A 56,337-nucleotide genomic window follows, 5' to 3' on the forward strand; every position below is an offset into this window, starting at 1 on the left:
GCCGAGGCGCTCCATTGTTTCTGGCTGATGGCACGCGGTGCCGCAGGTTCAATGGCGGGTGGCTCGACAACAGGCGGCGCGGCAAGGCTCGGCGACGCCTCGACAGGCGGCTCGGCGAGCGGTGGTGCAACCGGCGTCACCGCGTCCTTGCCGGCGTGTTGTTCCAGCAGCTGTTTGGCGGCGTTGAACACTTGCAGGCAGGAGCCGCAGCGAACCACCCCGCGGGCCACGCTCAATTGAGCATGGCTGACACGGAAACTGGTTTGGCAATGCGGGCACTGGGTGACGAAACTGTCGGTCATGCGGCGATCCGGATTATGCAGGCGGTCATATTAACGCCGACGGCCGGTGATGCGCACCCAGCCATCGCGATTGGCGATCGGGTCGAGATCAAAGTCCTGCGCGTAAGCGGCAGCCACTTCGTCACCTTGCTCAGCGAGGATGCCCGACAGCGCCAGGCGGCCACCGGATTTGACCAGCCCCGACAGTTGCGGGGCCAGCGAAACCAGCGGACCGGCAAGAATGTTGGCGACCAGCACGTCAGCTTGAACCTGCGGCAGATCTTCTGGCAGGTACAGCGGGAACAGTTCGTCGGCAATGTTGTTGCGACCGGCGTTGTCGCGCGAGGCTTCCAGCGCCTGCACGTCGATGTCAGTGCCGACCGCTTCTTTGGCGCCGAGCAGCAGGGCGGCAATGGCCAGAATCCCCGAACCGCAGCCGAAATCCAGCACATTGCAGTCTTTCAGGTCTTGGCCGTCGAGCCATTCCAGGCACAAAGCGGTGGTCGGGTGAGTACCGGTACCGAATGCCAGGCCCGGATCGAGCAGCAGGTTGACGGCGTCAGGCTCGGGAGCAGCGTGCCAGCTCGGCACGATCCACAGGCGCTGGCCGAAGCGCATCGGCTGGAAACCATCCATCCAGCTGCGTTCCCAGTCCTGATCTTCAATGACTTCGCTGTGATGCTCGGGCAGCGGGCTGCCGGTCAGCAGTTCCAGGTGGGCCAGAACCGGTGCCGGTTCGGTGCCGCCTTCGAACAGCGCCAACAGGTGCGTGTGCGCCCATAGCGGCGTGGTGTTGAGTTCCGGCTCGAAGATCGGCTGATCTTCGGCGTCCATGAAAGTCACCGACACGGCGCCGACTTCAAGGAAAGCGTCTTCGTAGGTTTCGGCTTGTTCCGGGCTGATGGCGAGACGTACTTGCAGCCAAGGCATGGCGGGCACCTTTGAAAAATATTGATTGCAGCCTAGCGGCCGGCGAGAAGCGCGCAAGTTTACGCGAGCGCGCGGCAGAACACGACCATGGCCGAAGATCAAAAGATCGCAGCCTTCGGCAGCTCCTGCAGGAGTTCGCATTCCAGGGTAGGAGCTGCCGAAGGCTGCGATCTTTTGATTTTCTTTACACCAGAAACGACAAAACCGCCCGAAGGCGGCTTTGTCTGGTGCGGGCTGAAGCTTAGTGCTTCTCGCCAGCCAACTTGTGCTCGAGGTAGTGAATGTTCACTCCACCCTTGCAGAAGCCTTCGTCACGAACCAGATCACGGTGCAGCGGGATGTTGGTCTTGATCCCGTCCACCACGATTTCGTCCAGGGCATTGCGCATGCGTGCCATGGCTTCGTCGCGGGTGGCGCCGTAAGTGATCAGCTTGCCGATCAGCGAGTCGTAGTTCGGCGGAACCGCATAACCGCTGTACAGGTGCGAATCGACGCGAACGCCGTTGCCGCCTGGCGCGTGGAAATGCTTGACCGTGCCCGGGCTCGGCATGAAGGTTTTCGGGTCTTCAGCGTTGATCCGGCATTCCAGCGAGTGACCGCGGATCACCACGTCATCCTGCGTGAACGACAGCTTGTTGCCAGCGGCGATGCTGAGCATCTCCTTGACGATGTCGATACCGGTGACCATTTCCGAAACCGGGTGCTCCACCTGAACACGGGTGTTCATTTCGATGAAGTAGAAACGACCGTTCTCGTAGAGGAACTCGAAAGTGCCGGCGCCACGGTAGCCGATGTCGATGCACGCCTTGACGCAGCGAGCCAGTACTTCCTCGCGAGCTTTCTCGTCGATGCCCGGTGCCGGCGCTTCTTCGAGAACCTTCTGGTGACGACGTTGCAGCGAGCAATCGCGGTCGCCCAGATGGATCGCATGACCCTGGCCATCGGACAGCACTTGCACTTCGACGTGGCGCGGGTTGGTGAGGAATTTTTCCAGATACACCATCGGGTTGCCGAACGCCGCGCCAGCTTCGGTGCGGGTCAGTTTGGCGAAGGCGATCAGGTCTTCTTCCTTGTGCACCACACGCATGCCGCGACCACCGCCACCGCCAGCGGCTTTGATGATCACCGGGTAGCCGACTTCGCGACCGATGCGCAGCGCCGTTTCTTCGTCTTCCGGCAACGGGCCGTCGGAACCTGGAACGGTTGGCACACCTGCTTCGATCATCGCGTGCTTGGCCGAGACCTTGTCACCCATCAGGCGAATGGTCTCGGCTTTCGGGCCGATGAAGGCGAAGCCGGAGTTCTCGACCTGCTCGGCAAAATCGGCGTTTTCCGCGAGGAAACCGTAGCCTGGGTGAATGGCGGTAGCGCCAGTCACTTCAGCGGCAGCGATGATGGCCGGGATGTGCAGGTAAGAGTGCGCGGCAGAAGCCGGGCCGATGCAGACGGATTCGTCTGCCAGACCCAGGTGCATCAGCTCTTTGTCGGCCTTGGAGTAAACGGCGACGGTCTTGATGCCCATCTCTTTGCAGGCACGCAGAATCCGCAGGGCGATCTCACCGCGGTTAGCGATCAGAACTTTTTCCAACTTCGCAGTCATCAAAGGCTCTCCGCAGTTCAAACGATGGTGAACAGCGGTTGGTCGTACTCAACCGGCTGGCCGTCTTCGACGAGGATGGACTCGATCACACCGCTGGTTTCAGCTTCGATGTGGTTCATCATCTTCATGGCTTCGACGATGCACAGAGTGTCGCCTTTCTTCACGGTCTGGCCGACTTCAACGAAGGACGGCGAGGTTGGCGAAGATTTGCGGTAGAAGGTGCCGACCATCGGCGAACGGGCAACGGTGCCGTTCAGCGCTGGAGCAGCAGCGGCAGCCGGGGCTGCAGCAGCCACCGGAGCAGCAGCGGCGGCAGGTGCAGCAGCCGGTGCTTGCATCGGAGCCGGCGCGTAGTACTGCTGAGCCGGCGTCTTGCTGTGACGGCTGATGCGTACGGACTCTTCGCCTTCCTTGATCTCGAGTTCGTCGATGCCGGACTCTTCCAGCAATTCGATCAGTTTCTTAACTTTACGGATATCCATGAATCATCAACTCCCAAGGGTCGGTCAGGGGCGCTTAACGCTTGTAGTTCAAGTCGTTGCCTGTGTTTCAAGCTGTTCTAGTGCAGCCTCCAGGGCCAGTCGGTAACCGCTGGCGCCAAGGCCGCAGATCACTCCCACCGCTACGTCGGAGAAGTAAGAGTGATGGCGGAAAGGTTCGCGTTTGTGCACGTTGGACAAATGCACTTCGATGAATGGGATGCTCACTCCCAGCAACGCGTCACGTAATGCGACACTTGTATGCGTAAAAGCCGCCGGATTGATCAGAATGAAATCGACACCTTCGCCGCGTGCGGCGTGGATGCGGTCGATCAATTCGTACTCGGCATTGCTTTGCAGATACAGCAGATGATGGCCGGCTTCACGGGCGCGGCGCTCCAGATCCTGATTGATCTGCGCCAGGGTCGTAGACCCATAGGTACCCGGTTCGCGGGTGCCGAGCAGGTTCAGGTTGGGGCCGTGCAGCACCAGTAGGGTTGCCATCTGCGTAGTCCTTGTTATCAATGAGCATTCGTCAGAACCCGGCGACTATGCCGCAAAGACTTTGTGACTGTCCAGTTCTATGCAATAGCCAGCACGATGGCCGATGTTTGCGCGAAATATGTGACCGACTGATTAAATCCGGTCATTTGAGGTAATCCCTGTAGGAGCTGCCGAAGGCTGCGATCTTTTGATTTTCAGAAGCAAGATCAAAAGATCGCAGCCTTCGGCAGCTCCTACAGCGATTCTCGTCAGACGCGAAAGGCTTGAACGGCTGTGTGCAGTTGGCCGCCAAGAACCAGCAAATTCTCGCCCTGCTCACGCCCACGACCGATACGCACCAGATTATCCCCGCCCAACTGATGAATCCGCTCACTGTGATCGCGAATCTCGCTGACGGCGCCACTTTGCTGCGCCGTTACGTCGGCAATGCGGATCGCCGTGTCGGAAATGGTCTGGATCGCGCCGACGATTTTATCCAGCGCACCATCCGCCGCTTGCGCCTGATTGGCGGTGGCTTCGGCGTGTTCGACCTGCGCGCGCATGCCTTCTACCGATTGTCGGGCCGCCGTTTGCAGGCCGGCGATCAGCGTCTGAATCTCGGCTGTAGCGCCAGCGGTGCGTTGTGCCAGTGAGCGCACTTCCTCGGCCACCACGGCAAAACCACGGCCCATTTCCCCGGCGCGCGCCGCTTCAATCGCCGCGTTCAGCGCCAGCAGGTTGGTCTGGTCGGCAATCGAGCGGATCACCGTCAACACGCCGCCAATGGTGGCCGACTCTTCGGCCAGATGCTCGATCATCTGCGCGTTGCCCTGGACCTCACCGACCAGCGCGTGCAGGCCGGTCAGGCTCTGGCCGATCACGGTCTGGCCATGCTCGACGGCCAATCCGGCGTGACGGCTGGCGTCTGCGGCCTGCTGCGCATCGCCAGCGACTTGCTGGATGGTTGCCTCCAGTTCGCCGAGTGAGTCACGGATCAGCGCGGTGTCGCCGGCTTGATGCTCGGCGCCGCTGTGCAGGTCGTTACTGAGTTCGGCAAGGGTACGACTGCTGCCCGCGACTTGTTCGGCGTTGCCACGAATCGTCCCGACCAGGTCCACCAGATAGGCGCGCAAGCGGTTGAGCGAGGCTTCAATGTCGTGCAGTTCGCGGTTGGTCTTGCCCAAGTGAATATCGCGGCTGAAATCGCCTTCGGCCCAGGTCGACAGTGCCGGAGCGAGATTGGTCAGCGTACGGGCCAGGCGCCGCTGCAAGGTGTCGATCAGCAACGCAATCAGCAGAATCAAGCCGATCATCACGCCTTGCATCAAGCGCACTTCGCCTTGAATTTGCCCGTGTTGGGCGCGTACCACCGGCTCCAGTCCAGCGATAGCTTGCTGCACCGCAGCGATTTTCTGATGGGTGGCGGCGCTGAGGTCAGCGCGTTTCTGAATCTGATCGCGGGTGCGTTCAAGCTCCGCCGGATAACGTGCGAGCAAGCTGTTGAGTTCACGCTTGAGGCCGACGCCGGCGTCTTCAGCAACGGCTGTTTCGGTGTTCTCGATGCCCATCAGCGCCGCGAAATCGTCGCTGCCCGATTCGCTCTTGGCCACGACGCCGAGCAGGGGCAGGGCATCAATCGCTTGAGCCTGCGAGCGGATGTTGGTGACCTCGCGCTCAACATCGGCCGCCAGTTCGCTGCGCCCGCTGCTGACCAATTTGTCCCGTGCCAGCGACAGTTTGCCCAAATGCTGCGATGCGGCGAGCAGCGGCGCCAGATAAACCGCGTTACCGTTGGCGTAAGTGCTGAGTTGCTCGAGGCTGGCGCTCAATTCGCGCTCGGCCTGCAACAGCAAGGCCTGTGGGTCACCGGCCAGTTTGCCGGCCGCGAGCAGATCGGTCTTGCTGAACTCATCCAGGCCCGACAGGCTCGGCCGCAGGGATTCGGCCAGCGCTGGCGGCAGTTCAGCGAGTTCCTTGTGCAAGCCGTCGATGGCCTGGCTGGCGCTGCTCAGGCGCAACGCGTCGCCGCTGGCGAGGTAGTCCTCGACGTTGCGCGCCACCTCGTTCTGAAATTGCTGCGACAGGCGCAGATAGCGCTCCATCAACAGATACGGGCGTTCGAGGGCTTTTTGCGACCACCACAGCGTGGCGCCGAGTGCCAGGCACACGGCGACCAGCAACAGCGTATTGAGATTGGTGAGCAACTTCAGGCGCATGACGGCTACCAACGGCAGAAAATGGTAAGCGCCTGAATTTATTGCGGTTCTGTTACAGGGTTATGACCGAGTCAGTGGAATCCGATGAAAAAGTGGCACTTTGCTGTGAGTCGCGCGCGGTCTGCACGCGATTGCGTCCGGCACCCTTGGCCCGGTACAGCGCCTCGTCGGCCTGACTGGCCATCATCAGGCTGTCGCTGTCGTCGTGCATTTCCACCACACCGGCGCTGAAGGTGCACCACAAGTCCTGCGGTTGCGCCGGGTAATGGATTTCGGCGAAGCGCTGGCGGATTTCGTCGAGCACTTTGTGCGCGGCTTCTATATCGGTGTCGGGCATGACGATGGCGAACTCTTCGCCGCCGTATCGGCCAATGAAATCGGTCTTGCGCAGACGCTGCTTGAGAAACAGCGCGAGGCTCTTGATCACACGGTCGCCCATCGGGTGGCCGTGACTGTCGTTGACCCGTTTGAAGTGGTCGATGTCGAGCATGGCAAAGCTCAGCGGCTTGTTCTCGCGACGGGCGCGGAACGAGCAATCCTCGAGCAATTGCAGAATATGCGTGTGGTTGTACAGACCGGTGAGGCTGTCGCGGACCATCCGTGCTTTCAGATTACGCGCACGGGCGGCGCGGTTGCGCACGGTCGTGATCAGGTGACGCGGTTTGATCGGTTTGGTCAGGAAGTCGTCGCCGCCCTCGCTCATCGCGTCGAGTTGCTTGTCCAGATCGTCTTCGGCCGACAGATAAATGATCGGCACGCTGACGTAGCGATCATTGTGGCGAATGACTTTGGCCAGCTCGGTGCCGGTGCAGGCCGGCATGTACATGTCGAGGATGATCAGGTCCGGCTGGAAATCCGCCAGCTCGGCCATCGCCTGAATCGGTTCGATCAAGGTGCGCGTGACGATCCCGGCGCTGTTGAGCAGGCGTTCGGTGTGCAGGGCCTGCGCGCGTGAGTCGTCGATGATCAACACTTTATAAGGTTCGTACTGGGCGACGCAGGTAAGGACTTCGATTTTTTCCAGCAGGCTCGAGGCTTCGAGGGTGCCGGTGAGGAACTCCTGGCCACCGGCGCGCACGGCGGCGAGACGCGTCGGCGTGTCGGTTTCGTGCAGGCTGAAGAACAGCAGCGGCAGCGGCTCTTCCAGGCCGACCTGGGCTTCGGCGGCGAGTTTCAGGCCGATGCCGGCGCCGCTGAAGTCCACGTCCATGACGATCGCCGCCGGCAGACGCTCGACCATCGATGAGCGAAAGGCGGAAACACTGTCCAGCGCCTGCGCGCTCAGGCCGAAAAACTCCAGTTGCTTGGCCAGCCGCTCGGCGCGGTCGTAGTCCTGCAGCATCACGTAGATCGGTTTGCGCAGTGGCGGCAAAAAAGTCTGGTCGAGCTGGTCGCCATGGCGCAGGCCGGTACGCGACAGGCGCTGCATCAAGCGATTGAGGTCGGTGATCAGGCCACTGCTCAGGCGTCCGCGGTTGGCGTCCACCGCTTCCAGCGACTGGCTGATGTGGCGCGCGAGTTGAGTGTGTTCCGGCTGTTCGAAACGCTCGGCAAAACGCAGCAGGCGCAGGTTGGCCTCGCTCAGTTCGGCGAGGTCGACAGTGGACCACTCACTGCGTTGCAGGCGCTGCCATATCTCAAGAATCTGACGTGCCTGATGAATTACCCGCTGGGCAAAGTGGTGCTTGAGACGCTCACGGCTGGGGTCTTCTGGCTCGGTCATATCCTGACTACTAGTTAGGCTGCATGCTGAGATCGACTGGTGGCTCTATGCTAGCACCTCTTTTCCCTTAGACGAGTGTCGCACGTCAATAATCTGCAGTGCATCACCATTCAGTTTCTGACCGATAGGTTTTGATTTCGATCTTGTCGTCGTTAAAACCCCCATGGTACGGGCACTCCCTGATTGATCAGGGCGATCTGGATGAGCTGTCAGTGGTACTTTCATCCGTGCGATGAATGAGCTTTGCCAGGTTTTTCAACACCCTGCAATTCGATTGGCTGAGGCGCCGGCATCGGGGATTCCCTTAGTGAGCGTCGAAGCGTCATTCGCCCACATGATTTGCGGCTTATCGTTACGCGCGGGTGCCCGGCCTTGGCACGTTGTTGTATGGTTGTGGTCGAACCGTTGAACCCAAGTGATTGAAAGGATATCGCCATGCTGGACTGGAAAAACCGCGCGGGCAGCGCGCCTGAACGTGCCGCCGAGCCCAAGTCGGCCGCCCGCAGCTATGTTGGCGGGCTGTTGTTCAGCCGGGCGCTGGCCACACTGGTCGGCATTTATCTGTTGGTGACCATTGGCCTGGGCTGGTACTGGAGCCAGGAGCCGGCGCTGTTTCCGGTCGCACAAAACGCGCAAGTGGCCGCCGAGAAAGAAGGCAAGCAGATGGTGATCGGCTACACCACCGTCGAAACCCTGAAGACTGTTGCCGGCACGCTGCTCAACAAGCCGGGCGGTTATATTTCCAATGACCGCTTCCCACCTGGCCTGTGGATGGATAACACGCCGAGCTGGGAATACGGCGTGCTGGTGCAGGTGCGTGACCTGACCCGGGCGCTGCGTAAAGACTTTGCCCGTTCGCAATCGCAGTCGGCGGAAGATGCCGATCTGGCCAAGGCCGAGCCGCGTTTCAACTTCGATAACAAGAGCTGGATCCTGCCGTCCAGTGAGTCGGAGTATCAGGAAGGTATCAATTCGCTGAGCCGCTATCAGGCTCGCCTGTCTGATCCAACCCAGAAAAACGCGTTGTTCTATGCCCGCGCCGACAACCTGAACAACTGGCTCGGCGATGTCGGCACCCGTCTGGGTTCGCTGTCGCAGCGCCTGTCGGCCAGCGTTGGCCGGGTCAAACTCAACACCGCGCTGAAGACCGAAGTGCCGGCGATCGGCGAAGTGCCGCAGGTCGACGAAGAGATCGTCGAAACGCCGTGGATGCAGATCGACAACGTGTTCTACGAGGCCCGCGGTCAGGCCTGGGCGCTGTCGCACCTGCTGCGCGCCATCGAGGTCGACTTCGCCGATGTGCTGGCGAAGAAGAATGCCACGGTCAGCGTGCGTCAGATCATTCGTGAGCTGGAAGCCTCGCAGGAACCGGTCTGGAGCCCTATGATTCTTAACGGAAGCGGCTTCGGCGTCCTCGCCAACCACTCGCTGGTCATGGCCAACTATATTTCCCGTGCCAACGCCGCTGTGATCGATTTGCGTCAACTGCTCAATCAGGGCTGATACATGAGCCAGAACGCCAAAGAGGCGGCCCATCGCGCCGCCTCGGATGCCGAAAAGATCGCCTGGGTCGACGAGCAGGACAACCTGCTCGGCGCTCTCGTGCGTGCCGATTTGCGTGAACGCGGGCTGATCGGTCGTGGCACGTACATCATGTTGTTCAATTCCGCCGGTGAGCTTTGCGTGCACCGGCGTACCTTGAGCAAGGCAATTTATCCCGGTTACTGGGATGTCGCCGCGGGCGGCATGGTGCAGGCGGATGAGAGTTACGCCGAGTCGGCAGCCCGTGAGCTGGAAGAGGAGTTGGGTGTCAGCGGCGTAGAGCTGACGGCCCATGACCATTTCTACTTCGAAGACACCGGCAATCGTCTTTGGTGTTCGGCGTTTTCCGCTGTGTGGGACGGTCCGCTCAAACTGCAGCCTGAAGAAGTCCTCGAAGCACGCTTTATTCCGGTCGAGCAGGTCATGCGGGAAATCCAGCAAAAGCCTTATTGCCCGGACTCTCTGGCCGCGCTGAAGCGCTATCTGAAGGCGCAGCAAAGCCACGTCGCAAAGAACACATAAATTGGCGCCGATTGGCACTTAGCAATCGGCTTTTTTGTCGTTACACTGCGCGACCTTTTCAAGCTGCACCGAATGGTTGTGGTGCTGGCCTGCTGGCTACGGTAGGAGTTGCCGAAGGCTGCGATCTTTTGATTCTGATCTTTTAAAAGCAAAGTCAAAAGATCGCAGCCTTCGGCAGCTCCTACAGTTGCGCATTCCAGTCATCCATATTCGGTGCAGTAGCGCTGCCCCTGCCTGAGTGGGGCTTCGCGGTCGCTGACCTTGCCCAAGGTTGCGATCAGTCTTTGTCCTCCCAAGAGGATTGCCGGTGGCCAAAAAAGCCGCATCCTTCGCCGCCTTAGGTGGCCTGGTATTTTCCACCGACGCAGGTCGTCATTGCCCGGAATGCAGTAAGCCGGTGGACGCCTGTATCTGCAAACAAACCGTGATCCCGGCCGGCGACGGCATTGCCCGCGTGCGACGCGAGAGCAAGGGCCGTGGCGGCAAGACGGTGACCACCATAACCGGTGTGCCGCTGGCCGAAGACGCGCTCAAAGAGTTGGCGACAACGTTGAAAAAACGTTGCGGCACCGGCGGCGCGTTGAAAGACGGCATCATCGAAATCCAGGGCGATCATGTCGAGCTACTCTTGGCTGAGCTGATCAAGCACGGTTTCAAAGCGAAGAAGTCCGGCGGCTAGCAGCCTCTGTGAAAACCACCTGCGGCTTGATCCGGCGCTGAAACACTTCAGAACCGGCGTCGTCTCCATGGTTTTCACAGAGCCTGTTCATGACCGGTTTCTAAACTCCACGCAGTCAGTGAGGTCTACCGCCGCACTGACGAACCGTCATTTTCATTCTTTAGACTGCGCCGGCCTGCGATCAGGCGACGCACTATGACTTCTTTATAGGGGACTTCGATGTCCGTACGACGCACACGCAAAGACGATGGCAGCCAATGGACAGTTGCGGACAGCCGCAGTGTTTACGGGATCCGCCATTGGGGGGCCGGGTATTTCGCGATCAATGACGCCGGTCGCGTCGAAGTTCGTCCGAACGGCCCGAGCAGCTCGCCTATCGACCTGTTCGAGCAAGTCGACCAACTGCGCAAGAGCGGTTTGTCCTTGCCGTTGCTGGTTCGTTTTCCCGACATCCTGCAAGACCGTGTTCGCCAGTTGACCGGCGCCTTCGATGCCAACATCGAGCGTCTGGAATACCAGAGCAAGTACACCGCGCTGTACCCGATCAAGGTTAACCAGCAAGAAGCGGTGATCGAGAACATCATTGCCACCCAGGACGTCTCCATCGGCCTGGAAGCCGGCTCCAAGCCTGAGCTGCTGGCCGTGCTGGCACTGGCGCCGAAGGGCGGCACCATCGTTTGCAATGGTTACAAGGACCGCGAGTTCATCCGTCTTGCGCTGATGGGCCAGAAGCTGGGCCACAACGTCTTCATCGTGATCGAGAAAGAATCCGAAGTCGGTCTGGTGATCGAAGAAGCCGCCTCGCTGAAGGTCAAGCCACAGGTCGGTCTGCGCGTGCGTCTGTCGTCGCTGGCGTCGTCGAAGTGGGCGGACACCGGTGGCGAGAAATCCAAGTTCGGTCTGTCGGCGGCGCAACTGCTGTCGGTGGTCGAGCGCTTCCGCGCCGCCGGCCTGGATCAAGGCATTCGTCTGCTGCACTTCCATATGGGTTCGCAGATTGCCAACCTCGCTGACTACCAGCACGGCTTTAAAGAAGCGATCCGTTACTACGGCGAGCTGCGCAACCTCGGTCTGCCGGTTGATCACATCGACGTTGGCGGCGGTCTGGGTGTCGACTACGACGGCACGCACTCGCGCAACGCCAGTTCGATCAACTACGACATGGACGATTACGCCGGTGTCGTGGTCGGCATGCTCAAGGAGTTCTGCGACGCGCAGAGCCTGCCGCACCCGCACATCTTCTCCGAGAGCGGCCGCTCGCTGACCGCGCACCACGCGATGCTGGTCGTGCAGGTCACCGACGTCGAGAAGCACAACGACGAAATCCCGCAGATCGAAAACAAGGAATCGCTGCCGGAAACCGTGCAGTGGCTGGTTGATCTGCTCGGCCCGACCGACATCGAAATGGTCACCGAAACCTACTGGCGCGCCACGCACTACATGAGCGATGTGGCTGCGCAGTACGCCGACGGCAAACTGACCCTGGCGGAAAAAGCCCTGGCCGAGCAGTGCTACTTCGCTGTCTGCCGTCGCCTGCACAACTCGCTGAAAGCACGTCAGCGTTCGCACCGTCAGGTGCTCGACGAGCTCAACGACAAGCTGGCCGACAAGTACATCTGCAACTTCTCGGTATTCCAGAGCCTGCCGGACACCTGGGCGATCGATCAGGTCCTGCCGATCATCCCGCTGCACCGTCTCGACGAAGAGCCGCTGCGCCGCGCGGTGCTGCAGGATCTGACCTGCGACTCCGACGGCAAGATCAACCAGTACGTCGACGAGCAGAGCATCGAAACCAGCCTGCCAGTACACGGTTTGAATGAAGGCGAAGACTACCTGCTGGGCGTATTCCTGGTCGGCGCCTATCAGGAAATCCTTGGCGACATGCACAACCTGTTCGGCGACACCGACTCGGTGAACATCTACCAGAACGCCGATGGCAGCGTGTACCACGCCGGCATCGAGACCCACGACACTATCGAAGACATGCTGCGTTACGTGCACTTGTCGCCGGAAGAACTGATGACCCACTACCGCGACAAGTGCGCCAGTGCCCGCATCAGTGCCAGCGAGCGCACGCAATTCCTCGATGCCTTGCGTCTGGGCCTGACTCGTTCCTCCTACCTGTCTTCCTGAGGCCAGGTGGCGCTCTCGCCGGGCTGTCTGAAATTTTCCCACTAGCTGTGGAAAATTCGGATAACCCGGTGGGACGCATCCCAAAATCTGCGCGAAAAGCTTGGCTTCCCTGGCCGGCAAAGTCATCCGGTCTGCTTTTCGCGTAGGTCATTTCCTAAGTTGTACTTCAGCTCTCTACTCGGCCATGGCTCTCGGCGAGAATCCCCGACCGCCCCTCCTGTAGAGATCCGCCCATGTTCGAACCAGTCAACGAGTCGTCGTTTCGTCTCGATGTAGCGGGCCTGTCCGACCCCTTCGAAGTCCTGGCCTTTACCGGTAGCGAAGCCCTCAGCGAATCCTTTGCGTTCGAGATCGATGTGTTGATCGACGATCCGCACCTGGATCTCGCCGGTCTGCTTTACCGTTCGGCGTTCCTCTGTTTCGGGCCGTCGGGGGAGGGTGTGCACGGGCAATTGCAGAGCCTTGTCCAGCATGAGCATGGACAAGGTTTGCGGTTGAGCCGGATCCGTCTGGGGCCGAAACTGGGTTGCCTCGCGCTGCGCTTCAGCCAACGAATCTTCAGTGGCCGTTCGGTGCCGCAGATCATCGAACAGGTGCTCAGAGAGCACGGGATCGTCGGTGCCCAGCGCCGCTTCGAGTTACGCGGGGAGTACGCGCCCCGGACGTTCTGTACCCAATACCGCGAGTCCGATCTGCAACTGCTCCAGCGCTTGTGCGCGCAGGCGCGGATCCACTATTACTTTGAGCACGACCGTGACCGGCATTGTCTGGTTTTTGCCGATGATCCGGCGCAGTTGCCCTTGGCCGGTGCCGCGCGGTATCAGCACGAGGACGATGGACATGACGCTGCTCGCACCTTGCACCAATGGCAGTTGCAAGGGACCGCGCAGGCCGGCTCATCGGGCCCGCAACAGGCCGAAGGTCAAAGTGAGCTGGCGGCGTTGCGCAGCGGTCATTGGCTGCGATTGGCCGGTCATCCGTTCGCCGAATGCAATCGCCCATGGTTGCTCACCCGCATTGAACATCGCGCCGATCCTTCCCTCGAACGGCCTTATGCCAACCGCTTGTTTGGTACGCTGCAGGTGCCCTGTGCATCCGCCGCAGCGCCCTCGCGCATGCACAGCCTGCAACGGGCGTGGGTGGTGACGGTGGACGAACCGCAGCCTGATTGCCTGCGCCCGGTGGCGGTGCAATTCGATTGGCTCTATCAAGGCGAAGGCGCCGCGCCGAGTCACTGTTGGCTACCGCTCGCACCATCCCTGGCGCAAACGCCAATGGCAGCGCTGAGCGATGGCGTCGAGGTGGTGGTGAGCTTTTTCGAGGGCGATCCGGATCAGCCGATGATCAGCGGTGTTCTGCAACCGCCACTTGCCGGCACCGCCACCGACGATGCCCCGCCACTGCCCGACAGCCTGGTGAGTGAAGGTCTGCAGCAACTGCTGGCGTCCGGCGAGCCGTTGCTGCTGTTGTGCCTGATCCCCGGCGGCGGCAGTTTCAGTCACTGCGCAGAGCCGGTGTGCAGTTGTCGACTGGTCACCGCCCTTGAACAGAGCGGCGCAACATGAGTGGCGCGGCGCTTGAGCCCATGGCGCAGTGGCTGTTGCTCGATGGCCCGGATGCACCGCAGGCCTTGCGGGTATTGCGCCAGGCCTTTGCCGACGTGCGCTGCTTCAAACTGTTCGATGGCACCGAGTTTGAACCGGTCAGCGAGCATGGCCCGGTGTTGATCGAGTTGCGCGATTGCCCGGCACTGGCCGCGTTGTGTCACAGCGATCCGAACACCTGGCGCGGGCTGTTGCTGGGCAGTGAGGTCTCGGCGCAACAGTTGCTGAGGCACTTGCAGCGCATGCTCACAGTGTCGTTCGGATTGAGTCATCGGGCGTTGCTCAGCTATTACAACCGGCAGACCGCAAGCTATTTTTTCGACGCTTGCGACGCCTCTGAACTGAGCCGCTGGCTCGGGCCGATCCGGCAGTTGCGCTGGTTCGGCGGCACTTGGGCCGACCGCGCGATTGGCAGCCAGGGCTGGCAGCAGTTGCGCAATCCGGGGCTTGCCGTCGAACCGCTGAGCATCGAAGAAAGCCTGACCCGGCGCCAGCGCGAACGCTTGCAAACCTGCTTGCTGGAGCAGCACATCTGGCGCTGGTGCCAATCGTTGGGAACCGATTACGCGACGATGTCCTCCCATGTTCAACAAGGCCTGGCGCTGGGATTTCACGACCGCACCGTGCTCGATGGCTGGTTATGGCTACGCTTGCTGCATCCGCGTGCCGTGCTGGTGCCACCGCCGGTGGGTCTGACCCAGCAACAGCGGCTTGACCATGTGCGGCGCCAGTGGCGCGGCGATCAGTCCTGAGACGAGGTTCGGCGCGTATGGCAGGTTTATTCCGACAAGGTTTCGGCGCAATGATCGGCAGTGTAATGCTGCTGGTGCTGAGCGGTTGTTCGCCGGTGCAGTTGCTCAATGCGCTGACCCCGGACAGCACGTATGACAAAACCGCAGGCATTGCGTATGGCGACGATCCTCGGCAGAAACTCGATGTGTATGTGCCGCATCAGCCGATGCCGGGTGCACCGGTGGTGGTTTTTTTCTATGGCGGCAGCTGGAACAGCGGTTCGCGCGTCGACTACAGCTTTGTCGGTGAAGCGCTGGCGTCCCGCGGGATAGTCACGGTCGTGGCGGATTACCGCTTGTATCCGCAGGTGCGCTATCCACTGTTTTTGCAGGACGGCGCGCGGGCGGTGGCATGGACCAAAGCGCATATTCGCGAGTTTTCCGGCAACCCGCAGCGCTTGTATTTGATGGGGCACAGCTCCGGCGGATATAACGCGGCGATGCTCTCGCTGGATGGCGAATGGCTTGCGGCGGTGGGCATGTCGCCCGCAGATTTGCAGGGCTGGATCGGTCTGGCCGGGCCGTATGATTTTCTGCCGATCAAGAATCCTGAGGTGCGTCCGGTGTTCTTCTGGCCGGACTCACCGCCGCAATCGCAACCGATCAATCATGTCAGTCGCGGCGCACCACCGGCGCTGCTGATTGCGGCCAGCAACGATGATCTGGTCAACCCGAGCCGCAACACCGGCGGCCTTGCGAGCAAGCTGCGCGAGGCCGGCGTGTCGGTGCAGGATCTGTATTACTCGCGCCCCAGTCACATGACCCTGGTGGCCAGTCTGTCGCGACCGTTGCGGCGCCTGGCGCCGGTGCTTGATCAGGTGGTCGGGTTTATCGCGCGCACGCCAGCTCAGTGAATGCCGCCACTGAACCAGCCATCGTTGCGCTTGAGCCACCAGGCTTGTGCGCCGAGGGTCAGGCTGCGCAACACCATGAACAGCAGAAAAGATATCCACAGCCCGTGATTGCCCAGACCTTGCAACGCCCAGGCGAACGGCATGAACAACACCACGGTGATCAGCATGCCGTTGCGCATTTCCCGCGCGCGGGTGGCGCCGATGAACAGACCGTCGAGCAAATAGCTCCAGACCGCAATCAGCGGCAGCACGGCGAGGTAGGGCAGGTAGACGAACGCGGTGTCGCGCACGCTCTGGATGTCAGTCTGCATCTCGATGAACAGGTGCCCGGCCAGCAGAAACAGGCTGGCAAAGCCGAGGCTGGCGATCAGTGACCAGCCGCCGGCCACCACCAGCGATCGACGCAGGGCCAGACGATCGCGGGCGCCGATGGCGTGTCCGCACAAGGCTTCGACGGCATGGGCCAGACCGTCCAGCGCATGCGCCGTCAGGAGTAGGCCGTTGAGCAGCAGCGCGTTGGCGGCCACCGTCGAATCACCCAGTCGCGCGCCTTGCACGGTGATCATGAAAAACACCGATTGCAGCGCCAGGCTGCGAATGAAGATGTCGCGGTTGACCGCCAGCAACGGCCGCCAGCTCTGCCAGACTTTCAGCGCTGCCCAGACGATGTGCCCCGGATACGCGCGCAATGCCTTGCGTGTCAGCAGCAGGCCGAGCAGGGCGCCGCTCCATTCGGCGATCACCGAGGCCCGCGCCGAACCGACCACACCCCAGTCCAGGCCGATGACGAACCACAAGTTGAGAACGATGTTGATCAGGTTGGTGGTCAGCAGAATCGCCAGCGGCGCCCGGGCGTTTTGCGTGCCGAGGAACCAGCCGACCAGCGCATAACTGGCCAGCGCCGCCGGCAGGCCGAACAGCCGTGTGTGAAAGAAATCCCGGGTGAGCTGATCCAGCTCCGCTGACGGTTGCATGAAGTGCAGTGCGATGCTGCTCAGCGGCACACCCAACGTGCCAAGCACGAGTGCCAGTCCCATCGCCAGCAGCAAACCCTGCAACAGAATCTGCCGCAGCGCGGCACCGTCGCTGCGCCCGGCAGCCTGTGCGGCAAAACCGGTGGTGCCCATGCGCAGAAAACCCATGGCCCAGGCGAGAAAGGTGTAGAGGCTGGCGCCGACCGCCACCGCGCCCAATTGGTGGGCGTGGGGCAAGTGACCAATGACGGTACTGTCGACCAGCGCCACCAGCGGTACGGAAATATTGGAAAGAATCATGGGCGCGGCGAGTGCCCAGACCTTGCGGTGCGTCGGGCGGTCGCGCCAGTCGGCGATCAGAGTGGACATGCGGGGCTCCTTGGGAGCGGCATTGTAGCGGTAGAAGCCCCCTCACCCCAGCCCTCTCCCTGAGGGAGAGGGAGCCGATCTCTGTCGTTTTCAAAGCCTGCGTTCGACTCGGTATCGCAAGTCGGTGTACTTCTAGAAAACACCGCGGTCAGTCCCCTCTCCCTCTGGGAGAGGGTTAGGGTGAGGGGCTCTTGAGGGTTAATGAATAATCCAGCTAAGCAACCACAACCCCAGCAACAGCCAGATGATCCCGGCAATAATTGACGCATTCATGAACGCCCGAATCGCCGACCACAACAGCATCAGCCCGACAATCAGGGCGATGATGCTGATGATCGAGGTGTCCATGCCCAGCGTCTTCGCCAGCCCGTCGACAAAGTTGCCGCCGGCATTGCTCAGAATGTTGAACAAGCCACTGAGGCCGTCGACGATAAACCGGATGACCGAACCGAGCGCCTGGCCGAGCCATTCGAAAAAGCTTTCTACCTGCATGTTTGCATCCTGATGAAAGAGCTGAGCCTTGGGCCACAACGCGGGTGGCCGAGTTCCCTGCATCATAGACGGTTTGCGCTTGCCTTCATGCTGTATCCCCCCGAAGCTATACGCCTTCAGGAGAGCCCGATGAACCTTGTTGAACTGACCGAACGCCTGCACGTCATTCGCGACCGCAATGACTGGCGGCAATTTCACAGCCCGAAAAACCTCGCCATGGCCGCCAGCGTCGAGATGTCTGAACTGGTGGAAATCTTCCAGTGGCTGACTGAAGACCAGTCGCGCCAGTTGCCCGCTGACAAACTCGCCCACGCCGGGCAGGAAGTCGGCGATATCGTGCTGTATCTGTTGCTGCTGTGCAGCGAGTTGGGGCTGGACATGAATGAAGTGGTGCGCGCCAAGCTCGCCGACAGCGAACGGCGGTTCAGCTGATGAGCGACCGGCATTTCGATCAGTTGGCGACGCGTTTCGCCGAAAAAATCTACGGTGGCGCCAAAGGCGCGATTCGTCTCGCGGTGTTGCAGGCTGACCTGGCCGAAGCACTGCCGGATCGCCCGCTGCGCGTCCTGGACATCGGTGGCGGCCTGGGTCACATGTCGCTGTGGCTGGCCGAGCGCGGCCACGATGTGACCTTCACCGAACCGGCCGCACCGATGCTCGAAGGCGCGCGCCAGCGTTTCGCTGAAGCCGGGCAAACCGCGACGTTCATTCAGGCACCCTGGCAGGAGCTGCTCGGGCAACTCACCGAACCGTACGATCTGGTGATCTGCCACGCCGTGCTCGAATGGCTCGCCGAACCCCACGCGATCCTGCCGGTGCTGCATCAACTGACCAAACCCGGCGGCTGGTTGTCGTTGGCGTTCTACAACCGTGATGCGCTGATTTATCGCAACCTGCTCAAAGGCCATTTCAAGAAAATGCGCAAAAACGTCATGGCCGGCGAAAAGCAGAGCCTGACGCCGCAGCAGCCCCTCGATCCAAGGGAATTGGCAACGCAACTCGACGGCCTGTGGCGGGTCGAAACCCAGAGCGGGATCCGCGTTTTCCACGACTACATGCCGGTGGAGTTCCAGGCCCGCGCCGAACTCGTGGATATGCTCGAGATGGAGCTCGCTCACCGCCGTCACCCAAGCTTCGCCGGGCTTGGGCGCTATTTGCACTGGATCTGCCGGCCGATCTGATCGGAGCGCGACATGAAAGCTCAATCCGGGTTATTGCTGATGTGTCTGGGGTTGGCTGCCTGCCAGGGCAGCAATCCGTACGTGGCGCAATCGCGGCCCTTGCCGCCGGCGCCAGCGCAAGCCGCCAATACGTTTGACCGTAGCGCGTACCCGGCGCCGCCGCGTGACTACGGACGCTACCGCAGTTGGGCCTGGCTCAACGGGCAACTGCCGCCGGGCACGGCGTGGGCGGATTCGGCGCAAGTGGCCGAGGCGGTAAGCAATGCCCTCGATCAGCGCGGCTTGCGCCCGCTGCACGACAACCGTCCGGCTGACCTGTTGGTCAGCGCCAATCTGCGTCTGGAAACGCGCTTGCGTCAGGTTCAGGACGACTACGGTTATTACGGCGGCGGATACGGCGGCTATGATCGATATGGGCGCGGTTACGGCATGTACAACACGGTGCCGATCGTCCGTACATATTCCGAGCAAGTCGTGGTGGTGCAAGTCAATCTGTTCGATGCCGGCACGGGGCAACCGGTGTGGAGCACCAGCGCCGAAACCGCGAACAAGGGCAGCGAAATCGATCGCACCGATTCGATCCGCGAGGCTGTGGAAAAGGCCATGTCGGCGTATCCTCCCAGTTAGCTTCCTGCCCATTCGAAGCTTGCCCAGGTTCATGTCTTCAACCGGAGAAAAAACCATGTTCCGCCGTCTCGCTCTACTGGCCATGGCCGCGCTGCTCAGCGCTTGCGCCGCCAACCAGGTCAACCATGACTTCGATGCCAGCCGCGATTTTGCCGCCTATCGCAGCTGGAGCTGGAAAGACCCCGCCCTGCAATATCGGCCCGATGATCCGCGAATCAAAAGCGACCTGACCGAACAGCGCATTCGCCAGGCAGTCGCCGACCAACTCGATCAGCGTGGCTTGCGCCCGGCGGCTGCGGGCGCCAAGGGTGACTTGAGTGTGCAGACTTACCTGATCGTCGAGGATCGTCAGCAGCAAGTGACGACCAACTACGGCGGCGGTTGGGGTGGCCCGTGGAACGGTTACTGGGGCGCACCGATGTACAACGAAACGCGCAACATCACCTACAAGGTCGCGACCATCCAGATCGACCTGCTCGACGGCAAGGACGGCAAACTGGTGTGGCGCGGCAGCGATGAACAGATGCTCGCCAGCAAACCCAACCCCGAAGATCGCAGCAATGCCATCCGTGAGACGGTCACGCGGATTCTGGCCAACTATCCACCGCGCTGAGCGTGTGCAGAAAAATGGGAGCCCATGAGCTCCCATTTTTTTGCCCGGCCACAACACCCCCGTAGGAGCTGCCGAAGGCTGCGATCTTTTGATTTTGCTTTTTAGAGGCCAAGATCAAAAGATCGCAGCCGGCGGCAGCTCCTACCGGGGATTGCGCGTCTACACTCAGTTGCACCAATGGAGGTAACGGCAAAGGAGTGCGCCATGTCGCCTCGTTCGCGATTCAACGGCCCGGCCCGCCAGCGCGGGGCGATCGGCTTGATGGCAGCGGCCACCCTCAGTCTGGCGGTGCTGATGCTGCTGTTGGTGGTCGATACCGGCCGCCTGTACATGGAACAGCGCAAATTGCAGCGCGTGGTCGACAACGCGGCCCTCGAAGCCGTCAGCCGTGGCGGTAATTGCCTGCCGGGCCTGAGCGCCGCCAGTTATGCCGGGCAAAGCGCCGTGCGCAATGGCTATATCGTCGATGCCGGCAACACCCTCGCCACCACGTGCGGCACCTTGGTGACAGCCGCCACCGGCCTGCGCACCTTCGCCGTGGATGCCACGCAAGCGGCAGCGGTGAAAGTCGTCGCCAGTCGCACGGTGATCACCAGTTTTGCCGGTGGCGTACAGGCCTTGTTCAGCGGCACACCGGTCAGTCTCAATACCACGCTCAATGCCTCGGCGGTGGCCGCCAAACCGCAGCCGACGGTGGCCCAGCTGAATATTCGCAGCACCCTGGCCAATATCGATACGGCCCAGTCGAACATTCTCAATCCGCTGTTTTCCGGGCTGCTCGGCGGTAACGTCAATCTCACCGCGCTAGGCTGGGACGGTCTGCTGAACACTGATATCAACTTGCTCAAATACCTTGATCAACTGGCGATCAATCTCAACGTCGCGGCGGGCAACTACACGCAGTTGCTCAATACCCAGGCCACGGTGACGCAGCTGATTCAGGCCGCAGCGACGGTGGTGCAACTCAATGGCGCGACCGCCCAGGTGATCACGGCATTGGGCCAATTGCAGGTCGCGGCAATCAACGCGGCGCCGGTCAAGCTCGGCGATATCCTGCAACTGCAGACCGGCACCACGGCGGCCGGGCTGGACGCCAATCTGCAACTGCTGCAACTGATTCAGGGTGTGGTGCAACTGGCCAACAGCAAGAGTGCGGTGGCGGCGACGTTGCCGATCAGCGTGCTCGGGCTGGCGAATGTCACGGTGCGGGTGAAAGTGATCGAGCCGCCGCAGTTTTCCGCGATTGGCGACCCGGCACGGGCCAAGGTCAACCCGACCGGGCCGGACCGGATTTATGTGCGTACGGCGCAAGTGCGCACGATGTTGTCGGTGAGTTTGCCGGTGCTGTCCGGGGTGACGGGGCTGACGAATGCAGTGTTGGGACTGGTCGGTGCGTTGACTCCGACGCTCAACGCGTTGCTCAGTCTGAACCTGGCTGCGACACTTAATTCAGTGCTCTGTCTGCTCGGGGCAGGGTGTGAGCAACTGGCCCCGAGGCTGTTGCCGTCACCGCAAATCGATATCAGCCTGGATGCCGGCGGTGCGAAAAGCTATGTCACCGATTACAGTTGCCCGACAGGTAACACAGGCAGTAAAAGCCTCACGGCACACACCATCACCTCCATCGCCGATCTCAAGCTCGGCAAGATCGACCCCACCAACGCTTTTTCTTCAGCCGCCGAGCCTACAGTCGCGCCATTGGCGTTGATCGATTTGGGCATCGAGACGTGTTACGGACTGTTCGGCTGTGATGCCAATTCCCATGTGCAATTCGGTGCGGGCGGCATTGCAATCAAACTCGACACCAGCGTCGCGCAAAACTCCCAAGACCTGGTGTTCTCCAGCGGTACGCCGTTCGCCACCCCGGCCAACCTCAAACTGCCGCCGAGCATCTTGCCGGCCGCACCCACCAGTAACATCGTCGGCAGCCTGTCGAGCACCCTCGCGGGGATCAACCTGATCGTCTACAAACCGCAGGGCAGTAATCCATTGGGTGCCATCGTTACCGGCGTTGCCTCGTTGATCAGCGATGTCACCAGCAAATTGCTGCCGGTGGTGACCAGCCTGGTCAGCCCGTTGCTCGATCCGCTGCTGAACAACCTGCTCAAAGGTCTGGGCATTAACCTGATGGATGTCGACGTCGGTGCCAACATGACCTGCGGCCAGACCGGCAAGGCTTATCTGGTGATCTAGGGGGCGATCGGCAATTCGATGCAGAACCGTGCGCCCTCCACCGAGTTGCGCACGCTCAATTGGCCGCCCATGTTGTCGATGATGCCGTAGCTCACCGACAACCCCAACCCCGTGCCGACACCGATCGGTTTGGTGGTGAAAAACGGCTCGAAAATCCGCTCCAGCAAGCGTGGATCGATACCGCCGCCGTTGTCCTCGACCCACAACCGCACGCACTGTTCATCACGTTCGGCATAGATCGAAATCCATGGTCTGAAGGATGAATCCTTCTCGCGTTTGCTCAGCAACGCGTCGCGGGCATTGACCATCAGGTTGATCAACACCTGCTCAAGCTGATCGACGTAGCCGCGCACTTGCACCTCGAACCCGGTCTCGCTGATGCGCAAGTCCACGCCTTTGCCGCGCATGCCTTCGGCCAGCAGCGACAGCGTGCCTTCGATGGCGGACGCCGGGTTGAACAGTTGCTGCTCGATCTCCGAACGCCGGCCGAATACGCGCATGTGATCGACCACTTTCGCTGCACGTTGCACCTGCGCATCGATGCGGTTGAGCTTGTCGGTCAGGTAATCGACCTGCACATCGCCGTTGCCCAGGCGCTTGAGCACGTTGACGATGGCCATGCGCATCACGTTCAACGGCTGATTGATTTCATGGGCGAGGCCGGTGGCCATTTCGCCAAGGGTGGCCATTTTCGCGCTTTGTGTGAGTTGCTGCTGGGAGCGGCGCACCTCGGTGTTGTCGCGGCCCACCGCTTGTACTTCGATCAACTGGCCGTGCTCATCGAACACCCCACGATCGGACCACACCCACCAGGCGTGTTCGCGGCCTGGCAGTTGCAGGCTGATTTCTGCGGTGCTCACCGGGTGCTCCGCGGTCAGTGAGCCGAGGCGCTGGACGAACGCGGCACGTTGTTCCTCGGACATCCAGCTGCCCAGATCGACCCCCGGCAGTTGCTCCGGCGTGCATTCCAGATAGGTCGCCAGCGGCCGGTTGCCGAAGGTCAGAATCAGGTCCGGGCGATAGCGACAGATCATCGCCGGCGAGTCCTCCACCAGAATCCGGTAGCGCTCTTCACTCTTTTTCACCTGTTCGGCCGCGAGGGTCGCTTCGGTGACGTCCAGCCACAAACCGACCGTTTCCACCGGCAGGCCGAGGTCATTGCGCAGCAGCCTGGCTTCATCGAGTAGCCAGTGATAATCGCCGCGACGGTCGCGCAGCCGATAACGCGTGCGTACCGAACCCTCGCGCAGCAACTGGCGGCTGCGGGCGAAATACAGATCACGATCCTCGGGATGGATCATCTCGACCAGTGCGCCGTCGCCACAGTCCTCAAGGCTCCAGCCCAGCAAGGGTTGCAGGCTGGCACTGAAGAATGCCGGGATCAGCGCACCTTCGTGGTACTGCTGGACGTAAATCACTGCGGGCGAACTGGCGATCAGGTTGTCGAGCCGCGCATGTGCGGCGGCGGCCCGTTGTTGCTGGTTCTGGATGTCGCTGATATCGAGCATGAAACCGACCAGCCGCCGCTGCTCGCCGCTGCCAATCACTTGGCCCTGCACGCGGTACCACGTCGGCGCTTGCGCGGGATCGCCGCCGTGCAGGCGCACCGAGAACGTCAGGGCTTCACCGTGTTGTTGCAAAGCCTGCAGACGGCTGCGCAGCTCTTCGCGGTCGGCGGGATGGATTTGCCTCAGCCAGTCTTCCAGCAGTAATCCGCCAGGGTTCACGTTCAGGGCTGCGGCCAGCGCGGGCGCCAGGTGAATGTTGTGGTCGCCTGCAAGGATCTCCCACCAGCCGGTGCCCAGCAGGGTTTGCAGCGCTTCGCTACGTTCCAGTTGCAGGTGATGTTGCTGTTCACGCAGACGCCCCAGCAAAGGCCCGGCCAGTGCGCCGATCAGCGCGAGCCAGTCGCGTTCGGTCAGGTACGGCGCCGCGCTGTCCACGGGATAAAAACCGCAGAGCAGCCAGGCCACCACACCGCGTTCATCGCTATACGGCACCGCGAAACCTTCGGCATTGCCGAACAGGACCTGCACCCGCGAGTGTTCATCAAGGCCATGGTGTGCGCCGACACGCTGTGGCGCGGCACCGTTCAGGCTGTCCAGCGGCGTGCCCAGGCGCTGGCCGTCATGCCACAGGGTCGGTGCATCGTGGGCGCGATACTGCTGATAAATCTGCCAGCCCTGTTCCTCATCATCCAGCAGGGCCAGCGCCAGACAAGGGATGTGCCAGCGCTGGGCAATCACCTGCAATTGTTCGCTGACGATCACCGGCAAACGCAGCTGGCTGCACGCGCGCAACTGTTCGCTGATCTGCCCGGCAATCAATTGGCAGGCATCACGCTGACGCGATTGTTGGCGTTCGAACAGCAAGTCAGCGATGTCGATCAGCTGCATCAGCCAGCCTTCGCCCTGCGGCTGCACCCAGCCGCGCAGGTGCACGGTTTGCTCGCCCAGCCCGAAGAAGTCGAGATCCAACAAGAGCCCCTGCCACTCCCGCGGCCGACCTTCGACGGTCAACAGGCTGTGGGGCAGCAGATAAGTGCTGAGTGGCAAGGGTTGATCTTGAGGTTTGAACTGCGCCAGCAGATGCCGCAACGGTCCGGCGATTTGCAGCACGCCACCGTCATCGTTCAGGTACAGGTGCAAGCCTGTCGCGGGGGAGCCGAGTGGGTCGGGCAACTCGTGGGCGGCGGGCGGTGTGCGTTTGAGCAAGCGCCCGAACAGTTTGTCCCCCGACGTCAAAATTGCAGACTCGACGAGGCGGTCAGGTAAGGGGGCAGATTGGGCACTGTGCCGATACCCGGCAGCACCAGAAACGGCATGACCTGATTGAGCTTGCTGACCGGGTAGTTCACTTGCACCGTCAGCAGGCCGGACGCGCTGTACTGGACACTGGTATCGACGCCGATCACCAGGTTGAAAATTGGCCGGATCCAGGACAATTGCTGGGTCAGCGTAGCGTTTGCGGTGTTGATCACCACCGTTGAATAGTTGGGCGTGTTGGGGTCGACCGCGACACTGCGGCGTACCGCTTCGGACGTGGCCTGGTTGAACGATTGCATCATCACCAATGGCAGGCTGTAACTGACCAGACCGTAAAAAACGGCGAAAAAGATGATGAACACCAAGGCGAACTCGATCGCCACCGCACCTTTTTGCGACTTCCGAAAGCCGGTTTTCATGAGTGCGTCTACCCTGACTGTCACTGCGTAGTATCAGCATAGAATCATTCCGCAAAAATGGACGGTTTTTACCCGATGTACAGTTTTCTCCTCCTGATCTGGCTGGGGCTGTGCGCGGCGCAAGACGCCCGCCAACGACGCATTGCCAATGGACTGACCCTCGGTGTGGCGGCGCTGGCGCTTATCTATCTGCTGTGGACCGGCAGCACTTGGCTGGGCGCTGACGCAGGGCAGGGCGGTTGGGCCTGCCTGATCGCATTGGCGCTGACCCTGCCGGGGTTTTTCATGGGGCGGATGGGCGCCGGCGATGTGAAATTAATGACAGCTCTTGGCCTTGCGACGGACGGTCTGTTCATTCTGGGCGTGTTTATCGGCGCGGGGTTGGCCAGCGTGCTCTGGATGCTCGTGGCACCAAGAGTCTGGCTCCATATGGGTCAATGGCTTAGAGAACGTCTGCGATATCTGGCACCAGGTCTGTCAAAAAAGCTGCCATTTGCACCGTTCGTGCTGATCGGGTCGGTGCTCACACTGCTTTGGATCCATTAGTCGCCAAGCGCCACTAGTCCTATGTACATAGTCGGAAAGTGCGTCTACTTTCAAATGAACTGGTTATACAGCCAAAGGCTGGCAGTACAGGAATGGTCAGCTTTGGCCTGGGACATGGAGTAGCACGTGAACAAGCTTTCGTCTGCGGTAAAAGTCCTCGTGGTCGACGATCAGCCATTGATTGTGGAGGAGCTGTGCGAGTTTCTTGAAAGTAGCGGGTATCGCTGTGTGCCGTGTGAGTCCAGTCAGCAGGCGATTGAGCGTTTCAGTGAGGACGCAGAAATCGGTCTGGTGCTGAGTGATCTGCACATGCCAGACATGGATGGCATTCAGTTGATCCAGGCGTTGCAGCGGTTGGCGGGCAAGCATCGGGTGTTCGAGGCGATCATGCTCACCGGGCGTGCCGACAAGCAGGATGTGATCAAGGCGTTGCGTGCCGGGATTGCCGATTACTATCAGAAGCCGATCGATCTGGATGAGTTGCTTGAGGGTGTGCGGCGCCAGGAGGTGGCGTTGCAGGAGCGGCAGAAGAATCTGCAACTGGGGCATTTGAATCAGAAGTTGCAGTATTTGTCTGAGTCGATCGATGACCTGTACCAGGATCTGGACAAGGTGCGGCGCAGTCCTTCGGCGGTGGTTCGCGATGTGTTGGGTGGTGAGCCTGCCGAGGCTGAGGCGCAGGAGATGCCGGCGATTTTCAATCAGTTGTCGCCACGACAACTGGATGTGGCGCGGTTGGTGGGCAAGGGGCAGACCAACTATCAGATTGCCTGTGAGTTGGGGATTACCGAGAACACGGTGAAGCTTTATGTTTCGCAGGTGTTGCGGTTGACGCATATGCATAATCGGACGCAGTTGGCTTTGGCTTTGTCGCCTAGTGCTTCTGCTTCTCGGCAGCGGGTTACGGCGCATTGACTTGGCGGCCTTTGGGCCGACCATGTTGGGGGTGGTTTGGGGGAATATCCGTTGCTGCGGGTGTTGCTGATTAGGGTTCCGCCCTTACGGCGGGTCACTTTTGGCAAACGCCCCAAAAGTAACCAAAAACGCTTGCTCCTGCGTGCGGCCCGCTCGCTGGGGCTCGGGGTTCCTTCGCTGCGGGATCGATCCGGGCGCAGCGCCTACGGTTTGCTTCGCTGCACCTCCTCTCGCTGTGTTTGGCTTCGCCAAACGGTCGCTGCGCTCCCACGCCCGGATCAATCCCTCCGCTCAGCCTTCCGACGTCGCCCGTGGATCAAGATCAAGAGCTGCAGCCGAGCTAACGCTCATCCTGTTGAGTGGTGAAGAGCATGCATGCGGTCGGCTTTTGTTCGGTGTTGGATTCACCCCTCATCGGAACGCCGCCCGCCCAGCCCTCTCCCGAGGGAGAGGGAGCCGATTGGTGGGCCTCTCAAAATTTGCATTCAACGCGGTATCGCACGTCGGCGTAGCTCCCCCAAACAACTCGATCAGTCCCCTCTCCCTCCGGGAGAGGGCTAGGGTGAGGTTTTTTTGATCTGTTTCAGAATCTGAGTTCGACTCGGTATTTCACGTCGGCGTAGCTATCCCAAACACCTCGGTCAGTCCCCTCTCCCTCTGGGAGAGGGCTAGGGTGAGGGTTGGCTTTTGGCTGTTTAAATGTGTGGCAGATAACAGGAACCTTCCCACGCTGTTTTCAGGTTGTCCGTCGGACGTGCGCGCTCTAGTCTCTGGCTGTCGTTGCCAATTCAGCGACCGGGTGTGGAAACCTGAATTTCAAGTAGATGCGTTGCATCGCTACCGCAATCATTGTCGGCGTCTTCTTTCGTCTGCAAACTGTGTCGCGGCGGCTGTGCGCGGGCAGGCTTCGGTCTGGCCGGTTGCCTACTTATCGGTTTTCCACCCTGCGTACAGCTGCCACCTTTTGTCGTGTGGAAACGACAAAGGTTGGCTCCTCAGCCAAGTAGGAGTTTTTATGGACAAACTGATCCCCGACCCACCCCACGAACCCATCACCCCCCTCGAAGAAGCCATCCGCGCCGACAACCTCGTCAAAAACCGCGAGGCCATCAAACGCGCGCTCGATTTCTATCTCTGCCCCGAACCTGCAAAACCCCGCCAACCCAGCACGATGTTTCTCATTCACCCGAAAATCGACACCGAAAGCCTGCTCGCCCACGCCTGCGAATCGCTGGCCTCGGCCAACACGCTGGCGGGTAATTTTGCTGATCAGCTCGGCCGGCCGGAACGTAATACCGCGCTGGCGATTCAGCAGATCATCATGCTGGCCGAGCTGGCGGTGAATCGGGCACTGGATCGGGTAAATCCGCAAACATAAGCCTCACACCTCTGTAGGAGCTGCCGAAGGCTGCGATCTTTTGACGTTGGCTTTTGACAATCACAAGTCACTGCGAAAGATCGCAGCGTTCGGCAGCTCCTGCAGGGATGAGTGAAGGCGAAACACTAGTTCTTGGTCTCGATCTTGCCACCCGCATCCGGATCATAAAAATCCGGAATCTCATATTTGTACTTCTTCAACCAGCGCTGCATCGCCAGATCCCGTTCGGTCGCGGTCGCCGTTTGTGGCTTGGGCGAGGCGGCTTTGTTGCGGCTTTGCAGGACCAGCCAGCCTTCGGTCTCTTGTTGCTGCGCCGAGGCGGGGCCGGCGTCGATGGCGGCGGCGCTGAGGGGCAGGCTGAGCAGGGTCAGGTAGCACAGGCCTTTGAAGGGATGCATGGCTGTCTCCTTATTTGAGCGATGACGGCAACGGGTCAGCCACGGCGGCAACTTGATTGCTGGTGGCAGGTTTGGCCTGGACCGGGGCTTTGAGTTTTTCTGCGCGTTGCTGGGCCTCGGTGAATTGTTCCGGGGTCAGTTTGGCGCGGCTGACGATTTCCGCGGCTTGTGGCCAGTCGTTCTGGTACAGCAGCAGGGTGACCATGTTCAGTGTCGCCAGTTGGTTGTTCTGTTTCAGTTCGATGGCGGTGAGGAACTCGAAGCGGGCGTCGTTGAGGCGCAGTTGATTGAGGTAGACCACGCCCAGGTCGTTACGGATTTTTTCGTCGGTGGGGGCCAGGCGCGCGGCGCGTTGCAGGTGGGCCTGGGCCTGGCCGTTGTCGCCACGAGCGGCGTAGAGCTGGCCGAGACCGTGTTCGGCTTCGGCGGTCAGGCAGCCTCCGAGCAGGCTGCGATACAACGGTTCGGCTTCGCTGCGGCCGAGCAGGCGGTAGACCTTGGCTTTGCGCAGGCGTACTTCGCTGATGGTGTCCGGCAGGCTTTGCAGGTTGGCCAGGCTGGCGTGCAGTTTGCCGTCGTTGGCCAGGTCATCCGCAAGGTTAAGGGCCAGTTCCTGCTCCTGAGTCATTTTGCTGCAACTGGTCGGTGACAGCAGCGCCGTCCACGGTGCCTGGCCGTCGGTGGCGCAACCGCCGAGCATCAACAGACTTGCCATGACTATCAGTACTTTCATCAAACGCTCTCCATGAGCAAGGTCAGTTTGCAAACGCCCGGGCAATGGCGGTGAAGCCCGGGCCGGCGAGGACGATCAGCAGTGCCGGAAACAAAAACAGCATCATCACGACAGACATCTTTGCCGACATTTTCGAGATGTATTCCTGCAAGCGGGTCAGGCGCCGGTCATCAAGCAATTGCTTGAGCGCCAGCAGCGACTTCATTGCGCCACCGCCCTGTTGAATCAGTTGCTGCAGGATCACGCAGGTGTCAGTGAATTCGTCGACGGCGAGCATTACCGCGGCTTTATTCAACTCCTGGCCGAGTTCCAGGCCGCTGTCGACACGGGTCAGGATCAGGCGCAGTTCAGTGGTCAGTTCCGGCAGCAGTTTTTGCGCTTCAATGCTGAGTACACGCAGGGCTTGTTCGACGGCCATGCCGGATTCGAAAAGGATGCGCAGCAGTGGAATGAACGTCGAAATTTCCACGGCAATGACTTTCTGCCGACGTGCCGCCGCGTAGGCCAGCAAGCGTTTGGGCAGCAGATAGCCGCCGCCGGTGGCGAGCATCGGCACCAGCCAGCGGTTGTCAGCCTGGGGAAAAAACACCTCTTGCAGAAATATCGCCAAACCCAACGTCAGCAGTGGCGTGCCGATCTGGCAGGCGGCGTACAGCGCCCGTTCGTTGGCGCGGCGCCAGCCGATGCGGTTGAGCAGGGTCTGGGTTTCGCTGTCGATGCTCACCGAGCGTTGCCCGAACTTGCTGCTGCCCAGTACGCGCAACCAGCTGCCGAAGCGGTTCTCGCGGATCAATTGTCCTTGCAGGCGCTGGTTGACCTGCCGCACTCGACGGCGCTCCACCAGCAGGTGATTGATCACCAGCATCAAGGCGCCAAGCAGCAACATCAGAGCCGCGAGCCAGACCATCTCAAACGCTCCGCAACATGCGCCACAGCGCCAGGCTTCCGAACACTTGCAACACGGCGGCGCTGATCAGCATGTGCTGCCCGCTCGCGTCGTTCCACATCCCGAGCATGTAGCCTGGGTTGGTCAGCATGAAGTAACTCACCAGCAGCAACGGCAACGAGCCGAGCACCCACGCGGTCATGCGTGTTTCGCCGGTCAGGGCGCGCAGTTGCCGGGCGCCCTGATCGCGTTCGCGGATCAGTTTGATCAGGTTCTCCAGCAGCTCGCTGGCGTTGCCGCCGTAGCGATGATTGACCTTCAGGCCGAGAGCAAACATGCGCAGTTCGTCCTGTTCATAGAGTTCGGCAAAGTCGCTGACGGCATCCGGCAAGTTCACGCCCAATTGCACGTTGCGCTGGACCCGGCCCATGGCTTTTTTCAGCGGATCTTCGCTCGCTTCAATGCCGCCCATGACCGCGTCACTCAGGGTGCGCCCGGACTTCAGGCTACGCACGGTGTGATCAAGCAACTGCGGCAGTTGCTCGATCATGCGCTTGATCCGGCGCTGGTAAAGGAAGGCGATGTACAGCCGCAACGTCAGTGGCGGCATGACGATCATCAGCAGCAAGCCGACCCAGTCGGCGAGAAAATAACCCAGCGCCATCGCCAGCGCCCACAGGCTCAGCCACAGGCCGAAACGCTCGCTCGGGCGGCCCAGCCCGGCCCGCAGGAACATGCGTTCCAGACCGACCCACACAGGTTTTTCCGGCGCCAGTTGCGGTTGCCCGGCGGCGAGTCGGTTGAGCACTTTTTCCGTGGCAGTCTTGCGCAGCCCCTGCAAGAACAGACGAATCGACAGCCCCAGCAGCATCAGGCAGATAACGATGAGAATGATCGGTCCCAGCATGCTCGGTGCTCCTTGCCGTCAGCCCAGATGCGTCTCGTGGCGCAGCTTGTCGCCGGCCGGATTGACGGCTTCGCGCAGGAAGCCGAAGCCCGTACGGCGGTCGAGGCGAAACAAGGTGTTGGTGACGTAGACGTCTTCGCGAATACCGACCACTTCCACCACTTCGCTGACGCAGCGGCGCCCGTCAGGCATGCGCGTCAACTGGATGATCACGTCGAGGGCGGCGCAGATCATCTGGCGCAGCGTGCGTTCGGCGATGGAACGGCCCGTCAGGCCGACCAGGGTTTCCAGGCGCAGCAGGGCATCCTGGGCGTTGTTGGCGTGCACGGTGCTCATCGAGCCGTCGTGACCGGTGTTCATCGCGGTCAATACGTCGACCACTTCGACGCCGCGAATCTCGCCGAGGATGATCCGGTCGGGGCGCATCCGCAGGGCGTTACGGATCAGGTCGCTGGCCTTCACTTCACCGTGGCCTTCGGCGTTCGGCGGACGGGTTTCCAGGCGCACCACGTGCGGGTGGCCGAGCTGCAATTCGGCGACGTCTTCGATGGTCACCAGACGCTCGTGCGGGTTGATCAACTGGCTGAGAATGTTCAGCAGCGTGGTCTTGCCGGTGCCGGTGCCGCCGCTGATCAGGATGTTGCAGCGCTTGCCGACCGCATCCTGGAAAAACTCGAAAATCGACAGGTCGATGGTTTGCATCGCCATCAGGTCGGTGCTCTTGAGCATGTCCTGGCGAAATTTACGGATCGACAGGCACGGGCCATCGAGGGCAATCGGCGGAATGATCGCGTTGACCCGGCTGCCATCGGGCAGGCGTGCGTCGACCATCGGCGAAGATTCGTCGAGGCGCCGTCCGAGTGGCGCGAGGATGCGCTGCATCACGCGTTCGACGTGATGGGCGTCGATAAACCGCAGGTCACTCTGGTGCAGGACACCGTCGCGTTCGATAAACACCCGGTGCGGGCCGTTGACCAGAATCTCGGTCACTGACTGATCGCGCAACAACACTTCCAGCGGGCCGAAACCGGTGAGTTCGTCGACGATCTCCTCGGCCAGGCGCTCCATCTCGTAGCGGGAAATCGCCAGGTGCAAACGGGCGATGTACTCGGCGACTTTGTCGGTGACAAATTGCGCGAGTTGTTGGCGTGAACCTTCCAGCAGGTTTTTGCCGGACTCTTCGAGGGCGTCGATGATGTAGCGATGCAGGACCAGTTTCAGGCCTTCGTGATCGCTGTTGCCGACGCCGTTGCGAGGCGCCGCGCCGAAAAGTTTTTCTGCGCTCATGAGGTGCCTCGCAAGCGGTCGAACCAGGTGACTTTAGGCTTGGCCAGGCCCTCGGAACGTTTGGCCAGGCGTTCACCGAGGGCGCGCAGGCTCTGGGTGAGTTTTTCCCGCGGGGCCAGTTCGAACAGGCTGACGCCCTGGTTTTTGGCGTTCAGGCGCACTTCCGGGGTGAGGGCCAGCGTAGCGATCACTTCCAGGTTGAAGGTCTTGCCGAGGGTTTCCGAGTTGGGCGCGACGTTGCTCAAGTAGCGATCGATCAGCAGGCGTCCGTGGTCGAGCTTCATGCCTTTTTCCCGCCACAGATTGAGCACGGCGAGGTTGCGCCGGCAGTTGAGCACGTTCTGGTCGGTGTACCAGAGCAACTTGTCGCAGTGGCTGACAAAGGTGCGCAACGCTTCGCTGTCGCTCTGCCCGGTGAGGTTCACGACGATGTGCTGGAAGTGCTGGCGCAGGGCACTGAGCAACATGTACAGCTCGGCGGCGCTGGTGTTTTCCAGCGGCTCGTCGTTGCTGGCGTAGGCGAGAATTCGCAGGCCGGCCTCGGCACTGGTGAAGGCGCTGTCGATCAACGTGGCGTCGAGCCTTCGCAAGTGGCGCAAGGCATCGCCGAAGTGAAACGAACTCTCCAGCCCGAGCAGGGCGAGGCTGTCACCGCGCGGCAAACCGAGATCGAGCAGCAAGGTCTGCTGACCGCTCTTCTGTACGACCAATGCCATGTGGTTGGCTAGCAGTGCGCCGTCGGAGCTGCTCTGTACGCCATACATAACCGTGAGGCCACCCAGTTGCGTGTTCGGTGCCACGGGCGGCAGGCGTTTGCTCAAGCGCCGCACCAGCCCGGCGACTTCACTGGAGCGCGACCCGTAGGCGACAAAATCCCGGGCGCCGGCGCGCATCGCATTGAGCACCAGCTGATTGTCCATGCCGTCGCCAAGGGCCACGATTGCCAGCATCGGTTTGGCTTCCAGCGCGCCTTCGATCAACGCGCTCTGGGCGACCACGTGCTCGCGATCCAGGCCGACGAACACCAGGTTGGCAAAGGTCACGTCCACTAGCGCGAGCAGTTCATCAAGGCTGCCGCCACCGGCGCTGACCACCTGACCGAGCGGCGCGAGCGCGCCTTGCAGCCACTCCAGATCGGTGCTGTTGCGGGTGATGGCGAGAAAGGTCTGGCTCAGGCTCTGGCTCATTGGGATAACCCGCTGCGCTTGTCGAAATTGCCGTTCTCGAGGAAAAACATGCGGTAGAAATTCGGGTCGTAGTTGCGCAGTTTCTCGCCGGGCAACGACGGTAATTGGGCATCGGCGGCCAATGGCTGCACCAGATGCGGGGTGACGATCATCAGCAGTTCGCGCTCCTCGCGCTTGATCTGCGAGCCTTTGAAAAAGGCGCCGAGCACCGGGATGTCACCGAGGCCGGGAAACTTGTTCACTTGCGAGCTGTTGGTGGTACTGATCAAGCCACTGATGACGAAGCTTTCGCCATCGCCCAGTGACACGCTGGTGTCGGTGCGGCGGATGGTCAGGGCGGGTACGGTGGTGCCGGCAATTTGCACCGCATTGCTGAAGTCCAGTTCGCTGACTTCCGGAGCGACCTTCAACGCGATGCGATCGCGGCCGATGATGGTCGGTGTCAGGGTCAGGCGGATGCCGAATTCCTTGTATTCGATCGAGACGCTGTCGCTGCCGGAACTGGGCACCGGAATCGGAATTTCACCGCCGGCCAGAAAGCTCGCGCTCTGCCCGTTCAGCGCCACCAGACTCGGCCGTGCGAGGGTGTAGGCGAAGCCGCTGGTTTCCAGCGCGTTGATGATCGCCATGGTTTTGCCGCCGATCCACGAGAAGTTAAACAACGAGTTGTCCACCGGCAGGCGGGGCTGCGGCACGCCGTCAATCGGCGGCAGTGTGCCGGGCGAACCGAAGAGGAAATTGCCACGCGTGCCGATCAGCGAGGCGGTGGCTTCTTTGAGTTTGGTCCGGCTGACTTCGACGAAGCGAATATCGGTCTGTACCTGGGACGGCAGGCTCGGATCATCTGAGGGCAAAGCACTGTTCAACGCGGCGGTGGCGGCGCCCTGCACGAATACCATGCTCTGGCGCGGCTCGCTCGAGCACGCCGTCCAGACCATCAGGCTGGTGGCGCCGGGCGCCACACCGGTGAGTAAAAAGGACGAGCTGCCATTGGCGTGTACGTCGGCGATTTTCGGATCGCCAATCGCCAGACGAGTAATCGCCACCGGGGACTGCACGTCCTGCTGAAAGCCTTCGCCGATTTCGATCACCGGCGGCATGCGCCCCAGTGCCGAGCAATTACCGACCGCCGCCAACGCGGCGTCCATCGACAGGCCCATCAGTAACAGGGCGCGCAGCATGGGTTTGAATGTCGGCCTGAAACGACTCTGCATGCCCTTGGATCCTTGCGCAGTCATGGGTTTTGTTGGGTGATCTGATTGCCGCGAATGATTTCCACCGCCGGCCGCGCCGTGCCACCGGAACCGCCGCTGGCTGGCGTTTTCGGTGCGCCGCTCAAGGCCAGTTGGGTGAACTGGACAAGTTGTCGGTTGGCGCTGTCGAGATGGGCCGCAGACTGGTCTTCACCGGCCCAGTATTTGGCCAGGCGTTGTTCTTCGCTGCTGCGCACGGCCAGGCGCAAGGTGCCGGCCTGCGTGGCGAGCATCAGGCGACTGAGCAGTTGTTCCGGCACCGCCAGCACCACGGTGCGCGCGGCGATGCGGCGTTGATCCTGTTTGAGTTTTTCGTCAGCGCTCAAGGCCGGCGAAGCGGGTTGGCCGTCATTGGTCAGGCCGTACTGATCACCCACCCCAAGCACGCGCATGGCCGGTAGAACGATCTGCGCCGACTGTTCCGGATTGCTGGAGTCCTGGCGCAGATAGAGCAGCACATCGACGTAATCGCCGGGGATCAATTGCCCGGCCGCGCCGATCACTTCGTCGACCGCCACGGTCAATGCGCGCTCATCGCGATGAATCATGCGTGCCAATGAACCGCCGGCGGTGAAGCTTTCATCGTTCAGCCAAGTGCCGGCGCTGAGGTGCCGCCAGGGTGTGCGGCCGACGGCCTGATCGACGTTGCTCAAGCTGCCCGCCGGTGCACTGCGCAGTTTTTCCACCGCGACATCGGCCGCCGTCAGCGCGGTAAACGGCGGCACATCGTGCAGCAACACCACCACCGGTTGGCGGGTCTGGTCTTCGGCGATCGCGACAGTTTTTTCAACGGTGACGGCTGGGGCAACGGGCGCTTCGGCGACGGGTGCCGGTTGACGACTGAGCACCAGTCCCCAGTAGCCGACAAAAATCGCTCCAAGCAGAAGGATGGCTGCAAGGCCCATGGTGACGCGACTGTTCATGACGGCTCTCCCTTTCCTGCTGCACTACCCACCGCACTTGCTTACGAGAGAAGTTCCCAATCCGGCAGCTATGAACATGCAACTATTTCGCTATTTCCACGCTAGCTGATCCGAGCCAAAACGCCATTAGTGACAGGAAAATAACTCACTAAAGTATGAGTCTTGGCCAATTAACAGCAGCCATCGGCAATTTCGCGATGTGATTAATCCTTTGTGATTAATTCGTTCTTACAGTTGTTGGGTAGGGCTTTGTTGACAATGCTCAAATGGCACGGTGGAACCTTGCCGCTGTAGTGCGACGTCGGCGCCAGAGGCGCGAAGGAGTGGATGTATGTTCCAGATGATTGTTGATTATTTGACGGCCAGAGTTCGTCTGTTGATCAGAAACGAGGAAGCAGCCTCGGCGATCGAGTACGCGATTGTGGTGGCGATGGTTGCCGTTGTGGTGGTGGCCTTCGTGACCCCACTGGGTAACCGGGTGCTGTTCTACTTCAACAATATCTTGACCGGACTTGGCGGCACTGCCGTGACCAGACCCTGACGACCGAGGAGAACTGCGATGCTCTTTGAGTACCTGATGATTCGTGCCCGCAGTTTCCTGGCCAATGAGGATGCAGCATCGGCCATCGAGTATGCGATTGTGGTGGCGATGGTGGCGGTGGTGGTCATCGTGTTCGTCACGCCGGTGGGTGGCCGTGTGCTGGTCATGTTCAACAACTTGCTGGTGGCGCTGGGGGGGACGGCCGTCTCGACCACACCTGCGCCGTCCTCCTGAGCTGAACGAAGCTCAATGCCCGGCTGATGTCGGGCTACACTCGGGTTCACTTTCAGTTTTCAGGAATTGCCCATGACTGCTTCTTCGCTGCCGCGCCAACAGTTGCTTCTGGTTGACGATGAAGAGGACGCGTTGCTGGAGCTGGCGGAGTTGCTGGAGGGGGAGGGGTTTGTCTGTCATACGGCGACGTCGGTGAAGCTGGCGTTGCATCATCTGACTCGCCATCCTGATATCGCGTTGGTGATCACTGATTTGCGTATGCCTGAAGAGTCCGGGATGTCGTTGATCAAGCGCTTGCGTGAGCATACTTCGCGACAGCATTTGCCGGTGATTGTGATGTCCGGACATGCGGATATGGAGGATGTCAGTGATCTGTTGCGATTGCAGGTGGTGGATCTGTTTCGCAAGCCGATTTATTACGTCAGGTTGTTGGAGACGCTGGATAATTTGTTTCCCAAGCCCAGGATGAACCTTGTTCGGTGATGGGGGGGGGGCATATCCGTTGCTGCGGTAACGGCGGCTTAGGGTTCCGCCCTTACGGCGGGTCACTTTTTCCAGACGCCGAAAAAGTAACCAAAAAGGCTTGCTCCTACGTTCGGCCCGCTCGCTGGGGCTCGGGGTTCCTTCGCTGCGGGATCGATCCGGGCGCAGCGCCTACGGTTTGCTTCGCTGCACCTCCTCTCGCTGTGTTTGGCTTCGCCAAACGGTCGCTGCGCTCCCACGCCCGGATCAATCCCTCCACTCAGCCTTCCGATGTCGCCCGTGGATCAAGATCAAGATCAAGAGCTGCAGCCGAGCTAACGCTCATCCTGTTGAGTGGTGAGAAGCAGAAGCGATGTGCGGTGTGCGCTGTTTTGCTTTGGCTTTTCTGTGGGAGCGAGCTTGCTCCGGGCGGCGATCCGACGAAGGCGGCCTGACAGCCGACCAATCTCTGGCTGACAGAGCACTTGGCGCTACCCACGCCTCCTTAGGTAATGGGTTACAGCTGATAGCTGAAGCTGATGCTGTACCGCGGCCGTCGATTGAAGGTGTCCAGGGCTTCATCCGACATGGCCTTCGCTGCTTCCAGTGCGATGTTGTAGTACTTGGCATCGCCAAATCGCAACCCGATCGCGGCGGATGACAGGTTGTTCGCCCGGACCGGCAGTTCATTGAACCAGCTTCGCGAGCGGTCGAGCACCACGTACGGTTGCAGGATGCGCACCCAGTTGCCGTCGCGGTTGAAGCTGTAGTTGACCTCGTACGCCACGCCCCAGCCCTTGTCGCCGGACGCTTGATCGTCGGGATAACCGCGACCGAAATTCTGCCCGCCGAACACCGCGCGCTCGCTGTCCGGCAGGGTGTCGTCGCTCCAGTACAGCGCGGCCGACAGCACGCCTTGCCAGTTGTCGAAGAACTTGTCGCTTTGCACGCCGGACAGCCGCACGCGGAAGAAGTCGAGGTCGATGGCGTCGTTGTTGGTTTTTGCGCCCATGCTGTCGAGGCCTTGGTACACACCGCCGCTGAGGATTCGCAGTTGGCGGGCATCGGCCTTGCGCCAGTCGCTCTCGAAGGCGAGGGCGCGGATGTCGGTGCGTTCTTCGACGCTCAGCGGGTAGCCGATCACGTTGTAGCGGGTCTTGTCGTTGACGGCGTAAAGCCTTGAGCCGGCCGTCAGCAGTTCGTTGGAAGCAGCAATCAGCGGCAGCGTGAAGCCGATCGAGTAGCGATCGTTTTCGCGGTGCGGTTTGAGTTGCAGGCCGTTGTCGAGCAGGACATTGGTGCCGGGGTCAGCGCGGTAACGTGAAGCGGACAGGGCCAGTTGAGCGCCCTCGTCATTGACGAACTGGTTGTAGTCGAGGCGGTAGTAATGTTCGTGATCGTCACCCGGTGGAAACAGCCCGCTGAGGCTCAGTTGCTCGCCCATCGAGGTCTGCGCGTTACTGCTGACGCCGAGCAAGGCCTGGGTGCCGTTGCGGTTATCTTCGGTGGTGCTCAGCGTACTGGTGAAGGGTTTGCGACTGGCCTGGGCGACCAGGGTTGTCGCGCCGTCGGTGGTGCCGGGTGGTGGAACCTGGGCCTGGATCGTCACGCCGGGAATGCGTGTCATCAGTGTGGTGTAGCGCTCGAAGGTTTTGCGGGTCAGTGGCCGTTCGGCCTGGATTTTCGCCGCCAGTTTATCGAGCAGGACTTTGACTCGGCCGACATCGCCCTGGATCTGGACATCCCGCACGTAGCCTTCCACCAGCACCACGCGCGCTACGCCGTCATTGAAGTTTTGCTGCGGCAAGAACGCGTAGGACAGCAAATAGCCGTCCTGCTGATAGCGCCGGGTGATGCTGCGCGTGGCTTCGATCAGGTCGGCGAGGCTGCTTTGGTGGCCGATCAGGGGCTTATAGATGTCGGCGAGTTCGTTGAGTGGGTAAAGGGTTCCGCCTTCGATCTGCACGGTTTGCAGATTGATTTTAGTGTCCATCAGCAGTGGCTGCGCGGCGGCTGCACCGGCGTCCGGCACTTGCACGGGCGCGGCGCTCGGGCGATAGGCGTCGGCCGGCAGGTTCGGCACGGGCAGGTTGCGGATGGTTTCGTTGCTGTTGAGGAAACTGGGCAGGGTGTCGGCGAGGGCGGCGGAACTGAGACTGAGGAACAGCAGGGATGCCATTACGCGCATAGGACACTCCATGGTCAGAACACAGCACTGGGCTGATTTCTCCTAAGAAAAAAGGCGGAAGACTCGTGGGAATCTTCCGCCCTCAACCAAGCGTAGGCGCTGTAGGTGAGGCCGTCGAATCGGCCAGGTGCAATTTAGCGTTTGTTGCCTCCCAAGGCGCCGGTCAGACCGCCGACGATACCGCCCAGACCGCCGCCTGCACCACCGGTGGCGCCCCCGCTGGCACCGCCGTTGACCAGGCCGCCGACTGCGGCGACGGTACCGCCGACGTTTGTGACCAGACCGCCGACTGCCGTGGTGACCGGGTTGTTGGTCGCGGCAATCGCGCCACCAATGTTGCTGACCGCACCGCCAACCTGACCGGTGAGACCTGCGACGGGCGATCCGATACCTGTCGCTGCGCCGACTTGTTGAGTCACGTTGGTAACAGCGCTGGTGACCGGGTTCAGGCCATTGCCCAAGGTGGCGCCCACCGTGGCCAGCGGTGAAGTTGTCGCGGTGATCGGGGTGCCCGAACCGCCCAGCACGGTGTTGAGCGAAGCCACGGTATTACCCAGGCCGACAGCGGTAACGCCACCTGCGCTGACGACGCCATTGGTATTCCCGGCATTCAAGCCTGCGCCAACGTTGACCACGGCACCGCCAACGGTCTGCAGCAAACCGGTGCCGCCGAGGCCACCGCCCAAACCGCCACCCACGCCACCGTCAGTGCCCGAGCCGGTGCCATTGGACACCAGACCGCCGGCCTTGCCAACCGCGGTGCCGGTATTGCTCAACGCGCCGCCGAGGGTGTTGGTCAAGGCATTGCCGTTGCCGGCGTCGGTGACCTTGTCGCCCAGAGCGTCGACGGTTCCACCGACTTTCGCTATCACGCCTTTAAGCGGATCACCCAGACCGGTTGCATCGCCGATCTTGTCGGTTGTGCTTTCGACCATGGCGATCACCGGCACCAGACTGCCGCCGAGTTTGTTGGTCAGTTGGCTGGTCGGGCCGTTGCTCAGTGTGGTGTCGAGGGTATTGCCGAGCATGGTGACTTTCTCACCGACACCATCAAGCAGCGGTGCGACTTTGGTGACCACGCCGCCCACCACTGGCACGCTGCTGGTGGCGGTCGCCAGTTTGCCGCTGAGATCAGAGACGCCGTTGCCAACATCGGTTACCACGCCGCCGACCGAAGCGACGGTGGTGGTCAGGCCTTTGGGGTCGGTGGAAAGTTTGCCGATGCCGTTGGCCACTCCGTCACCCAAGGTGCTGACGACGTTGCCGGCGGTGTTGGCCGCACTCTGCACGACACCACCTACGACAGGAACACCGCTCAGGGAGTCGCCGATCTGGCCAACGCCATCGCCGACGCCGGCGACGGTTTTACCGACATCCTGCACCAGCGTGGTGGTCACCAGCGGTGTGGTGGTTGGATTGGTCGGGTTAGTGGGATCGGTCGGATCCGTCGGGTTGGTTGGATTGGTCGGATCGGTGCCTCCGGTGCCGCCAGTACCACCTGTGCCACCGGTTCCACCCGTACCTCCGGTTCCGCCAGTGCCAGCCGTATCACCGGTGCCACCCGTGCCGCCAGTACCCGATGTACCGCCAGTGCCGGCGGTGCCGTCGGCTGCAGAACTGCCGGAACTGCTGTGATGGCCGCCACCGCCGCTGCTGCAACCGGCGAGGCCAAGGGAGAGAATCAATGCCAGAGCAATTGCTGATTTGCACCACACGTCTTGAGTTTTCATGATTGAGATTCCTTGCACCTGTCACAACGTACGTTGTCTTCGATGGCTCGCCGGTCTAATGCCGGTGATGCCTTCGCCCGTTGTGCTCAATCTCAGTCCAGGGGCAGGTTTCAGGCCATTCTCAAGTTGGTATTAACGCCTTTATATACATGTCGCGGTTCAGCGCCTAAGGACTAATACCCAGGATATAGGCGCGCAAAAAAAGGCCTTGATAATCAAGGCCCGGGTTTTTTCGGCGAAGGGGAAAAGGCTGGAGAAAACTTAAGTGATATATACACAATTAACGGTGTACCGAGTGCTCAGGCAATCGGTTGCCACTGCCCGACCATGTGTTCCAGATCCTTCGCACCGACCAGACGCAGCTCACCACTGGAGCCCGCCGCACTCGCCAGTAATGTCACTTCACTGGGCAAACGCACCGGTTTGCGAAAATGCACGGCGATCTCGAGGTTGGCCTTGGGCAAATGATCGCCCAGCGCCGCCAGGGTTCGAGCCTTGTTCCACAAACCATGGGCAATGGCGGTTGGAAAGCCGAACAGCTTGGCACTTGCCGCACTCAGGTGAATCGGGTTGTAGTCTCCGGAGACTTTGGCGTATTGCCGACCGATATCGGCCGGGGCTTTCCAGCGCGCCACTTCCACCAGCGATTGCGAGGGCTCCCAGGTGTGCTCGACAGCCTCGCCCTCAAGCTTCACACCGCGACAGAGCATCTGGCTCTCAGCCTCCCACAATGGCCCGAGTTGATCATCCAGAGTGGTCAACACATCGAACGTCGCGCCTTTGGGGTGCGGTTGCAGGTTGTGCACGCGAACGCTCACTTGCGCCCGACCGATCCCGCCCATCGGGCGCAACACGCGGATGCGGTTGCTCAAATGAATCAGCCCCAGCAGGGGAAACGGAAACGCTTTGGCAGTGAGCAATTGCATCTGCAGGGCGAAGGCGAGGATGTGCGGATAGGTCGGTGGCAGCAGACCGTCATCGACGAATCCACACACCTTGCGATAGGCCGCCAGACGTTTGCCATCGACATCGACCCAACAGCGCAAGCCGCCGTCAGGCAATTGCGTGCCGGTGATTTTCCGTCGTGTCGCCGCCCGTGCGTACAGCCCCGGCAGACTCGGTTCGCGATCCAGCGTATGCCATTCGATGCTCATGCCTAAGCCCCCAGAACACTTTGTCCACAGACCCGCAGCGCCTGCCCGGTGAATGCGCCGGTGCCCGGTTGCGCCAGCCACGCGACCGCTTCGGCGACATCCTGCGGCAAGCCGCCCTGGCCCAGTGAACTCATACGCCGGCCAGCCTCGCGCAGGCCGAACGGAATGTGTGCGGTCATCTGCGTTTCGATAAAACCGGGGGCGACGGCGTTGATGCTGATACCGCGTTCCAGCAGCGTCGGCGCCCATGCCTGCGCCAGACCGATCAGCCCGGCCTTGCTCGCGGCGTAGTTGGTTTGCCCACGGTTGCCGGCGATGCCGCTGATGGAGGCCAGCAGAATCACCCGCGCGTCATCGTGCAGCGTGCCATTGTCGAGCAGCGCCTTGGTCAATACTTGCGGGGCATTGAGGTTGACCGCGAGCACCGCGTCCCAAAATTCCGGGGTCATATTGGCCAGGGTTTTGTCGCGGGTGATGCCGGCGTTGTGCACCAGAATGTCGAGGCCGTCAGGCAGTTGTTCGATCAGTTGCGCGGCGGCGTCTGCGGCGCAGATATCGAGGGTGATCGCCCGCCCGCCGAGGCGCGCGGCGAGGGCTTCCAGATCCGTTTTGGCCGGGGGAACATCGAGCAGGATCACGTCGGCGCCATCGCGGGCCAGGGTTTCGGCGATGGACGCACCGATGCCGCGTGCGGCACCGGTGACCAGCGCCTTGCGCCCGGCCAGTGGCCGCGTCCAGTCAGTCACCTGCGTCGCACACGCCGTCAGGCGAATCACTTGCCCGGACACGAACGCGCTTTTCGGCGAAAGGAAAAACCGCAGTGGACCTTCCAGTTGATCTTCAGCGCCTTCGCCGACGTAGATCAATTGCAGCGTGCCGCCGCTGCGCAGCTCCTTGGCCAGCGAACGGGAAAACCCTTCCAGTGCTCGTTGCGCACTCGCGGCAAACGGGTCAGTCAGGGTTTCCGGCGCACGACCAAGAATCACCAGGTGCGCGCTGTGCTCAAGGTTCTTCATCAGGGGCTGGAAGAACTCGCGCAGCTGTTTGAGCTGGTCGGTGTGCTGCAATTGGCTGGCGTCGAACACCACGGCTTTGAGTTTCGGGCCGTGGCCGGGGATCCATTCGGTGGCGTTCAGCGGTTGCTCGCCGTAGCGGTAGATGCCGTCGGTCAAACGGTTGGCGAAGGCACTGACGCGTTCAGCCAGCGGCCCGCCGCCGATCAGCAAAGCACCTTCCACCGGCCGCAGGCGCCCGGCCTGCCAGCGTTCCAGTCGCACCGGCGACGGCAGGCCCAGCGCCCCGACCAGGCGATGGCCGATGGACGAATTGGCGAAGTCGATATAGCGGTCAGACATGGAACGCTCTCCAGAAGATGGGGTTCAAAGTGTGGACTACCGATGGCAATCAATCGTTCGATCCACGCAATAAGGCCTACGCTAGAACAGCAGAGTAGTTTGTCCCCGGCGGTTGTGTTGCCGAACCCATATTCAGAAACACAGCTAAACCCCTGTAGGAGTGAGCCTGCTCGCGATAGCGGTGTGTCAGATAGAGATTGCCGGACTGATACACCGCTATCGCGAGCAGGCTCACTCCTACAGGGGAGTGGCGTGAATTCAAACCTTCGGAAAAGGAGTTTTTCATGAGTCAGCTGCGCCGTGTCGCGATCATCGGCGGTAACCGTATCCCTTTCGCCCGCTCCAACGGGCCGTACGCCACCGCGAGTAATCAGGCGATGCTCACGGCCGCCCTCGAGGGCCTGATCGAACGCTACAACCTGCACGGTCAGCGCATCGGCGAAGTGGTGGCAGGCGCGGTGCTGAAATTGTCACGAGATATGAACCTGACCCGTGAATGCGTCCTCGGCTCACGTCTGTCACCCGCGACTCCCGCCTACGACATTCAGCAAGCCTGCGGCACCGGTCTGGAAGCGGCGATCCTGGTGGCGAACAAGATCGCCCTCGGCCAGATCGAGAGCGGTATTGCTGGCGGTGTCGACACCACCTCGGACGCACCGATCAGCGTCAGCGAAGGCTTGCGCAGAATCCTCCTGCAAGCCAACCGCGCCAAAACCACCGGCGACAAACTGAAAACCTTTCTGCAACTGCGGCCGCAACACCTGATCCCGGAATTTCCACGCAACGGCGAGCCGCGCACCGGCCTGTCGATGGGCCAGCACTGTGAGCTGATGGCGCAGACCTGGCAGATCCCGCGTGAGGATCAGGATCAACTGGCTCTCGAAAGCCATCACAAACTCGCCGCGTCCTACAGCGAAGGCTGGCACCACGACTTGATGACGCCGTTCCTTGGCCTGACTCGCGATAACAACCTGCGCCCGGACCTGACCCTGGAAAAACTCGCGACGCTGAAACCGGCCTTCGAAAAAAGCGCGAAGGGCACGTTGACGGCGGGCAATTCCACGCCGCTCACCGATGGCGCGTCTGTGGTGCTGCTCGGCAGTGAGGAATGGGCGAAGGAGCGTGGCTTGCCGATCCTCGCGTATCTGCGAGATGGCGAAGCTGCGGCGGTGGATTTCGTCAACGGTGCGGAAGGCCTGTTGATGGCGCCGGTGTATGCGGTGCCGCGGTTGCTGGCGCGTAATGGCCTGACCCTGCAGGATTTTGACTACTACGAAATTCATGAAGCGTTTGCGGCGCAGGTGCTGTGCACGCTGAAGGCCTGGGAAGATCCCGAGTACTGCAAAACCCGTCTGGGCCTTGACGCGCCGCTGGGCTCGATCGATCGCAGTCGACTCAATGTGAAGGGCAGTTCGCTGGCGGCCGGGCATCCGTTTGCCGCGACCGGTGGGCGCATCGTGGCGAACATGGCCAAGTTGCTCGATGCGGCGGGCAAGGGTCGGGGGCTGATCTCGATTTGCGCGGCGGGCGGGCAGGGTGTCACTGCCATCATCGAACGCTAGAAGAGCCCCTCACCCTAGCCCTCTCCCGGAGGAAGAGGGGACTGATTGGGGGATGCTTCAGAGTTTCACCGACCTGAGAGAGCCGTGCTGAATCCAGAATCGAACCGATTCGGAGAATTCTGCCAGTCCATATTCGACGCGATATTTCAGGTCGATGTATAACGCCAGACACCTCGGTCGGCTCCCTCTCCCTCCGGGAGAGGGCTGGGCGGGCGGCGTTCCGATGAGGGGCTTTTGATTTAAGGCGAATTTCAGGTACGAAACCGGCGTACCAACCCATCCAGCTCATTCGACAACCCCGCCAGGCTCTGCGAATCCAGCCGCGCCGAGTTGGCCAGTTCCGCCACCAACTGCGCATCCCCGTGAATCTGGCTGATGTGCCGATTGATGTCTTCAGCCACCTGATGCTGCTCTTCAGCGGCGGTGGCGATCTGCGTGTTCATGTCACGGATCACGTCCACCGACTCGCGGATCTGCCCGAAACTCTCGCGCGCCTCGCCGATGCGCGTCACCGATTGCTGCGACACCTGCAGGCTGGCGTGCATCTGCTGCGTGACCTGGCTGGTTCGCTTGGCCAGATTGCCGAGCAGGCCATCAATCTCTGCCGTCGAATCCGCGGTGCGTTTGGCCAGGGCGCGAACCTCATCCGCGACCACGGCAAAGCCGCGGCCCTGTTCACCGGCGCGCGCGGCTTCGATGGCGGCGTTGAGCGCCAGCAGGTTGGTTTGTTCGGCGATGGAACGGATGGTGCCGAGGATCGACTGGATATCGTTGCTGTCGCGCTCCAGTTGCTGCATCGACTGCGCCGATTGCTCCAGCTCCTGGCTCAGTTGGTCGACGCTGTTCACCGCCGCATCAATCTGCTGCTGGCCTTGCCGAGCCTGACGCTGGCCGCTGTCGGCGGAGTCTGCCGCCTGGCTGCACGAGCGCGCGACTTCATTGGCGGTGGCGACCATTTCGTGGAACGCGGTCGAGACCATGTCGACGGCTTCACGCTGGCGCCCGGCGGCTTCGGCCATGTCGCTCGACACGCGGGTCGAACTCTGCGAGGTCGCGAGGATTTTCCCGGCGGCGCCGCCGATGTGCTGGATCAGACTGCGAATCGCCGTGAGGAACTGATTGAACCAGTTGGCCAGTTGCGCCGTTTCGTCGTTGCCCCGGATCTCGAGGTTTTTGGTCAGGTCGCCTTCGCCCTGCGCGATGCCTTCCAGACCACTGGCGACGCTGCGGATCGGGCGCACGATCAGGCTGGCGAAACTGGCGCCGACCACGGCGAACAGCACGGCCAGCACGGCGGCGATGATTGCGATCAGCCAGGTCAATTGCGTGGCTGAACTCATCACATCGCTCTGCTTGATCAGGCCGACGAAGGTCCAGCCCAACTGCTCGGACGGCCAGACGTTGGCCATGTAGCGCTCACCGTTAAGTTCGACTTCCACCAGGCCCTTGCCGGCCTTGGCCAGTTGTGCATAGCCTTCGCCGAGGCTGTCCAGCGGCTTGAAGTTGTGTTCCGGCTGTTTCGGATCGACCAGTACCGTGCCGCTGTTTTCCAGGAGCATCAGGTAGCCGGTTTCGCCCAGTTTGATCTGTTTGACGATCTCGGTGAGCTGCTTGAGCGTCACGTCGATGCTGACCACGCCGCCGTTGCTACCGAGTTTGTTGTCGATGGTGCGCACGGTGCTGACGTAGGTCGCATCGTCCTGCGCCCAGTAATAAGCGGCGGTGCGCAACGGTTTGCCCGGCTTGGCCTGGGCGGCCTTGTACCAGGGGCGCTGACGCGGGTCGTAGTTGTTGAGTTTGGGATCGTCCGGCCACGACACGTAGCCACCGGCGGCGGTGCCGACGATGGCGTAGGCGTAAGCCGGGTGGGCGTTGCCCAGGTCCTGGAGGAACGCGAAGACCTTTTTGTCCATCTCGCCCTGGGGGATGGATTCGGCGTTGGCGCTCATGTAGGTCTTGAGGCTGTCGTCGGTGTTCTTGATCAGCGGTTGCGACGCCAGGTAATCGACGTTCTGGCTGATACCATCAAAAAACAGCTGCATGGCATTGCTGACCTGACGGATCTCGCGACCGCTGCTGTCGACAAAGCTGTCCCGGGCATCGCTGCGCAGGTTCATCACCACCAGGGTCGCGACCAGCACCACCGGCAAGCAGGCGATGATTGCAAACGCCCACGTCAATTTCTGTTTGATGTTCATCCGCGCTCCAGATTTTCTTGTAGGCCCACGCAGTGCAGATGACTTGTGGTTTATTGGCAGCCGAAAACGTTGTGGATCACCCGTACCCCTGAGTGCGGCATCGCTGATTGTTTTGGAACGATTGTCGGACAAATCCCTCTGTCATTGAGGACTTCGGCTGCGAAACAGGGAAATTGAGGCGACTTTGCAAAAATCTTCCGAAGGGGCATCAGCCGAATGTCAGATTCTGTCGCAAATGCCCTTGAAGACAGCTACCAACAAGTACAACAGGCTCGGCTATGATTCTCGACGGTCGATGCGCGAACGCAGAGTTGGCCCTGTTTAATCCGGCACAGTGTGTGCATTCTCAACGTTCACAGGTCGGCAACCCCTCCCCGTGATGCGAGGATTGCCGTATAACGAGTGACATTCGCGTGTTTGGTAATAAAGGACCCACAATAAAAGCTGATGAAGACTCCAAAACGCATTGAACCCCTGATCGAGGACGGTCTGGTCGACGAAGTGCTGCGCCCACTGATGAGTGGTAAAGAAGCAGCTGTTTATGTGGTGCGCTGCGGCAATCAGTTACGTTGCGCAAAGGTCTACAAGGAGGCGAACAAACGCAGTTTCCGCCAGGCGGCCGAGTATCAGGAAGGCCGCAAGGTTCGTAATAGCCGACAGGCTCGGGCGATGGCCAAGGGCTCCAAGTTCGGTCGCAAAGAGACCGAAGATGCCTGGCAGAACGCCGAAGTGGCGGCGCTGTTTCGTCTGGCCGGTGCCGGCGTGCGGGTGCCAAAGCCATATGACTTCCTCGACGGCGTGCTGTTGATGGAGCTGGTGGCCGACGAATTCGGCGATGCCGCGCCGCGTCTGAATGACGTGGTGCTGGAGCCGGATCAGGCGCGCGAGTATCACGCGTTCCTGATCTCGCAGATCGTGCTGATGTTGTGTACCGGTCTGGTGCACGGTGACCTCTCCGAGTTCAACGTGCTGCTGACGCCGACCGGTCCGGTCATCATCGACCTGCCGCAAGCAGTCGATGCAGCGGGCAACAACCACGCGTTCAGCATGCTCGAGCGGGACGTTGGCAACATGGCTTCGTACTTCGGTCGCTCTGCCCCGGAGTTGAAGAGCACCAAGTACGCCAAGGAAATGTGGGCATTGTACGAAGCCGGCACCCTGCACCCGAACAGTGTGCTGACCGGTGAGTTCGATGATCCGGAGGACCTGGCCGATGTTGGCGGGGTGTTGCGCGAGATCGAAGCGGCGCGCCTCGACGAGGAACGCAAGCAGGCCATCCGCGCGGCGGACGACGAGCCGAAAGGCAAGTCCGACGAACCGCCTCCACCGCCGTGGATGCAGTGATCGCTTGATCAGAAACCCGGCTTCGGCCGGGTTTTTTGTTTGAATCAGAAGCCCCTCATCGGAACGCCGCCCGCCCAGCCCTCTCCCAGAGGGAGAGGGAGCCGACCGAGGTGTCTGGCATATTTCATCGACCTGAAATACCGAGTCGATTATGGATTCGGTCAGGCTCTTTCACGTCGGCGCACTTCTGAAGCATCCCCCAATCAGTCCCCTCTCCCTCCGGGAGAGGGTTAGGGTGAGGGGCCTCTTTCGGACCAACGCAAATTCACGTCTACTGTCCACCGCTCCAACCACACTCAAGGACTGAATGTGATCACCCCCCGCAACACCCACCTGATCGTCACCGCCCGATTGATCTCCGATTTCGGCGCCTTCCTCAACATGGTCGCGCTGGCCACCTACGTCTACCTGTTGAGCGACAGCGCCATGAGCGTCGGAATTTTCCTCGCCAGCCGCGTGGGCGGGGGGATCTTTGCCAGTCTGGTCGGCACCGCGTTTTACCGTCGATGCAGCGGACGCGCGCCACTGATAGCGTTCGATCTGCTGCGCGCCAGTGTGCTGGGGCTGTTATTGATTGTGCCCGTCAGCCAGCAAGCCGTGCTGTTGCCGGTGATTGCCTTCGGTCTGGGCCTTGGCAACTCGATGTTCGCCATCGGCCTCAACAGCCAGTTGCCGCATCTGATCCCCGCCGACCAACTGCTCAAGGCCAACGCCTGGATCACCTCGGCCTCATCTGCCGCGATGGTCGGTGGCAGTCTGGTGTCGGGTTTGCTGGTGGCGGGTTTCGGTTTTGAAACGGTGTTCGCCCTGAATGCGCTGACTTACCTGCTGGCAGCATTGTTGATCGTACCGCTGCGTTTCCAACCTGCAACAACCAACGAGGACACCGAACGCGGCGAATGGTCAGCGCTCAAGCAGGGCTTGCGTGCTACGCCTGTGGTTGCTGCGATGCTGGCGGTGACGATGGCCGACACCTTGGGCAGCGCCGCACACAACGTCGGCTTTCCGATCATTTCCAAACTGCTCACACCGGAGTCGGCGAGCACCACGCTGGGGCTGATGCTCGCCGTGTGGGCCAGCGGCAAACTGCTCGGCGCACGGATTGCCAGTCGATTGAAAGGCTCGGACAACATCCATCTGGAGCGACGGTTTTTCTTCGGCGTGGCGCTGATGTCCTGCGGCTTTATCCTGATGTTCCAGCAACACAGCCTCTACGGTCTGCTGCTGTTTTCATTGCCGGCGGGACTGGGGGACGGCTTTTCCGAAGTCGGGCTGATGTCGCGCCTGCAACGCGAACCCGAGCAGTTACGCCTGCCAATTTTCAGCGTCCTGACCTTGCTGCAAATGACCGGGTTCGGCATCGGCATGCTCATTGCCGCGCCGTTCTACGGGTGGTGGACGCCGGGTGCCGTGGTCATGTTGTTCCACGGCATTCCCCTCGGCACATTGCTGACGGTAAAAGTACTCGCCCTCAAGCGCGGGCGGGTTGCGCGCAGCAGCCCGACGCCAGTTCCTTGAGGATCGGGCAGTCGGGGCGGTGGTCGCCATTGCAATGCTCGACGAGGTCTTGCAGGGTGTCGCGCAATTCGCCGAGTTCGCGAATCTTCTGATTCAACTCGTCGATGTGCTGGCGGGCCAAGGCTTTGACATCGGCGCTGGCGCGCTGGCGATCCTGCCAGAGGGTCAGCAGTTTGCCGACCTCTTCCAGGGAAAAGCCCAGGTCCCGCGAGCGCTTGATGAACGCCAGCGTGTGCAGGTCATCGTCGCCGTAGACCCGGTAACCGCTGTCGGTGCGATGCGCCGCTTTGAGCAGGCCGATCGATTCGTAATAGCGGATCATTTTCGCGCTCAGGCCACTGTGCCTGGCCGCTTGGCCGATGTTCATCGGTGTTCCTCCAGGTCCTTGGGTTTCCAGGTTTTCAACAGTAGCGCATTGCTCACCACGCTGACGCTCGACAGCGCCATCGCCGCACCGGCCAGCACCGGGTTGAGGAAGCCGAATGCCGCCAGCGGAATGCCGATCAGGTTGTAGACGAAGGCCCAGAACAGGTTCTGGCGGATCTTCGCATACGTCTTGCGACTGATCTCCAGCGCCGCCGGCACCAGTCGTGGGTCGCCACGCATCAGGGTAATGCCTGCCGCGTGCATGGCCACGTCGGTGCCGCCGCCCATGGCGATGCCGATGTCGGCCGCGGCGAGCGCCGGGGCGTCGTTGATGCCGTCACCGACCATGGCGACCACGGCGGTTTTTTTCAGCTCGGTGATGGTCGCGGCTTTGTCCGCTGGCAGCACTTCGGCGTGGACATTGCTGATGCCCAAGGCCTCGGCGACGACTTTGGCGCTGCCGCGGTTGTCGCCGGTCAGCAAATGGCTGTGGATATCTCGCGCGGCAAGTTGTTGCACGGCTTGCAATGCGCCGGGTTTCAACGTGTCACCGAAGGCGAACAAACCGAGTACTTTTTGCTCAGGACTTTGCTCGATCAACCACGACAATGTGCGGCCTTCGGTTTCCCAGGCGTTGGCGGATTCGGCAAGGTCTCCAGCGCTCAGGCCGCTTTCGTCCAGCAAGCGCCGATTGCCCAGCGCCAGACGCCGGCCGTCGAGATTGCCGGCGATGCCGCGACCGGTCAGCGATTGACTGTCACTGACATCCGGCACGTTCAGGCCTCGTTCGGCGGCTGCATCCAGTACCGCTTTGGCCAACGGATGTTCACTGCCGCGTTGCAGCGCGCCGGCCAGTTTCAGCAGCGCGTCTTCATCGCCATCCACTGCACTGAAATGGGCGATGCGCGGCGTGCCAGACGTCAGTGTGCCGGTCTTGTCGAAGACCACGCTGCTGACTTCATGGGCGCGTTCCAGCGCCTCGGCGTCCTTGATCAGAATGCCATGACGTGCCGCTACACCAGTGCCGGCCATGATCGCCGTCGGCGTGGCAAGGCCCAGTGCACACGGGCAAGCGATGACCAGCACCGCGACGGCATTGATCAGCGCGGTTTCAAGGGGCGCGCCATAGAGCCACCAGCCGATCAGCGTAGCGAGGGCAATCAGCAACACCGCCGGCACGAAGATCCGGCTGACTTTATCCACCAGTTTCTGAATAGGTGCCTTGGCTGCCTGGGCGTCTTCCACCAGACGAATAATCCGCGCCAGTACGGTTTCCGCGCCGAGTGCCTGAGTGCGCACCAGCAAGCGCCCTTCACCATTGATCGCGCCGCCGGTGACTTTGTCGCCCGGTTGTTTCGGCACTGGCAGGCTTTCACCACTGATCAGCGCTTCATCGGCATGGCTCTGGCCGTCGATGACTTCGCCGTCGACCGGAAAACGCTCGCCGGGTTTGACCAGCACGATATCGCCCAGACGCAGGGCGCTGATAGCGACGTCCTGCTCGCGGCCATCGATCACTTGTATCGCCCGCTCCGGACGCAATGCTTCGAGGGCGCGGATGGCGCTGGCAGTCTGGCGTTTGGCGCGGCTCTCGAGATATTTACCGAGCAGCACCAGGGCAATGACCACCGCCGAGGCTTCGAAATACAGATGCGGCATGCGCCCGGCAGCGGTGGCCCATTCGTAAAGACTCAGGCCGTAACCGGCGCTGGTGCCGAGGGCGACCAGCAAGTCCATGTTGCCGGCGCCCGCGCGAACGGCTTTCCACGCGGCGACGTAAAAGCGTGCACCAAAAATGAACTGCACCGGCGTGGCGAGTGCGAATTGCGCCCAGGCCGGGAGCATCCAGTGAATGCCGAACGGTTGCAGCAACATCGGCGCCACCAGCGGCAGGGCGAGGGCGATCGCGCAGATCAGCGCCCAGCGTTCATGCTTGAGCTTGCGCTGCCGGGTATCGGTTTGCGGGTGTGCGGCTTGCCAGACGCTGGCCGAGTAGCCGGCCTTGCTCACCGCGTCGAGCAGGCTTTGCGGATCGACCTGGCCAAGCAATTGGAGGTGCGCGCGTTCGTTGGCCAGGTTGACACTGACGCCTTTCACCCCGGGAACTTTGTTCAGGGCGCGCTCGACGCGACCGGCGCAGGAGGCGCAAGTCATGCCTTCGATATTCAATTCGATAGTCTGCTGCGGCACGCTGTAACCGGCGCGCTCAACCGCGTCCATCAACGCCGGCAGACTGCCGTCGGGTGCCTGCACGCGGGCCTGCTCGGTGGCGAGGTTGACGCTGACGGCACTGGCGCCACTGACTTTGCTCAAGGCGCGCTCGACCCGCCCGGCACAACTGGCGCAGGTCATGCCGGCAATCGGCAGATCGAACGTGATGGAATCGGACATCGGTCGTACTCCCTGTAGTAGATGCCTACAAGGATCAACCTTGCCATGCGGGCAAGGTCAAGCGCCAATCTCAAAAGCAAAAGATCGCAGCCTTCGGCAGCTCCTACAGGAGATTGCGTTGTCTGATCGTTCCCACGCTCTGCGTGGGAATGCTTCTTGTGACGCTCCGCGTCACGCTTCGGGACGCAGAGCGTCCGTGGCTGCATTCCCACGCGGAGCGTGGGAATGATCTCGAAGCAAAAGATCGCAGCTCCTACAGGAGATTGCGTTCCTCTGTAGGAGCTGCCGAAGGCTGCGATCTTTTGGCCAGCGACTCAGTATTCGAGAGCGGCGGGGCGCAGGTACAAACCTTTGGCAGATGTCGCGATCCGGTACTTCACCACGTCTCCGGCCTTGAGCGAGATTTCCTGCGCGGGCGGTGCCAGCATTCCCGGCTGGCATCCCGGCACTTGGCCCGGCTCAAGCTTCAGGCGTATGGAAAACGTGCCATGTTGCAGGTTGAACGAGGTGGACTGCTCCTGCAGCAGGCGCCCGGCAAACTGGTCCTGGATGTACACGCCGATCTCGCAGGACGTCGGCACTTCCAGGCGCTCGCGCGAGATGATCAGAACGGCGTAGTCCTCGCCGGTCGCGTTGGCCTGGGGCAGGGCGGCAAAGAGGCTGAGAAAGCCAAACAGGCTGAAAGCTGACCAGCGCATGGCTGAATCTCCTGAATTGAAGTCATTAATGTACGCAGCTTGGCCGAGCGCGGCGCCGATTGCCAGCCCGGCAGTTTATTCAAGAACTTGACCTTGCCATCGTGGCAAGCTCGAAACTGCTGGCAACCTCACGCAAAGGAGTCATTCCATGCAAGTGTTCAACGTTCAAGGCATGTCCTGCGGTCACTGTGTCAAAGCCATCACCAACGCCGTCCAGGCCAGGGATCCGGCTGCCAGCGTGCGCGTCGATCTGGCGGCGAAAGAGGTCGGCGTCGAAAGTGCGTTGAGCGCCGAGCAGGTGATCGAGGTCATCAGCGAGGAAGGCTACGCCGTCAAACTCGCCCTATAGAAGCAAAAGATCCTCCGATCGCGGCCCGAACATTCGGTAGCTCCCACAGGGGAATGCATTCCAAGGTAGGAGCTGCCGAAGGCTGCGATCTTTTGATCTTGTTTTTGATTGTTAGCGAGCTATCGGAATGTTCAAGGCGTCCGGGCGCGGCTAGACTGTCGGACTGCCGACTTGCCAACCTGGATGCCTGATGAACTTCCGTACCATTCTGATTCTCGGTGCCTTGACCGCCTTCGGGCCCTTGGCGATCGACTTCTATTTACCTGCATTTCCGTCCATGGCGCTGGCGTTTGGCACCGACGAGAAACACGTGCAGATGACGTTGGCGGCATATTTCGCCGGTTTGTCCATCGGCCAGTTGCTGTATGGCCCTGTGGCGGATCGTTTTGGCCGACGCATCCCTTTGCTTGTGGGGCTCACGCTGTTCACCCTGGCATCACTGGCCTGCGCTTATGCGCCGAACCTGGAATGGCTGATCGGCGCACGTTTCGTCCAGGCATTGGGCGGCTGTGCGGGGATGGTGATTTCTCGGGCGGTGGTCAGCGACAAGTGCGACGCGGTGGGTTCGGCAAAAGTGTTTTCGCAATTGATGCTGGTGATGGGCCTGGCACCGATTCTGGCGCCAATGCTTGGCGGTCTGCTGGTCAACACCACAGGCTGGCAGTCGATCTTTCTGGTGCTGACCGGGTTCAGTGCCCTGGCCGGTTTGGCCGTGGCATTGGGTTTGCCGGAGAGTATGCCGGCGCATATGCCGCGCCAGCCGCTGTCTGGTGCATTGCGCCAGTACGGTCGTCTGCTCAAGGATCGGGTTTACCTCGGCCATGCCCTGACCGGTGGCATCGCCATTGCCGGGATGTTCGCCTACATCGCCGGTTCGCCGTTCATCTTCATCAAACTGTATGGCGTCCCGGCCGAACATTTCGGCTGGCTGTTCGGCACCAACGCGGCAGGCTTCATTCTGGTGGCGCAGGTCAATGCACGGCTGTTGGCCAAGCGCGGGCCGGCATTCCTGCTGTCGCGGGCCGTCTGGGTTTATCTCGCGGCGGGTCTGACGCTGCTGGCGGTCAGTGCCTTGCACACTGAATCCTTGTGGCCGCTGCTGATTCCATTGTTTATTTGTGTGTCGAGCCTGGGTTGCATCAGCCCCAACGCCGCAGCCTGCGCAATGAACGGCCAGGGCGGACGTGCCGGCAGCGCTTCGGCGTTGCTCGGCTGCATGCAGTTCAGCGTTGCCGCCGGTGCATCGGCATTGGTGGGTGTGTTGCACGACGGCAGCGCCGTGCCGATGGCCATCGTCATCAGCTTGTGCGGTGTGCTGGTGGTGAGCGTCGCGATGCTCACCCGGCGTCTGCAAAACGCCCGGGCTCTGGCGAAAGCTCAAGCCGAGGTATAGAAGACTCAGCCGGCGGCGCGCTGCTGGCTGCGGTCGGGAATCTGGTGGGGCGCGCACAGTCGCGCTTCGAGGGTGCGAGTGAAGGCCAGTGCTTCGGCTTCACTGCGGAATGTCACGGCGTGTTGGTCCAGGCGAACCTGCCATTGAGACTTTGCCACTTCTTTTATCAGGATCTTCATTGCTGACCTCCTTTGCGTAAAAGATGTATCGCAGAGGCTTCGATTGTAGACCTGAATACGATCGCAATTGTGACAAGGGTCAAGCATCGGACTGACGGTAAAAACCTCCGGCAGCCTCTGTAGGAGCTGCCGAAGGCTGCGATCTTTTGATCTTAGAAACCTTCTAAAACAATTTTCCCCTTGGCTTTGCCACTTTCCAGCAGCTCATGGGCACGACGCAGGTTCGCCGCATTGATCGTGCCGAAATGCTCGCCCACCGTGGTTTTCAACGTCCCGGCATCAATCAGTTCAGCCACACGATTAAGCAGCTTGTGCTGTTCGATCATGTCCGGCGTCTCGAACAGTGAGCGGGTGTACATGAACTCCCAGTGCAGTGACAGGCTCTTGCGCTTGAGCTTGCTCACGTCGAGCGACTTCGGATCGTCGATCAACGCCAGTTTGCCTTGCGGTGCCAAGGCTTCGACCAGTTGATCCAGGTGCTGGTCGGTCTGGGTCAGGCTGGCGACGTGGGTCACGCTGTCGATCCCGGCGCGCTTGAGTTCCTCGCTCAGCGGTTGGCTGTGATCGATGACCAGGTCGGCGCCCAGTGCTTTGACCCAGTCGCGGGTCTGTTCGCGGGACGCGGTGCCGATCACTTTCAGTCCGGTCAGTTGCTTGGCCAATTGCGTGAGGATCGAACCCACCCCGCCGGCCGCGCCGACGATCAGCAAGCGCTGGTCTTCATTGGCTTTGCCTTCGCGTATTTGCAGGCGTTCGAACAACAACTCCCACGCGGTGATCGCGGTCAGCGGC

The 56,337-nt window shown here is 61.1% G+C and carries 52 protein-coding genes (2 of these 52 only partly in view); 23 read left to right on the forward strand and 29 right to left on the reverse strand.

All coding sequences use genetic code 11. The annotated features are described in order from the left end of the window. The 7 genes from P3G59_RS03165 to gcbA all read right to left on the reverse strand — a co-directional run. Positions 1-302, reverse strand: the start of a protein-coding gene (locus P3G59_RS03165; protein ID WP_277760427.1) for a DUF3426 domain-containing protein. It extends 979 nt beyond the left edge of the window; 302 of the gene's 1,281 nt are visible here — the first part of the coding sequence; it begins with the start codon at positions 300-302; its stop codon lies off the left edge, out of view. Positions 303-332: 30 nt separating this feature from the next. Next, the gene (gene prmA, locus P3G59_RS03170) at positions 333-1,211 is read right to left on the reverse strand and encodes a 50S ribosomal protein L11 methyltransferase (RefSeq protein WP_016984923.1); all 879 of its coding nucleotides are present in this window, start codon (positions 1,209-1,211) and stop codon (positions 333-335) included. A 241-nt stretch (positions 1,212-1,452) separates the two neighbouring features. Continuing rightward, positions 1,453-2,811, reverse strand: a complete 1,359-nt coding sequence (gene accC / locus P3G59_RS03175) for an acetyl-CoA carboxylase biotin carboxylase subunit (protein WP_007914602.1) — start codon at positions 2,809-2,811, stop codon at positions 1,453-1,455. Positions 2,812-2,828: 17 nt separating this feature from the next. Further along, the gene (accB, locus tag P3G59_RS03180; protein WP_103306135.1) at positions 2,829-3,293 is read right to left on the reverse strand and encodes an acetyl-CoA carboxylase biotin carboxyl carrier protein; all 465 of its coding nucleotides are present in this window, start codon (positions 3,291-3,293) and stop codon (positions 2,829-2,831) included. Between the two features lie 48 nt (positions 3,294-3,341). Then, positions 3,342-3,794, reverse strand: coding sequence for a type II 3-dehydroquinate dehydratase (gene aroQ / locus P3G59_RS03185; protein ID WP_007914604.1), 453 nt, complete (start codon positions 3,792-3,794; stop codon positions 3,342-3,344). A gap of 248 nt (positions 3,795-4,042) precedes the next feature. Beyond that, positions 4,043-5,989: a methyl-accepting chemotaxis protein gene (locus tag P3G59_RS03190; RefSeq protein ID WP_277760428.1), complete on the reverse strand. Its 1,947-nt coding sequence runs from the start codon at positions 5,987-5,989 to the stop codon at positions 4,043-4,045. Between the two features lie 52 nt (positions 5,990-6,041). Continuing rightward, the gene (gene gcbA, locus P3G59_RS03195; RefSeq protein ID WP_277760429.1) at positions 6,042-7,712 is read right to left on the reverse strand and encodes a diguanylate cyclase GcbA; all 1,671 of its coding nucleotides are present in this window, start codon (positions 7,710-7,712) and stop codon (positions 6,042-6,044) included. Positions 7,713-8,147: 435 nt separating this feature from the next. On the opposite strand from gcbA, the gene P3G59_RS03200 reads away from it, so the two are divergent. The 7 genes from P3G59_RS03200 to P3G59_RS03230 all read left to right on the forward strand — a co-directional run bounded on the left by P3G59_RS03200 (position 8,148) and on the right by P3G59_RS03230 (position 15,837). Next, entirely contained in the window at positions 8,148-9,215 is a 1,068-nt protein-coding gene (locus tag P3G59_RS03200) for a DUF2333 family protein (protein ID WP_277760430.1), read from the forward strand. A 3-nt stretch (positions 9,216-9,218) separates the two neighbouring features. Further along, a complete protein-coding gene (locus P3G59_RS03205) occupies positions 9,219-9,776 on the forward strand; it encodes an NUDIX hydrolase (RefSeq protein ID WP_277760431.1) in 558 nt (185 codons plus the stop codon). 307 nt (positions 9,777-10,083) lie between these two features. After that, positions 10,084-10,455: a translation initiation factor Sui1 gene (locus P3G59_RS03210; RefSeq protein WP_007914613.1), complete on the forward strand. Its 372-nt coding sequence runs from the start codon at positions 10,084-10,086 to the stop codon at positions 10,453-10,455. A gap of 219 nt (positions 10,456-10,674) precedes the next feature. After that, positions 10,675-12,588, forward strand: a complete 1,914-nt coding sequence (gene speA, locus P3G59_RS03215; RefSeq protein ID WP_277760433.1) for an arginine decarboxylase — start codon at positions 10,675-10,677, stop codon at positions 12,586-12,588. Positions 12,589-12,821: 233 nt separating this feature from the next. Then, positions 12,822-14,153: a contractile injection system protein, VgrG/Pvc8 family gene (locus P3G59_RS03220; RefSeq protein WP_277760434.1), complete on the forward strand. Its 1,332-nt coding sequence runs from the start codon at positions 12,822-12,824 to the stop codon at positions 14,151-14,153. Continuing rightward, positions 14,150-14,944 (forward strand): DUF4123 domain-containing protein, encoded by a 795-nt coding sequence (locus tag P3G59_RS03225; RefSeq protein WP_277760435.1) that lies wholly within the window; start codon positions 14,150-14,152, stop codon positions 14,942-14,944. Before P3G59_RS03220 ends, P3G59_RS03225 begins: the two co-directional genes overlap by 4 nt. Before the next feature lie 17 nt (positions 14,945-14,961). After that, positions 14,962-15,837 carry an alpha/beta hydrolase gene (locus P3G59_RS03230; protein ID WP_277760436.1) on the forward strand — a complete coding sequence of 292 codons (876 nt, stop codon included), beginning with the start codon at positions 14,962-14,964 and terminating at the stop codon, positions 15,835-15,837. Here P3G59_RS03230 and P3G59_RS03235 read toward each other — a convergent pair. Continuing rightward, positions 15,831-17,180, reverse strand: a complete 1,350-nt coding sequence (locus tag P3G59_RS03235) for an MATE family efflux transporter (protein WP_277760437.1) — start codon at positions 17,178-17,180, stop codon at positions 15,831-15,833. The genes P3G59_RS03230 and P3G59_RS03235 overlap by 7 nt on opposite strands. A gap of 198 nt (positions 17,181-17,378) precedes the next feature. Next, positions 17,379-17,672, reverse strand: a complete 294-nt coding sequence (locus tag P3G59_RS03240; protein ID WP_007914623.1) for a hypothetical protein — start codon at positions 17,670-17,672, stop codon at positions 17,379-17,381. Between the two features lie 129 nt (positions 17,673-17,801). Between P3G59_RS03240 and P3G59_RS03245 the strand changes: the two genes are divergently transcribed. The 5 genes from P3G59_RS03245 (at position 17,802) to P3G59_RS03265 (ending at position 22,286) form a co-directional block, all read left to right on the forward strand. After that, positions 17,802-18,104 (forward strand): MazG-like family protein, encoded by a 303-nt coding sequence (locus tag P3G59_RS03245; RefSeq protein ID WP_277760438.1) that lies wholly within the window; start codon positions 17,802-17,804, stop codon positions 18,102-18,104. Next, positions 18,104-18,853 (forward strand): methyltransferase domain-containing protein, encoded by a 750-nt coding sequence (locus tag P3G59_RS03250; RefSeq protein ID WP_277760439.1) that lies wholly within the window; start codon positions 18,104-18,106, stop codon positions 18,851-18,853. The genes P3G59_RS03245 and P3G59_RS03250 overlap by 1 nt, the downstream gene beginning before the upstream one ends. 12 nt (positions 18,854-18,865) lie before the next feature. Further along, on the forward strand, positions 18,866-19,480 hold the full coding sequence (locus P3G59_RS03255; RefSeq protein ID WP_277760440.1) for a DUF4136 domain-containing protein: 615 nt from the start codon (positions 18,866-18,868) through the stop codon (positions 19,478-19,480). Between the two features lie 55 nt (positions 19,481-19,535). Continuing rightward, positions 19,536-20,093, forward strand: a complete 558-nt coding sequence (locus tag P3G59_RS03260) for a DUF4136 domain-containing protein (RefSeq protein ID WP_277760441.1) — start codon at positions 19,536-19,538, stop codon at positions 20,091-20,093. Positions 20,094-20,297: 204 nt separating this feature from the next. Then, positions 20,298-22,286, forward strand: a complete 1,989-nt coding sequence (locus P3G59_RS03265; RefSeq protein ID WP_277760442.1) for a pilus assembly protein TadG-related protein — start codon at positions 20,298-20,300, stop codon at positions 22,284-22,286. Here P3G59_RS03265 and P3G59_RS03270 read toward each other — a convergent pair. Both P3G59_RS03270 and P3G59_RS03275 read right to left on the reverse strand, forming a co-directional pair. Further along, complete coding sequence (locus P3G59_RS03270) at positions 22,283-25,030, reverse strand: PAS domain-containing sensor histidine kinase (protein WP_277760443.1); 2,748 nt, start codon at positions 25,028-25,030, stop codon at positions 22,283-22,285. The genes P3G59_RS03265 and P3G59_RS03270 overlap by 4 nt on opposite strands. Next, entirely contained in the window at positions 25,027-25,470 is a 444-nt protein-coding gene (locus tag P3G59_RS03275; protein ID WP_277760444.1) for a TadE/TadG family type IV pilus assembly protein, read from the reverse strand. Before P3G59_RS03275 ends, P3G59_RS03270 begins: the two co-directional genes overlap by 4 nt. 75 nt (positions 25,471-25,545) lie before the next feature. Here P3G59_RS03275 and P3G59_RS03280 point away from each other — a divergent pair, with 75 nt between their 5' ends. The 3 genes from P3G59_RS03280 (at position 25,546) to P3G59_RS03290 (ending at position 28,309) form a co-directional block, all read left to right on the forward strand. Beyond that, positions 25,546-26,016 carry a prepilin peptidase gene (locus P3G59_RS03280; protein WP_277760445.1) on the forward strand — a complete coding sequence of 157 codons (471 nt, stop codon included), beginning with the start codon at positions 25,546-25,548 and terminating at the stop codon, positions 26,014-26,016. Positions 26,017-26,142: 126 nt separating this feature from the next. Then, positions 26,143-26,931 carry a response regulator transcription factor gene (locus P3G59_RS03285; RefSeq protein ID WP_277760446.1) on the forward strand — a complete coding sequence of 263 codons (789 nt, stop codon included), beginning with the start codon at positions 26,143-26,145 and terminating at the stop codon, positions 26,929-26,931. A gap of 1,015 nt (positions 26,932-27,946) precedes the next feature. Beyond that, entirely contained in the window at positions 27,947-28,309 is a 363-nt protein-coding gene (locus tag P3G59_RS03290; RefSeq protein WP_277760447.1) for a DUF6124 family protein, read from the forward strand. Between the two features lie 125 nt (positions 28,310-28,434). On the opposite strand, the gene P3G59_RS03295 is transcribed toward P3G59_RS03290, so the two are convergent. The 8 genes from P3G59_RS03295 to cpaB are packed head-to-tail and all read right to left on the reverse strand — an operon-like array spanning position 28,435 to position 35,883. Beyond that, positions 28,435-28,707, reverse strand: coding sequence for a DUF3613 domain-containing protein (locus tag P3G59_RS03295; RefSeq protein ID WP_150730310.1), 273 nt, complete (start codon positions 28,705-28,707; stop codon positions 28,435-28,437). 10 nt (positions 28,708-28,717) lie between these two features. After that, the gene (locus P3G59_RS03300) at positions 28,718-29,440 is read right to left on the reverse strand and encodes a tetratricopeptide repeat protein (protein WP_277760448.1); all 723 of its coding nucleotides are present in this window, start codon (positions 29,438-29,440) and stop codon (positions 28,718-28,720) included. A gap of 22 nt (positions 29,441-29,462) precedes the next feature. Further along, positions 29,463-30,347 carry a type II secretion system F family protein gene (locus tag P3G59_RS03305; protein WP_277760449.1) on the reverse strand — a complete coding sequence of 295 codons (885 nt, stop codon included), beginning with the start codon at positions 30,345-30,347 and terminating at the stop codon, positions 29,463-29,465. 1 nt (position 30,348) lies between these two features. Then, entirely contained in the window at positions 30,349-31,233 is an 885-nt protein-coding gene (locus tag P3G59_RS03310; RefSeq protein WP_277760450.1) for a type II secretion system F family protein, read from the reverse strand. 18 nt (positions 31,234-31,251) lie between these two features. Further along, complete coding sequence (locus P3G59_RS03315) at positions 31,252-32,520, reverse strand: CpaF family protein (protein ID WP_277760451.1); 1,269 nt, start codon at positions 32,518-32,520, stop codon at positions 31,252-31,254. Beyond that, positions 32,517-33,707 carry a pilus assembly protein gene (locus P3G59_RS03320; protein WP_277760452.1) on the reverse strand — a complete coding sequence of 397 codons (1,191 nt, stop codon included), beginning with the start codon at positions 33,705-33,707 and terminating at the stop codon, positions 32,517-32,519. The genes P3G59_RS03315 and P3G59_RS03320 overlap by 4 nt, the downstream gene beginning before the upstream one ends. Then, a complete protein-coding gene (locus P3G59_RS03325; RefSeq protein ID WP_277760453.1) occupies positions 33,704-34,921 on the reverse strand; it encodes a type II and III secretion system protein family protein in 1,218 nt (405 codons plus the stop codon). The genes P3G59_RS03320 and P3G59_RS03325 overlap by 4 nt, the downstream gene beginning before the upstream one ends. Before the next feature lie 20 nt (positions 34,922-34,941). Next, entirely contained in the window at positions 34,942-35,883 is a 942-nt protein-coding gene (gene cpaB, locus P3G59_RS03330; RefSeq protein ID WP_277760454.1) for a Flp pilus assembly protein CpaB, read from the reverse strand. A gap of 340 nt (positions 35,884-36,223) precedes the next feature. Here cpaB and P3G59_RS03335 point away from each other — a divergent pair, with 340 nt between their 5' ends. From P3G59_RS03335 to P3G59_RS03345, 3 genes are all read left to right on the forward strand, one after another. After that, on the forward strand, positions 36,224-36,424 hold the full coding sequence (locus P3G59_RS03335; protein WP_238785282.1) for a Flp family type IVb pilin: 201 nt from the start codon (positions 36,224-36,226) through the stop codon (positions 36,422-36,424). An 18-nt stretch (positions 36,425-36,442) separates the two neighbouring features. Further along, a complete protein-coding gene (locus P3G59_RS03340; RefSeq protein WP_160055522.1) occupies positions 36,443-36,658 on the forward strand; it encodes a Flp family type IVb pilin in 216 nt (71 codons plus the stop codon). Between the two features lie 72 nt (positions 36,659-36,730). After that, a complete protein-coding gene (locus tag P3G59_RS03345) occupies positions 36,731-37,141 on the forward strand; it encodes a response regulator (RefSeq protein ID WP_277760455.1) in 411 nt (136 codons plus the stop codon). A gap of 496 nt (positions 37,142-37,637) precedes the next feature. On the opposite strand, the gene P3G59_RS03350 is transcribed toward P3G59_RS03345, so the two are convergent. The 4 genes from P3G59_RS03350 to P3G59_RS03365 all read right to left on the reverse strand — a co-directional run bounded on the left by P3G59_RS03350 (position 37,638) and on the right by P3G59_RS03365 (position 43,547). After that, positions 37,638-39,308 carry a POTRA domain-containing protein gene (locus P3G59_RS03350; RefSeq protein WP_277760456.1) on the reverse strand — a complete coding sequence of 557 codons (1,671 nt, stop codon included), beginning with the start codon at positions 39,306-39,308 and terminating at the stop codon, positions 37,638-37,640. Positions 39,309-39,442: 134 nt separating this feature from the next. Next, positions 39,443-41,038, reverse strand: a complete 1,596-nt coding sequence (locus P3G59_RS03355; protein ID WP_277760457.1) for a collagen-like triple helix repeat-containing protein — start codon at positions 41,036-41,038, stop codon at positions 39,443-39,445. Between the two features lie 299 nt (positions 41,039-41,337). Next, entirely contained in the window at positions 41,338-42,192 is an 855-nt protein-coding gene (locus P3G59_RS03360) for a MaoC/PaaZ C-terminal domain-containing protein (RefSeq protein WP_277760458.1), read from the reverse strand. A 2-nt stretch (positions 42,193-42,194) separates the two neighbouring features. Further along, on the reverse strand, positions 42,195-43,547 hold the full coding sequence (locus P3G59_RS03365) for a 3-oxoacyl-ACP reductase (RefSeq protein ID WP_277760459.1): 1,353 nt from the start codon (positions 43,545-43,547) through the stop codon (positions 42,195-42,197). Positions 43,548-43,831: 284 nt separating this feature from the next. On the opposite strand from P3G59_RS03365, the gene P3G59_RS03370 reads away from it, so the two are divergent. After that, the gene (locus P3G59_RS03370) at positions 43,832-45,109 is read left to right on the forward strand and encodes an acetyl-CoA C-acetyltransferase (protein WP_277760460.1); all 1,278 of its coding nucleotides are present in this window, start codon (positions 43,832-43,834) and stop codon (positions 45,107-45,109) included. A gap of 251 nt (positions 45,110-45,360) precedes the next feature. Here the strand turns inward: P3G59_RS03370 and P3G59_RS03375 are convergent, their stop codons facing one another. After that, the gene (locus P3G59_RS03375) at positions 45,361-47,307 is read right to left on the reverse strand and encodes a methyl-accepting chemotaxis protein (RefSeq protein ID WP_277760461.1); all 1,947 of its coding nucleotides are present in this window, start codon (positions 47,305-47,307) and stop codon (positions 45,361-45,363) included. A 447-nt stretch (positions 47,308-47,754) separates the two neighbouring features. Between P3G59_RS03375 and P3G59_RS03380 the strand changes: the two genes are divergently transcribed. Together P3G59_RS03380 and P3G59_RS03385 are read left to right on the forward strand one after the other, a co-directional pair. Next, a complete protein-coding gene (locus P3G59_RS03380) occupies positions 47,755-48,651 on the forward strand; it encodes a PA4780 family RIO1-like protein kinase (RefSeq protein WP_277760462.1) in 897 nt (298 codons plus the stop codon). Positions 48,652-48,960: 309 nt separating this feature from the next. Then, on the forward strand, positions 48,961-50,169 hold the full coding sequence (locus P3G59_RS03385; protein ID WP_277760463.1) for an MFS transporter: 1,209 nt from the start codon (positions 48,961-48,963) through the stop codon (positions 50,167-50,169). Here P3G59_RS03385 and cueR read toward each other — a convergent pair. The 3 genes from cueR to P3G59_RS03400 form a co-directional block, all read right to left on the reverse strand. Continuing rightward, positions 50,123-50,536: a Cu(I)-responsive transcriptional regulator gene (cueR, locus tag P3G59_RS03390; protein WP_025111722.1), complete on the reverse strand. Its 414-nt coding sequence runs from the start codon at positions 50,534-50,536 to the stop codon at positions 50,123-50,125. The two genes, P3G59_RS03385 and cueR, sit on opposite strands and share 47 nt — an antisense overlap. Next, the gene (locus tag P3G59_RS03395; protein ID WP_277760464.1) at positions 50,533-52,926 is read right to left on the reverse strand and encodes a heavy metal translocating P-type ATPase; all 2,394 of its coding nucleotides are present in this window, start codon (positions 52,924-52,926) and stop codon (positions 50,533-50,535) included. Before P3G59_RS03395 ends, cueR begins: the two co-directional genes overlap by 4 nt. 314 nt (positions 52,927-53,240) lie before the next feature. Beyond that, positions 53,241-53,624, reverse strand: a complete 384-nt coding sequence (locus P3G59_RS03400) for a hypothetical protein (RefSeq protein WP_277760465.1) — start codon at positions 53,622-53,624, stop codon at positions 53,241-53,243. 148 nt (positions 53,625-53,772) lie between these two features. Here P3G59_RS03400 and P3G59_RS03405 point away from each other — a divergent pair, with 148 nt between their 5' ends. Together P3G59_RS03405 and P3G59_RS03410 are read left to right on the forward strand one after the other, a co-directional pair. Next, the gene (locus P3G59_RS03405) at positions 53,773-53,973 is read left to right on the forward strand and encodes a cation transporter (protein WP_277760466.1); all 201 of its coding nucleotides are present in this window, start codon (positions 53,773-53,775) and stop codon (positions 53,971-53,973) included. Between the two features lie 190 nt (positions 53,974-54,163). Then, on the forward strand, positions 54,164-55,366 hold the full coding sequence (locus P3G59_RS03410; protein ID WP_277760467.1) for a multidrug effflux MFS transporter: 1,203 nt from the start codon (positions 54,164-54,166) through the stop codon (positions 55,364-55,366). A gap of 5 nt (positions 55,367-55,371) precedes the next feature. Here P3G59_RS03410 and P3G59_RS03415 read toward each other — a convergent pair whose 3' ends face one another. Then, the gene (locus P3G59_RS03415) at positions 55,372-55,545 is read right to left on the reverse strand and encodes a hypothetical protein (RefSeq protein ID WP_007914687.1); all 174 of its coding nucleotides are present in this window, start codon (positions 55,543-55,545) and stop codon (positions 55,372-55,374) included. Positions 55,546-55,697: 152 nt separating this feature from the next. Then, positions 55,698-56,337: the 3' portion of a zinc-binding alcohol dehydrogenase family protein gene (locus tag P3G59_RS03420; RefSeq protein ID WP_277760468.1), read on the reverse strand. It continues 374 nt past the right edge of the window; the window shows 640 of its 1,014 coding nt (coding positions 375-1,014); its start codon lies beyond the right edge, outside the window; the stop codon is at positions 55,698-55,700.

The organism is Pseudomonas sp. A34-9, assembly GCF_029543085.1.
Classification (GTDB): Bacteria; Pseudomonadota; Gammaproteobacteria; order Pseudomonadales; family Pseudomonadaceae; genus Aquipseudomonas.

Bases quoted from the DNA above. Each gene is read 5' to 3' on its own strand.
- prmA (WP_016984923.1), bottom strand. From the start codon at position 1,211: ATGCCTTGGCTGCAAGTACGTCTCGCCATCAGCCCGGAACAAGCCGAA.
- accC (WP_007914602.1), bottom strand. From the start codon at position 2,811: ATGACTGCGAAGTTGGAAAAAGTTCTGATCGCTAACCGCGGTGAGATC.
- accB (WP_103306135.1), bottom strand. From the start codon at position 3,293: ATGGATATCCGTAAAGTTAAGAAACTGATCGAATTGCTGGAAGAGTCC.
- aroQ (WP_007914604.1), bottom strand. From the start codon at position 3,794: ATGGCAACCCTACTGGTGCTGCACGGCCCCAACCTGAACCTGCTCGGC.
- P3G59_RS03190 (WP_277760428.1), bottom strand. From the start codon at position 5,989: ATGCGCCTGAAGTTGCTCACCAATCTCAATACGCTGTTGCTGGTCGCC.
- gcbA (WP_277760429.1), bottom strand. From the start codon at position 7,712: ATGACCGAGCCAGAAGACCCCAGCCGTGAGCGTCTCAAGCACCACTTT.
- P3G59_RS03200 (WP_277760430.1), top strand. From the start codon at position 8,148: ATGCTGGACTGGAAAAACCGCGCGGGCAGCGCGCCTGAACGTGCCGCC.
- P3G59_RS03205 (WP_277760431.1), top strand. From the start codon at position 9,219: ATGAGCCAGAACGCCAAAGAGGCGGCCCATCGCGCCGCCTCGGATGCC.
- speA (WP_277760433.1), top strand. From the start codon at position 10,675: ATGTCCGTACGACGCACACGCAAAGACGATGGCAGCCAATGGACAGTT.
- P3G59_RS03220 (WP_277760434.1), top strand. From the start codon at position 12,822: ATGTTCGAACCAGTCAACGAGTCGTCGTTTCGTCTCGATGTAGCGGGC.
- P3G59_RS03225 (WP_277760435.1), top strand. From the start codon at position 14,150: ATGAGTGGCGCGGCGCTTGAGCCCATGGCGCAGTGGCTGTTGCTCGAT.
- P3G59_RS03230 (WP_277760436.1), top strand. From the start codon at position 14,962: ATGGCAGGTTTATTCCGACAAGGTTTCGGCGCAATGATCGGCAGTGTA.
- P3G59_RS03235 (WP_277760437.1), bottom strand. From the start codon at position 17,180: ATGTCCACTCTGATCGCCGACTGGCGCGACCGCCCGACGCACCGCAAG.
- P3G59_RS03240 (WP_007914623.1), bottom strand. From the start codon at position 17,672: ATGCAGGTAGAAAGCTTTTTCGAATGGCTCGGCCAGGCGCTCGGTTCG.
- P3G59_RS03245 (WP_277760438.1), top strand. From the start codon at position 17,802: ATGAACCTTGTTGAACTGACCGAACGCCTGCACGTCATTCGCGACCGC.
- P3G59_RS03250 (WP_277760439.1), top strand. From the start codon at position 18,104: ATGAGCGACCGGCATTTCGATCAGTTGGCGACGCGTTTCGCCGAAAAA.
- P3G59_RS03255 (WP_277760440.1), top strand. From the start codon at position 18,866: ATGAAAGCTCAATCCGGGTTATTGCTGATGTGTCTGGGGTTGGCTGCC.
- P3G59_RS03260 (WP_277760441.1), top strand. From the start codon at position 19,536: ATGTTCCGCCGTCTCGCTCTACTGGCCATGGCCGCGCTGCTCAGCGCT.
- P3G59_RS03265 (WP_277760442.1), top strand. From the start codon at position 20,298: ATGTCGCCTCGTTCGCGATTCAACGGCCCGGCCCGCCAGCGCGGGGCG.
- P3G59_RS03275 (WP_277760444.1), bottom strand. From the start codon at position 25,470: ATGAAAACCGGCTTTCGGAAGTCGCAAAAAGGTGCGGTGGCGATCGAG.
- P3G59_RS03280 (WP_277760445.1), top strand. From the start codon at position 25,546: ATGTACAGTTTTCTCCTCCTGATCTGGCTGGGGCTGTGCGCGGCGCAA.
- P3G59_RS03290 (WP_277760447.1), top strand. From the start codon at position 27,947: ATGGACAAACTGATCCCCGACCCACCCCACGAACCCATCACCCCCCTC.
- P3G59_RS03295 (WP_150730310.1), bottom strand. From the start codon at position 28,707: ATGCATCCCTTCAAAGGCCTGTGCTACCTGACCCTGCTCAGCCTGCCC.
- P3G59_RS03300 (WP_277760448.1), bottom strand. From the start codon at position 29,440: ATGAAAGTACTGATAGTCATGGCAAGTCTGTTGATGCTCGGCGGTTGC.
- P3G59_RS03305 (WP_277760449.1), bottom strand. From the start codon at position 30,347: ATGGTCTGGCTCGCGGCTCTGATGTTGCTGCTTGGCGCCTTGATGCTG.
- P3G59_RS03310 (WP_277760450.1), bottom strand. From the start codon at position 31,233: ATGCTGGGACCGATCATTCTCATCGTTATCTGCCTGATGCTGCTGGGG.
- P3G59_RS03315 (WP_277760451.1), bottom strand. From the start codon at position 32,520: ATGAGCGCAGAAAAACTTTTCGGCGCGGCGCCTCGCAACGGCGTCGGC.
- P3G59_RS03320 (WP_277760452.1), bottom strand. From the start codon at position 33,707: ATGAGCCAGAGCCTGAGCCAGACCTTTCTCGCCATCACCCGCAACAGC.
- P3G59_RS03325 (WP_277760453.1), bottom strand. From the start codon at position 34,921: ATGCAGAGTCGTTTCAGGCCGACATTCAAACCCATGCTGCGCGCCCTG.
- cpaB (WP_277760454.1), bottom strand. From the start codon at position 35,883: ATGAACAGTCGCGTCACCATGGGCCTTGCAGCCATCCTTCTGCTTGGA.
- P3G59_RS03335 (WP_238785282.1), top strand. From the start codon at position 36,224: ATGATTGTTGATTATTTGACGGCCAGAGTTCGTCTGTTGATCAGAAAC.
- P3G59_RS03340 (WP_160055522.1), top strand. From the start codon at position 36,443: ATGCTCTTTGAGTACCTGATGATTCGTGCCCGCAGTTTCCTGGCCAAT.
- P3G59_RS03345 (WP_277760455.1), top strand. From the start codon at position 36,731: ATGACTGCTTCTTCGCTGCCGCGCCAACAGTTGCTTCTGGTTGACGAT.
- P3G59_RS03350 (WP_277760456.1), bottom strand. From the start codon at position 39,308: ATGCGCGTAATGGCATCCCTGCTGTTCCTCAGTCTCAGTTCCGCCGCC.
- P3G59_RS03355 (WP_277760457.1), bottom strand. From the start codon at position 41,038: ATGAAAACTCAAGACGTGTGGTGCAAATCAGCAATTGCTCTGGCATTG.
- P3G59_RS03360 (WP_277760458.1), bottom strand. From the start codon at position 42,192: ATGAGCATCGAATGGCATACGCTGGATCGCGAACCGAGTCTGCCGGGG.
- P3G59_RS03365 (WP_277760459.1), bottom strand. From the start codon at position 43,547: ATGTCTGACCGCTATATCGACTTCGCCAATTCGTCCATCGGCCATCGC.
- P3G59_RS03370 (WP_277760460.1), top strand. From the start codon at position 43,832: ATGAGTCAGCTGCGCCGTGTCGCGATCATCGGCGGTAACCGTATCCCT.
- P3G59_RS03375 (WP_277760461.1), bottom strand. From the start codon at position 47,307: ATGAACATCAAACAGAAATTGACGTGGGCGTTTGCAATCATCGCCTGC.
- P3G59_RS03380 (WP_277760462.1), top strand. From the start codon at position 47,755: ATGAAGACTCCAAAACGCATTGAACCCCTGATCGAGGACGGTCTGGTC.
- cueR (WP_025111722.1), bottom strand. From the start codon at position 50,536: ATGAACATCGGCCAAGCGGCCAGGCACAGTGGCCTGAGCGCGAAAATG.
- P3G59_RS03395 (WP_277760464.1), bottom strand. From the start codon at position 52,926: ATGTCCGATTCCATCACGTTCGATCTGCCGATTGCCGGCATGACCTGC.
- P3G59_RS03400 (WP_277760465.1), bottom strand. From the start codon at position 53,624: ATGCGCTGGTCAGCTTTCAGCCTGTTTGGCTTTCTCAGCCTCTTTGCC.
- P3G59_RS03405 (WP_277760466.1), top strand. From the start codon at position 53,773: ATGCAAGTGTTCAACGTTCAAGGCATGTCCTGCGGTCACTGTGTCAAA.
- P3G59_RS03410 (WP_277760467.1), top strand. From the start codon at position 54,164: ATGAACTTCCGTACCATTCTGATTCTCGGTGCCTTGACCGCCTTCGGG.
- P3G59_RS03415 (WP_007914687.1), bottom strand. From the start codon at position 55,545: ATGAAGATCCTGATAAAAGAAGTGGCAAAGTCTCAATGGCAGGTTCGC.